General features: G+C 29.6%; 52 protein-coding genes, 3 pseudogenes and 1 other annotated feature (2 of these 56 cut by a window edge). Of the genes and pseudogenes, 44 read left to right on the top strand and 11 right to left on the bottom strand.

Annotated elements, in window-relative coordinates:
* From purH to DY249_RS04255, 24 genes and pseudogenes are all read left to right on the top strand, one after another.
* Nucleotides 1-1,309 (top strand): annotated as a pseudogene (gene purH, locus DY249_RS04370) (bifunctional phosphoribosylaminoimidazolecarboxamide formyltransferase/IMP cyclohydrolase); it begins 196 nt to the left of the window's first position.
* Nucleotides 1,310-1,320: 11 nt separating this feature from the next.
* The gene (locus DY249_RS04365; protein ID WP_115595306.1) at nt 1,321-6,216 is read left to right on the top strand and encodes a phosphoribosylformylglycinamidine synthase; all 4,896 of its coding nucleotides are present in this window, start codon (nt 1,321-1,323) and stop codon (nt 6,214-6,216) included.
* The gene (gene guaB, locus DY249_RS04360; RefSeq protein ID WP_101540431.1) at nt 6,213-7,664 is read left to right on the top strand and encodes an IMP dehydrogenase; all 1,452 of its coding nucleotides are present in this window, start codon (nt 6,213-6,215) and stop codon (nt 7,662-7,664) included. The genes DY249_RS04365 and guaB overlap by 4 nt, the downstream gene beginning before the upstream one ends.
* An 11-nt stretch (nt 7,665-7,675) precedes the next feature.
* A complete protein-coding gene (gene purE / locus DY249_RS04355) occupies nt 7,676-8,152 on the top strand; it encodes a 5-(carboxyamino)imidazole ribonucleotide mutase (protein WP_115595305.1) in 477 nt (158 codons plus the stop codon).
* Nucleotides 8,152-9,171, top strand: coding sequence for a phosphoribosylformylglycinamidine cyclo-ligase (gene purM / locus DY249_RS04350; protein WP_115595304.1), 1,020 nt, complete (start codon nt 8,152-8,154; stop codon nt 9,169-9,171). Before purE ends, purM begins: the two co-directional genes overlap by 1 nt.
* A gap of 10 nt (nt 9,172-9,181) precedes the next feature.
* A complete protein-coding gene (locus DY249_RS04345) occupies nt 9,182-9,862 on the top strand; it encodes a phosphoribosylaminoimidazolesuccinocarboxamide synthase (RefSeq protein ID WP_101540434.1) in 681 nt (226 codons plus the stop codon).
* 507 nt (nt 9,863-10,369) lie between these two features.
* Entirely contained in the window at nt 10,370-11,521 is a 1,152-nt protein-coding gene (locus tag DY249_RS04340) for a cation diffusion facilitator family transporter (RefSeq protein ID WP_115595303.1), read from the top strand.
* A gap of 151 nt (nt 11,522-11,672) precedes the next feature.
* Nucleotides 11,673-12,089, top strand: coding sequence for a 2-thiouracil desulfurase family protein (locus DY249_RS04335; protein WP_115595302.1), 417 nt, complete (start codon nt 11,673-11,675; stop codon nt 12,087-12,089).
* 233 nt (nt 12,090-12,322) lie between these two features.
* On the top strand, nt 12,323-12,634 hold the full coding sequence (locus DY249_RS04330; protein ID WP_115595301.1) for a hypothetical protein: 312 nt from the start codon (nt 12,323-12,325) through the stop codon (nt 12,632-12,634).
* Between the two features lie 132 nt (nt 12,635-12,766).
* Nucleotides 12,767-13,177 carry a flavodoxin family protein gene (locus tag DY249_RS04325; protein ID WP_115595300.1) on the top strand — a complete coding sequence of 137 codons (411 nt, stop codon included), beginning with the start codon at nt 12,767-12,769 and terminating at the stop codon, nt 13,175-13,177.
* Nucleotides 13,178-13,348: 171 nt separating this feature from the next.
* Complete coding sequence (locus tag DY249_RS04320) at nt 13,349-14,089, top strand: ABC transporter ATP-binding protein (protein WP_115595299.1); 741 nt, start codon at nt 13,349-13,351, stop codon at nt 14,087-14,089.
* Nucleotides 14,082-15,605: an ABC transporter permease/substrate-binding protein gene (locus tag DY249_RS04315; RefSeq protein WP_115595298.1), complete on the top strand. Its 1,524-nt coding sequence runs from the start codon at nt 14,082-14,084 to the stop codon at nt 15,603-15,605. The genes DY249_RS04320 and DY249_RS04315 overlap by 8 nt, the downstream gene beginning before the upstream one ends.
* 109 nt (nt 15,606-15,714) lie before the next feature.
* The gene (locus DY249_RS04310) at nt 15,715-17,082 is read left to right on the top strand and encodes a pyridoxal phosphate-dependent decarboxylase family protein (protein WP_101540441.1); all 1,368 of its coding nucleotides are present in this window, start codon (nt 15,715-15,717) and stop codon (nt 17,080-17,082) included.
* Nucleotides 17,083-17,240: 158 nt separating this feature from the next.
* Entirely contained in the window at nt 17,241-18,302 is a 1,062-nt protein-coding gene (locus DY249_RS04305; protein WP_115595297.1) for an enoyl-CoA hydratase/isomerase family protein, read from the top strand.
* 265 nt (nt 18,303-18,567) lie between these two features.
* On the top strand, nt 18,568-19,044 hold the full coding sequence (locus DY249_RS04300) for a pyridoxamine 5'-phosphate oxidase family protein (RefSeq protein ID WP_115595296.1): 477 nt from the start codon (nt 18,568-18,570) through the stop codon (nt 19,042-19,044).
* A 46-nt stretch (nt 19,045-19,090) separates the two neighbouring features.
* On the top strand, nt 19,091-19,861 hold the full coding sequence (locus DY249_RS04295) for a nucleoside phosphorylase (protein ID WP_115595295.1): 771 nt from the start codon (nt 19,091-19,093) through the stop codon (nt 19,859-19,861).
* Between the two features lie 168 nt (nt 19,862-20,029).
* Complete coding sequence (locus DY249_RS04290; RefSeq protein ID WP_245943512.1) at nt 20,030-20,446, top strand: GNAT family N-acetyltransferase; 417 nt, start codon at nt 20,030-20,032, stop codon at nt 20,444-20,446.
* An 82-nt stretch (nt 20,447-20,528) separates the two neighbouring features.
* Complete coding sequence (locus tag DY249_RS04285) at nt 20,529-21,011, top strand: acyl-CoA thioesterase family protein (protein ID WP_115595294.1); 483 nt, start codon at nt 20,529-20,531, stop codon at nt 21,009-21,011.
* A gap of 66 nt (nt 21,012-21,077) precedes the next feature.
* A complete protein-coding gene (locus DY249_RS04280) occupies nt 21,078-21,968 on the top strand; it encodes an NAD(P)/FAD-dependent oxidoreductase (protein ID WP_115595293.1) in 891 nt (296 codons plus the stop codon).
* Complete coding sequence (locus tag DY249_RS04275) at nt 21,914-22,291, top strand: FAD-dependent oxidoreductase (protein ID WP_115595292.1); 378 nt, start codon at nt 21,914-21,916, stop codon at nt 22,289-22,291. The genes DY249_RS04280 and DY249_RS04275 overlap by 55 nt, the downstream gene beginning before the upstream one ends.
* A gap of 113 nt (nt 22,292-22,404) precedes the next feature.
* A complete protein-coding gene (locus tag DY249_RS09245; protein ID WP_218565044.1) occupies nt 22,405-22,590 on the top strand; it encodes a GNAT family N-acetyltransferase in 186 nt (61 codons plus the stop codon).
* 162 nt (nt 22,591-22,752) lie between these two features.
* The gene (locus tag DY249_RS04265; RefSeq protein WP_218565043.1) at nt 22,753-22,917 is read left to right on the top strand and encodes a glycine zipper domain-containing protein; all 165 of its coding nucleotides are present in this window, start codon (nt 22,753-22,755) and stop codon (nt 22,915-22,917) included.
* Nucleotides 22,918-22,995: 78 nt separating this feature from the next.
* Nucleotides 22,996-23,577, top strand: a complete 582-nt coding sequence (locus DY249_RS04260) for a TetR/AcrR family transcriptional regulator (RefSeq protein WP_101540447.1) — start codon at nt 22,996-22,998, stop codon at nt 23,575-23,577.
* Nucleotides 23,564-24,643: a DUF2871 family protein gene (locus tag DY249_RS04255; RefSeq protein ID WP_115595291.1), complete on the top strand. Its 1,080-nt coding sequence runs from the start codon at nt 23,564-23,566 to the stop codon at nt 24,641-24,643. Before DY249_RS04260 ends, DY249_RS04255 begins: the two co-directional genes overlap by 14 nt.
* A gap of 43 nt (nt 24,644-24,686) precedes the next feature.
* Here DY249_RS04255 and DY249_RS04250 read toward each other — a convergent pair whose 3' ends face one another.
* From DY249_RS04250 to DY249_RS04230, 5 genes are all read right to left on the bottom strand, one after another.
* Nucleotides 24,687-26,228, bottom strand: a complete 1,542-nt coding sequence (locus DY249_RS04250; RefSeq protein WP_101540449.1) for a bifunctional metallophosphatase/5'-nucleotidase — start codon at nt 26,226-26,228, stop codon at nt 24,687-24,689.
* A gap of 9 nt (nt 26,229-26,237) precedes the next feature.
* Entirely contained in the window at nt 26,238-27,050 is an 813-nt protein-coding gene (gene phnE, locus DY249_RS04245) for a phosphonate ABC transporter, permease protein PhnE (protein ID WP_101540450.1), read from the bottom strand.
* Nucleotides 27,051-27,059: 9 nt separating this feature from the next.
* Nucleotides 27,060-27,872, bottom strand: a complete 813-nt coding sequence (gene phnE / locus DY249_RS04240) for a phosphonate ABC transporter, permease protein PhnE (protein ID WP_115595290.1) — start codon at nt 27,870-27,872, stop codon at nt 27,060-27,062.
* Nucleotides 27,873-27,875: 3 nt separating this feature from the next.
* The gene (gene phnC / locus DY249_RS04235; RefSeq protein ID WP_115595289.1) at nt 27,876-28,634 is read right to left on the bottom strand and encodes a phosphonate ABC transporter ATP-binding protein; all 759 of its coding nucleotides are present in this window, start codon (nt 28,632-28,634) and stop codon (nt 27,876-27,878) included.
* An 85-nt stretch (nt 28,635-28,719) separates the two neighbouring features.
* Nucleotides 28,720-29,805 carry a phosphate/phosphite/phosphonate ABC transporter substrate-binding protein gene (locus tag DY249_RS04230; protein ID WP_172540058.1) on the bottom strand — a complete coding sequence of 362 codons (1,086 nt, stop codon included), beginning with the start codon at nt 29,803-29,805 and terminating at the stop codon, nt 28,720-28,722.
* Nucleotides 29,806-29,926: 121 nt separating this feature from the next.
* Here DY249_RS04230 and DY249_RS04225 point away from each other — a divergent pair, with 121 nt between their 5' ends.
* Both DY249_RS04225 and DY249_RS04220 read left to right on the top strand, forming a co-directional pair.
* Nucleotides 29,927-30,316, top strand: coding sequence for a hypothetical protein (locus tag DY249_RS04225; protein WP_101540453.1), 390 nt, complete (start codon nt 29,927-29,929; stop codon nt 30,314-30,316).
* Nucleotides 30,317-30,430: 114 nt separating this feature from the next.
* On the top strand, nt 30,431-31,330 hold the full coding sequence (locus DY249_RS04220) for a DegV family protein (RefSeq protein WP_115595288.1): 900 nt from the start codon (nt 30,431-30,433) through the stop codon (nt 31,328-31,330).
* A gap of 19 nt (nt 31,331-31,349) precedes the next feature.
* Here DY249_RS04220 and DY249_RS04215 read toward each other — a convergent pair whose 3' ends face one another.
* Together DY249_RS04215 and DY249_RS04210 are read right to left on the bottom strand one after the other, a co-directional pair.
* The gene (locus DY249_RS04215) at nt 31,350-32,207 is read right to left on the bottom strand and encodes a DUF6544 family protein (RefSeq protein ID WP_115595287.1); all 858 of its coding nucleotides are present in this window, start codon (nt 32,205-32,207) and stop codon (nt 31,350-31,352) included.
* On the bottom strand, nt 32,194-32,658 hold the full coding sequence (locus DY249_RS04210; protein WP_115595286.1) for a MarR family winged helix-turn-helix transcriptional regulator: 465 nt from the start codon (nt 32,656-32,658) through the stop codon (nt 32,194-32,196). Before DY249_RS04210 ends, DY249_RS04215 begins: the two co-directional genes overlap by 14 nt.
* A gap of 122 nt (nt 32,659-32,780) precedes the next feature.
* Here DY249_RS04210 and DY249_RS04205 point away from each other — a divergent pair, with 122 nt between their 5' ends.
* From DY249_RS04205 to DY249_RS09460, 4 genes and pseudogenes are all read left to right on the top strand, one after another.
* Nucleotides 32,781-33,305 carry a pyridoxamine 5'-phosphate oxidase family protein gene (locus DY249_RS04205; RefSeq protein WP_115595285.1) on the top strand — a complete coding sequence of 175 codons (525 nt, stop codon included), beginning with the start codon at nt 32,781-32,783 and terminating at the stop codon, nt 33,303-33,305.
* 4 nt (nt 33,306-33,309) lie between these two features.
* A complete protein-coding gene (locus tag DY249_RS04200) occupies nt 33,310-34,554 on the top strand; it encodes a DUF1576 domain-containing protein (RefSeq protein WP_147291901.1) in 1,245 nt (414 codons plus the stop codon).
* Nucleotides 34,547-34,885, top strand: a complete 339-nt coding sequence (locus DY249_RS04195) for a hypothetical protein (RefSeq protein WP_115595283.1) — start codon at nt 34,547-34,549, stop codon at nt 34,883-34,885. The genes DY249_RS04200 and DY249_RS04195 overlap by 8 nt, the downstream gene beginning before the upstream one ends.
* Nucleotides 34,886-35,105: 220 nt before the next feature.
* A pseudogene (locus tag DY249_RS09460) lies at nt 35,106-36,858 on the top strand (oleate hydratase).
* Nucleotides 36,859-36,912: 54 nt separating this feature from the next.
* On the opposite strand, the gene ppdK reads toward DY249_RS09460, so the two are convergent.
* The gene (ppdK, locus tag DY249_RS04185; protein WP_115595282.1) at nt 36,913-39,540 is read right to left on the bottom strand and encodes a pyruvate, phosphate dikinase; all 2,628 of its coding nucleotides are present in this window, start codon (nt 39,538-39,540) and stop codon (nt 36,913-36,915) included.
* Between the two features lie 12 nt (nt 39,541-39,552).
* Nucleotides 39,553-40,359 carry a pyruvate, water dikinase regulatory protein gene (locus DY249_RS04180; protein ID WP_115595281.1) on the bottom strand — a complete coding sequence of 269 codons (807 nt, stop codon included), beginning with the start codon at nt 40,357-40,359 and terminating at the stop codon, nt 39,553-39,555.
* A 240-nt stretch (nt 40,360-40,599) separates the two neighbouring features.
* Nucleotides 40,600-40,781, top strand: a binding site (T-box leader).
* 40 nt (nt 40,782-40,821) lie between these two features.
* On the opposite strand from DY249_RS04180, the pseudogene DY249_RS04175 reads away from it, so the two are divergent.
* The 8 genes and pseudogenes from DY249_RS04175 to DY249_RS04140 all read left to right on the top strand — a co-directional run bounded on the left by DY249_RS04175 (nt 40,822) and on the right by DY249_RS04140 (nt 48,544).
* Nucleotides 40,822-43,460: pseudogene (locus tag DY249_RS04175) on the top strand (valine--tRNA ligase).
* Entirely contained in the window at nt 43,460-44,191 is a 732-nt protein-coding gene (locus DY249_RS04170) for a class I SAM-dependent DNA methyltransferase (protein ID WP_101540463.1), read from the top strand. Before DY249_RS04175 ends, DY249_RS04170 begins: the two are co-directional and overlap by 1 nt.
* Nucleotides 44,191-44,400, top strand: coding sequence for a cold-shock protein (locus DY249_RS04165; protein ID WP_101540464.1), 210 nt, complete (start codon nt 44,191-44,193; stop codon nt 44,398-44,400). The genes DY249_RS04170 and DY249_RS04165 overlap by 1 nt, the downstream gene beginning before the upstream one ends.
* 2 nt (nt 44,401-44,402) lie before the next feature.
* Nucleotides 44,403-45,410: an alpha/beta hydrolase gene (locus DY249_RS04160; protein ID WP_115595280.1), complete on the top strand. Its 1,008-nt coding sequence runs from the start codon at nt 44,403-44,405 to the stop codon at nt 45,408-45,410.
* A 540-nt stretch (nt 45,411-45,950) separates the two neighbouring features.
* Complete coding sequence (locus DY249_RS04155) at nt 45,951-46,616, top strand: DUF969 domain-containing protein (protein WP_101540466.1); 666 nt, start codon at nt 45,951-45,953, stop codon at nt 46,614-46,616.
* Complete coding sequence (locus DY249_RS04150; protein ID WP_172540057.1) at nt 46,616-47,563, top strand: 5-oxoproline transporter, DUF979 family subunit; 948 nt, start codon at nt 46,616-46,618, stop codon at nt 47,561-47,563. The genes DY249_RS04155 and DY249_RS04150 overlap by 1 nt, the downstream gene beginning before the upstream one ends.
* A 9-nt stretch (nt 47,564-47,572) precedes the next feature.
* The gene (gene pcp / locus DY249_RS04145) at nt 47,573-48,217 is read left to right on the top strand and encodes a pyroglutamyl-peptidase I (RefSeq protein ID WP_101540467.1); all 645 of its coding nucleotides are present in this window, start codon (nt 47,573-47,575) and stop codon (nt 48,215-48,217) included.
* A 78-nt stretch (nt 48,218-48,295) separates the two neighbouring features.
* Nucleotides 48,296-48,544 (top strand): hypothetical protein, encoded by a 249-nt coding sequence (locus DY249_RS04140; protein ID WP_101540468.1) that lies wholly within the window; start codon nt 48,296-48,298, stop codon nt 48,542-48,544.
* An 84-nt stretch (nt 48,545-48,628) separates the two neighbouring features.
* On the opposite strand, the gene DY249_RS04135 is transcribed toward DY249_RS04140, so the two are convergent.
* Nucleotides 48,629-48,925: a hypothetical protein gene (locus DY249_RS04135; protein WP_101540469.1), complete on the bottom strand. Its 297-nt coding sequence runs from the start codon at nt 48,923-48,925 to the stop codon at nt 48,629-48,631.
* Nucleotides 48,926-49,080: 155 nt separating this feature from the next.
* The gene (locus tag DY249_RS04130; RefSeq protein ID WP_115595279.1) at nt 49,081-51,042 is read right to left on the bottom strand and encodes a bifunctional metallophosphatase/5'-nucleotidase; all 1,962 of its coding nucleotides are present in this window, start codon (nt 51,040-51,042) and stop codon (nt 49,081-49,083) included.
* 137 nt (nt 51,043-51,179) lie between these two features.
* Between DY249_RS04130 and DY249_RS04125 the strand changes: the two genes are divergently transcribed.
* From DY249_RS04125 to DY249_RS04100, 6 genes are all read left to right on the top strand, one after another.
* Entirely contained in the window at nt 51,180-52,034 is an 855-nt protein-coding gene (locus DY249_RS04125; protein ID WP_115595278.1) for a fructosamine kinase family protein, read from the top strand.
* Nucleotides 52,035-52,042: 8 nt separating this feature from the next.
* Nucleotides 52,043-52,276 carry a hypothetical protein gene (locus tag DY249_RS04120; RefSeq protein WP_115595277.1) on the top strand — a complete coding sequence of 78 codons (234 nt, stop codon included), beginning with the start codon at nt 52,043-52,045 and terminating at the stop codon, nt 52,274-52,276.
* 7 nt (nt 52,277-52,283) lie between these two features.
* Nucleotides 52,284-52,478: a hypothetical protein gene (locus tag DY249_RS04115; RefSeq protein WP_115595276.1), complete on the top strand. Its 195-nt coding sequence runs from the start codon at nt 52,284-52,286 to the stop codon at nt 52,476-52,478.
* Nucleotides 52,479-52,597: 119 nt separating this feature from the next.
* The gene (locus DY249_RS04110; RefSeq protein WP_115595275.1) at nt 52,598-54,346 is read left to right on the top strand and encodes a tellurite resistance TerB C-terminal domain-containing protein; all 1,749 of its coding nucleotides are present in this window, start codon (nt 52,598-52,600) and stop codon (nt 54,344-54,346) included.
* A complete protein-coding gene (locus tag DY249_RS04105) occupies nt 54,330-55,655 on the top strand; it encodes an ATP-binding protein (protein WP_115595274.1) in 1,326 nt (441 codons plus the stop codon). The genes DY249_RS04110 and DY249_RS04105 overlap by 17 nt, the downstream gene beginning before the upstream one ends.
* On the top strand, nt 55,652-57,671 hold the 5' portion of the coding sequence (locus DY249_RS04100; protein WP_115595273.1) for a DEAD/DEAH box helicase. 110 nt of this gene lie beyond the right edge of the window; the window shows 2,020 of its 2,130 coding nt (coding positions 1-2,020); the start codon lies at nt 55,652-55,654; the stop codon falls past the right edge of the window. The genes DY249_RS04105 and DY249_RS04100 overlap by 4 nt, the downstream gene beginning before the upstream one ends.

The raw sequence follows: 57,671 nt of genomic DNA, 5'->3' as shown, positions 1-57,671 counted from the left end.
ATATGTTCATGGTGGTATTCTTTATAAAAGAGATGATGAAAATCATGTAAATACAATAAATGAACACGATATAAAGCCAATAGATATAGTTGTGGTAAATCTTTACGAATTCCAAAAAGCCTTAGAAAAAGGAAATCCAGAAGATATTATTGAAAATATTGATATTGGCGGTCCATCAATGGTAAGATCTGCAGCTAAAAATCATAAAGATGTTCTAATAGTAACAGATCCAGGTGATTATGATGAACTTTTACAAAGGCTTAGAAATGATGATATAGACTTAGCTTACAGACAAAAACTAGCAATGAAAGCTTATAGTCTAACTGCATTTTACGATTCAGTAATAGCTAGATACTTTTCTAAGCTAACTGGTGAAGAAAGTAAATATAAGACTTATGGATTTGAAAAAGAAAATGATTTAAGATATGGAGAAAATCCAGGTCAAGAAGCTGCACTTTACAATGACCCATTTGTAAAAGGATTAATGGAAAATATAGAAGTAATCCATGGTAAAGAAATGAGCTACAATAATTACAACGACTTAAATCCAGCTTTGGAATTAGCTCAAGAATTAGGAGAAAATGCAGTTGTCGCTCTAAAACATCAATCACCATGTGGTGTTGCCCAAAAAGATACTATTTATGAATCATATATCAAAGCCTTTGAATGCGATAGTCAATCAATATTTGGAGGAATAGTTGCAGTAAATGGAATTGTTGATGAAAAAACAGCAAGTAAAATGAATGAAATCTTCTTAGAAATAATTGCGGCAAGTGATTTTACAGACGAAGCTTTAGAAATATTAACACAAAAGAAAAATGTCAGACTTGTAAGAGTAAACTTTGATAATGAAACAGTCAAAGAAGAAATTAGATACTTAAACGGAAAAGTACTTATCCAAGGTAAAGATTTTGGAGAAGATGAAATAAAAATTGTAACAGATAAAAAACCAAGCGAAGAAGAAATAAAAGATCTATTATTTGCTCAAAAAGTTGTTAAATATGTAAAATCTAATGCTATAGTTGTAGCAAAAGATATGCAAACTTTAGGTTGTGGTGCTGGTCAACAATCAAGGGTATGGGCGTTAGAATCTATAAGAGATCATTTTAAAAACAGGGATTTTACTGGTGCAGTTTTAGGATCAGATGCCTTTTTCCCATTCCCAGATACAGTAGAACTTGCTCATGAAATGGGAATAATTTCTGTTATACAACCAGGAGGATCAATTAAAGATAAAGATTCCATTGATAAATGTAATGAATATGGCATGAGCATGGTATTTAGTAAGTCACGTCACTTTAAACATTAAGGAGATTATTAGTGAATATATTAATTATTGGTTCTGGAGGTCGTGAACACGCTCTTGGTAAAAAAATTGCAAATAAAGATAGGAAAATATATTTTGCACCAGGTAATGGAGGTACTTCTACTATAGGAGAAAATATTAATATTGGAGTTGACGATATTGAAAAGTTAGTAGATTTTGCAAAAAATAATAGTATCGACTATACAATAGTAGGACCAGAATTACCTTTATGCCAAGGGATAGTAGATGAATTTGAAAAAAATAATCTTAAAATATTCGGTGTAAATAAAAGTGCATCAAAATTTGAATCAAGCAAATCATTTACCAAAGAATTTTTAAATAAATATGATATAAAAACAGCAGATTATCTAAAAACAAATGATAAAGATAAAGCAAGTTCTTATGCTAAAGATCTTCTGGAAAAAAATGGCAAAGTAGTTTTGAAAAGAGACGGTCTTGCCAGTGGAAAAGGTGTATATATAATTGAAGATTTCGATCAATTAAATCAAACAATAGAAGATATTTTTACTAAAGATAATGAAATAATTATAGAAGAATATCTCGATGGTTTTGAAATGAGCTTACTTTGCTTAACAGATTCTGAAACTATAATTCCATTGCCAACTAGTAAAGACCATAAAAGAATTTATGAAAAAGATATGGGTTCAAATACTGGTGGCATGGGAACTTATTCCCCTAATATAGAAGCTACAATATATAAGGATCAAATAAAAGAAGAAATTTTAACAAAAATTCTTCATGGATTAAAAAAGGAGAATATAGATTATAGGGGAGTTCTATTTATAGGATTTATGATAAATGAATCTGGCATTTATGTTTTAGAATTTAATGTTCGATTTGGAGACCCTGAAACACAAGTTGTCTTAGAGCTTATAGATAATGATCTTCTAGATTTATTGAAGGCAACTTCAGAAAAAAAACTTAAAGAAATTGATTTAAAAACTAATAACAAAAAAGCTGTTTGCCTTGTACTGGCCTCTGATGGTTATCCAAAAGACTATGAAGTGGGTAAAGAGATAACATTTGAAGATAAAATTAATTCAACTATCTATCATGCAGGAACAAAAAATGAAAACGGAAAGCTCTTTACTTCTGGAGGTAGAGTTTTAAATATTGTTTGTGCAGAAGATAATTTTGATAAAGCTATAAGTAAAGTTTATGAAGATGCAAAAAAAATAAACTTTGATGGCAAATATTTTAGAAAAGATATTGGACCGTCTGTAAAAAGAGTTTATGTTAGAAGAAAAGATGATTATGACTTTGAATCACATAATCTAAAAACTAAGATAAATAATACTTTAGGTATAGATTTAAAAAAGTTAAAAATATATAAAAGATACGATATAGAAACTAGTAATGAAAATATAGAAAAAATCTTATATCAAGTTTTAGCAGAAGCTCCAGTTGATGAAGTATATGCCTTTGATGATGCTATTGATTTACAATCATCATTAGAAAAAACAGTAGTTAGTCAATTTTTACCAGGTCAATTTAATCAAAGAGAAAAAGGTGTTATAGATACAGCTTCTCTTATAATTAATGATGAAAATTTAGAAGTAAAAGCATCTACTGTTTATGAACTATCCGATGTTAGTGAAGATGAGTTAGTTAAGATTGAAAAATTTTTAATAAATCCTGTCGATTCTCAAAAAGTTAAATTAATAGGTATACCTACAACTTTAAAAGCAGAAAATAAAAAGAATTTAGAGAATATAAGCTATGATACTTTCGTAGATTTTGATGATGAAAAACTAAATCAATTTTTAGAAGATAATGCTTTGGCTATGAGTTTAGATGATCTTAGAATGGTAAGGGATTATTTTAAAAAAGAAAATCGAAATCCAAATGAAACTGAGATAAAAATTTTAGATACTTATTGGTCAGATCACTGCCGACACACAACTTTTAATACATTTTTAGATATAGAATTTGATACAGCAACTTTATTAGATGAAGCAATTAGAGATTCTTTTGAAAAATATTTACAAATGAGAAGAGTTCTAGATATTAAAAAACCAATTAACCTAATGAGTTTTGGAACAATTCTTACTAAATATATGAGAAAAAATGAAAACTTTGAAGATTTAGAAATTTCTAATGAAATTAATGCTTGCTCTATTTACACAAAGGTTAGAGTTTTAAAAGATGGTAAAGAATCTATAGAAGATTATTTATTAATGTTTAAAAATGAAACCCATAATCATCCAACAGAAATAGAACCATTTGGTGGAGCATCAACTTGCTTAGGAGGAGCAATAAGAGATCCTCTTTCTGGAAGAGCTTATGTTTATCAAGCGATGAGACTTTCTGGAGCTGGAAACATAAAAGAAGATTATGAAAAAACTTTAGAAGGAAAACTTCCTCAAGCAAAAATTACTCACGAAGCTGCCCTAGGCTATTCTTCTTATGGCAATCAAATAGGACTTGCAACAGGACTTGTTGATGAATTTTATCATGAAGGTTATAAAGCAAAAAGAATGGAATGTGGAGCAGTTATTGCAGCAGCTCCGGCAGAAAATATAAAAAGACTTGATCCTATAGAAGGTGATATCGTAATACTTCTTGGAGGAAAGACTGGTAGAGATGGTATAGGAGGAGCAACAGGATCATCAAAGTCCCACAAAGTAACTTCTATTGAGACAGAATCAGCTCAAGTTCAAAAAGGTAATGCACCAGAAGAACGTAAGATCCAAAGATTATTTAGAAATCCAGAAGCTGCTAAGCTTATAAAAAAATGTAATGACTTCGGTGCTGGAGGAGTTGCAGTTGCAATAGGAGAGCTTGCTGATGGTATAGATATTTATCTAGATAGAGTTCCTTTGAAATATAAGGGTTTAAAACCTTTTGAAATTGCAATTTCTGAATCACAAGAGAGAATGGCAGTTGTCATTGACAAAAATGATAAAGATAAGTTTGTAAAATATGCTACAGAAGAGAACCTAGAAGTTACTGAAGTGGCAAAAGTAACTGATAATAATACTATGACTATGTATTATGAAGATAAGATTATAGCAAGGCTTTCTTATGATTTTATAAATACTAATGGAGCTGATAGATCTGAAAAAGTTGATGTAGTAAGTGAAGAAGTTCCTTCAATTATTACACAAAAAGATGACGATCCAAATAAGTTTTATGAAAAAGTATCAAGTTTAGATATAGCTTCTAAAAAAAATCTAATTGAAATGTTTGACTCATCTGTGGGGAAAAATACAGTCTTAAATCCATTGGGTGGTCAAAAACTTCTAAACCCATCTCAAGTAATGTCAGCAAGAATACCGGTAGAAGAAGGGGTTTCAAAAACAGCTTCACTAATGAGCTATGGTTTTGATCCAAATTTATCTGAGATGAGCCAATATTTGGGAGGATATTACGCAGTAATAGAATCTATATCTAAATTAGTTGCTATAGGTTCTGATTTAAATCAAATAAGGTTATCATTCCAAGAGTTTTATGAAAAAATGGATAATAGCAAAGCTTGGTCAAAACCATTAAAATCCTTAATAGGTGCCTTTGAAGTAACTAGCTTTTTTGAAATGCCACCAATCGGAGGCAAGGATAGTATGAGTGGGACTTTTGAAAATATAAAAGTACCTCCAACATTAATATCTTTTGCAGTAACTACTGAGGATGTAGAAAATATTATAAGCAATGATCTAAAAGGAGAGGGCAAGCTAGGAATTATAGAAACTCCTTATAGAGAAGATGGAACTTTAGACCTAGAAAAATTGGAAAATAATTATCATGAGCTTATAGAAGATATGAGAAATGGAAATATTATTTCTGCAATAGCTCTAGACAGAAAAGGATTATTAGCAAATATTTATGAACAAGCTATTGGTAATACTGGTTTTACATTAGATTATGATAACTTATATAATCCAATGTATGGATCATTTGTTGTAGAATACAAAGATGACCGAGAATTTATAGAAAATATAGGAAGCTTTTCTGATGATATAGTTGTCAATGGCAAAAAATTAAAAGCTGATAAACTATATGATTCTTATATTCATAGCTTAGATGAAGTTTTCCCAGGCTATGAAGAGGTAAAACATCAAAAACTAGAAACTAAAGAAGTTACTAGAAAATTAAAATCAGACAAATCAGTAGAAAAACCAAGGGCAATAATATTAGCTGCTCCAGGTACTAACTGCGAATGGGATACTCAAAAAGCCTTAGAAGATGCAGGAGCCGAAACTAAGATACTAGTATTTAAAAACCAAAATGAAAGTGATATTAAAAATTCTATAAATCAATTAGAAGAAGAAATAAGAAAATCACAAATTTTCGTTATACCTGGAGGATTCTCCTTAGGAGATGAGCCTGACGGTTCAGCGAAATTTTTAGCAAATATAATACGTAATGAGAAAATATCTAAAGCTATAGATTATCTATTAAATGAAAATGATGGCTTGATTTTAGGAATTTGTAATGGATTCCAAGCATTAGTAAAAACTGGACTTTTGCCATATGGAAAAGTTCTTGTACCTAGAGAGAATGATCCGACACTTACAAATAATACAAGTTCTCGCCATATAGCTACTTTTGTAAATACAAAAACTTTAACAAATAATAGTCCTTGGACTCTTGGAGTTGACTTAGATCAAACTTATAGAATACCTATTTCTCATGGTGAAGGAAGATTTATTGTTAGTGAAGAAAAATTAAAAGAACTTTTAGAAAATGACCAAGTATTTTCAGTATATGAGTCATCACCAAATGGATCAAACTATAATATAGAAGGTATTCTTTCAAAAGATGGCAAAATTTTAGGAAGAATGGGACATGCTGAAAGAATAGATGATGACTTATTTAAAAATGTTTATGATGTAAAAAGAGAAAATATATTTGAAAACGCAGTTAATTATTTTAGAAAGGAAGACATATGAAATTTTTAGGAGATGCATTAACATTTGATGATGTTCTATTAGTACCAGGACCATCAGAAGTATTACCAAATGAAGTTGATACACAAACATATTTAACAAATAAAATAAAATTAAATATACCAATGATGTCAGCAGGTATGGATACAGTTACTGAATCACAAATGGCTATAGCTATGGCTAGGCAAGGTGGCATAGGTATTATACATAAAAATATGTCCATAGAAGAACAAGCTAGGCAAGTCGATGTTGTAAAAAGATCTGAACATGGCGTTATAACAGATCCTTTTTACCTTCATCCAGATAATATCCTACAAGATGCTCTAGATATTATGAATAACTATAGAATATCTGGTGTTCCTATTGTAGATAAAGATATGTATCTTCAAGGGATACTTACAAATAGAGATGTAAGATTCCAAGATGATCCAAATGTACAAATAGATGGCATAATGACAAAAGAAAATCTTGTATTAGGCTATGAAGGTATAAAAATGCAAGAAGCCATAAAATTAATGGAATCTGCAAAAGTAGAAAAATTGCCTATAGTAGATGGGGATAATAAATTAAAGGGTCTTATTACCATAAAAGATATTGAAAAATCAAAACAATATCCAAATTCAGCTAGAGATGAAAACAATAGACTATTAGTAGGGGCTGCAGTAGGTATAACTAATGATATGTTTGAAAGAGTAGAAGCCTTAGTTGATGCAAATGTAGATGTAATTACTGTAGATACTGCTCATGGTCATTCTAAAAATGTATTAAATGCAATTAAAAATTTAAAAGAAAAATATCCTGATTTACAAATAATTGCTGGAAATGTAGCTACTGCTGAAGCAACAAGGGACTTAATAGATGCTGGAGTAGATGCAGTAAAAGTTGGTATAGGACCAGGATCAATATGTACAACTCGTGTTGTAACTGGTATTGGTGTACCACAAATAACTGCAATAATTAATTGCGTTGAAGAGGCTAGAAAACATAATATTCCAGTAATAGCTGATGGGGGTATTAAATACTCAGGGGACATTACAAAAGCATTAGCTTGTGGTGCATCAGTAATAATGGCAGGTTCCTTGTTTGCAGGAACAGAAGAATCTCCTGGAGAAACCATTCTTTTTGAAGGTAGACAATATAAGGAATACCGTGGAATGGGTTCACTAGCTGCTATGAAAGACGGATCTGGAGATAGATATTTCCAAACAAATACTAAAAAATATGTACCAGAAGGTGTTGAAGGTCGAGTAGATTACAAGGGACCAGTTGGAGAAGTAGTTTACCAATTACTAGGTGGTTTAAAATCTGGTATGGGTTATGTAGGAAGCAAAGATTTAAATGAACTTTATGAAAAAGCAAAATTTGTTAAGATTTCACCAGCTTCATTAATAGAAAATCACCCACATGATATAACAATTACTAGAGAATCACCAAACTATACAAAAAGATAGGAGAGGATAAAATGACAGATGTTAGAGTTATAATGGGTTCAGCTTCAGATATTGAAATAGCAAAAAAAGTTACTAAAATATTAAAAAAGTTTGATATTGACTATGAGGTATCAGTAATATCTGCCCACCGTGCTTTAAATGTATTAGAAGATACAATGCAAAAAGATGATGCGAAAGTTTATATAGGAATAGCAGGTATGGCAGCTCATTTGGCTGGAGTTATGGCAGGTATGACTATAAAACCTGTTATAGGACTTCCAGTTGGTGGAAGCAATACAGCAGGTCTAGATGCTTTACTATCTATGGTACAAATGCCAAAGGGAGTACCAGTTGCAACTGTTGCAATAAATGGTGGAGATAATGCAGCCCTTTTAGCAATTCAAATCCTAGCCTTATCAGATGAAAACTTAGCACAAAAACTAAAAGATCATAAAAAAGAAATGCTAGATAAGGTTATCGAAGATGATCAAAATCTTGAGGAAATATAATGGCAAAACTCACATATAAGGATGCTGGCGTAGATAAAGATAAGGGTTACGAAGAAGTAGAGCTTATAAAACAAATTGTAAAAAAAACTCATGGTAAAGAGGTATTAACTGATATAGGTGGTTTTGCAGGAGCCTTTGCACCAGATTTGTCAGAGATTAAAAATCCAGTTTTACTAAGTGGGACAGATGGTGTAGGTACAAAAATAAAGCTTGCTATGCAAATGGATAAACATGATACAGTAGGAATAGATTGTGTAGCCATGTGTGTAAATGATATTATTTGCCAAGGGGCAAAACCATTATTTTTCCTAGACTATATAGCAACAGGTAAACTTAATCCAGAAAAAATGGCAGATTTAGTTAGAGGGGTTTCTGAAGGATGCTTACAAGCAGAAGCTGCCTTAATAGGTGGAGAGACTGCCGAAATGCCTGGTATATATCAAGATGATGATTATGATCTTGCAGGTTTTGCAGTAGGAATTGCAGATAAAGAAAAAATAATTACTGGAGAAAAGTTAAAAGAAGGTGATATAGCCATAGGATTAAAATCATCAGGACTTCATAGCAATGGATTTTCTTTAGTAAGAGCAAGTATGGATCAAGCAAATGTATCCTTAGAAGATAAATTTGATGAAAATCAAAGTATTGGAGAAAAACTTTTAATACCTACAAAAATTTATGTAAAAGATATTAAAAATTTAAATGAAAACATTGATATAAAAGCCATTGCCAACATAACTGGTGGTGGACTTTATGAAAATGTTCCAAGGGTTTTAAAAGATGATTTATCAGTAGAATTTGAATTAAGTGAATTTGAAATAGATCCAATTTTTAAGAAAATTCAGCAATGGGGGGATATAGATATCGAGGAAATGTACCATACTTTCAATATGGGAATAGGAATGGTAGTATTTGTTGATAAATATGATGAGAGAAAAGCCCTAGAATTATTAGGAAATGATGCTGTAAAAGTTGGTCAAGTAGTAAATGGTAATAAAGAAATAAAAATAAACTTATAAGGAGAGAATTATGGAAAAAGTATACACAGGAAAAACAAAAGATGTTTATAAATTAAATGATGAAGAATATTTATTAAAATTTAAAGATGATGTAACTGGAAATGATGGGGTATTTGATCCAGGCGCAAATAGTGTTGGTCTTACTATGGAAGGTGCTGGTCATCAAGCAGTAGCTATGACTAAATTCTTTTATGAAAAGCTAAATGATAAGGGACTTACAACTCACTTTGTATCAGCTGATTTAGATAAAAACGAAGCAGTTGTAAAAAAAGCAGAAGTATTCGGCGAAGGCGTAGAAGTTATAGTTAGATACTATGCGGTAGGTTCTTTTATTAGAAGATATGGAAAGTATATAGAAAACGGTACAAAAATTGATCCATATGTAGAAATTACATTAAAAGATGATGATAGAGAAGATCCACTTATAACTAAAGATGCCCTAGTTCTTCTAAATATTATGACAGAAGAAGAATATGAAGAACTAAAAGATTTAGCATTAAATATTGGAGAAATAGTTAAAGAAGAGTTAGCTAAAAAAGATCTTGACTTATATGATATCAAATTTGAATTTGGTAGATTAGCAGATGGAAAAGTAGCTCTAATAGATGAAATTTCAGGTGGAAATATGAGAGCATACAAAGGTGATCAATATATTGAACCACTTGAACTTGAAAAAATAATGCTTGGATAAGCTTAGGTAAAAAACTTAGTATATATAAATATTATATTTTCGACTTAGCATATATTATTACTGCTAAGTCGAATTTTTTATTTTATCCTAATAAAGTCAATTATAAAAGGAAATCAAATAAAAGAGTAATACTAAATTGAGTTTTTTTATAAAAATTTTCTTTGTACATATAGAATTTATTACGAAAAAGATGCTATCTAATACCATATTTAAAGTTACTTATCAAAAAATAGTTAAATCTAAATTTATTATAAGCAATTATAAAAAAATATTATAGCTTTTTGTTAAAAATAATACTTATTCCATAAAAATTTTTAGAACTTCTATAAGTATGCTAAGAGGTTAAAATACAAATTAGTTACTATTGAACTAAATTTAAAAAGTTATCTTAAAATAAGTAAATAAAGACGTTTTTACTAAATAGGGTATAAGTATATAAGGAAATTAGTATTAAAAATTTATAAGTTGAATTTAAAATAATAAGATTAGCTAGAAAGTGTAGATAAAATGAGAAAATTACAAGATCTAAAAAAACAAGATGAAAATGCTGCTGAGCGTGAAAAACAAATTGTTAAAACCAGTGTAGTTGGGATTATAGCAAATGTAGTGCTTGCAGCTATAAAAGCAATAGTAGGATTAGCATCAAATTCCATTGCAATTATTCTAGATGCTGTAAATAATATATCTGATGCAGGATCTTCCTTAATTACTATAGTAGGAACAAAGCTTGCGGCAAAAGATCCTGATAAGGAACATCCCTTTGGTTATGGAAGAGTAGAATACCTTAGTGCTATGATTATTTCAGTTATAGTTTTGTATGCAGGTATTACATCTTTAGTAGAGGCAATAAAAAAGATTATGAATCCAGTTATACCTACATACACTACACCATCTTTAATTATAGTAGCAGTAGCAGTTGTGGTTAAGGTAGTCCTTGGACGCTATGTAAAAAATGTAGGATTAAAAGTAAATTCTGATTCTCTAGTAAATTCTGGACAAGAAGCTAAGTTAGACTCAATAGTTTCAGCTTCTACTCTAGTAGCTGCAGCTATATTTATATCATTTGGTTTGTCTTTAGAAGCTTATTTAGGTGCTATAATATCAATCATAATTATAAAATCAGGAATTGATATGATAAGAAACACTATATCACAACTTTTAGGGGAAAGGAATGACCCTGAGTTAGCAAGGGAAGTTAGAAAGACCGTAGAAGATTTTCCTGGAGTAGAGGGAGCCTATGACCTAGTTTTAAATAACTATGGACCAGATACATGGAATGGTTCAATACATATTGAAGTTCCAGATACATATACTTCCGATAAACTTGATCAGATGATAAGAGATATCCAGTTAGAAGTTTATTTTAAACATCAGATTATTTTGACAGCTATAGGAGTTTATTCTATTAATACACAAGATCCATATGTTATAGCTATGCATAAGAAACTAAAAGAAATAGTTTTTTCTCACAAATATGTTACGCAACTGCATGGATTTTATGTAGATAAGAGTGAAAAGACAATCAGATTTGATGTTGTTATAAGTCTTGATGCTGATGATAGGCTAAAGATATTTGAAGGAGTAGTAAAAGATGTAGAAAGTAAATTCCCAGAATATGAAATTGAAGCTTTCCCAGATGTGGACTTTACTGGTGTATAAAGTAATTATTCGTAAATAAATAATATTTTTAAAATTACCCTAGGTTATTTAAACAAAGCTACCTAGGGTTTTTAGATTAGTAGTATTTATATTTAATAAATAAAAATTATTATATAGTTTTAAATAATATAGGAATGAGGTTTGTTTAAAAATTAAAGTTGCAGTTAGTGCGTGTTTATTAGGTGAAAATTGTAAGTACAATGGTAGCAATAATTATAATAAAAAATTAGTTAATTTTGTAGAAAGTTATGAAGTTATAGCCATGTGTCCAGAAGTCCTAGGAGGTCTAGCTATACCAAGACCGCCAGCTGAGATTGTAAATGGTCTTGTTAGACAAAAGAATGGAATATCTGTAGATAATGAATTTAAAAAAGGAGCTCAAAAAGCTTTAAATATAATAAAGAAAAATAAAATTGGTTTAGTAATCTTACAATCAAGAAGTCCATCTTGTGGGGTAAACAACGTATATGATGGCTCATTTACTGGAAAACTTATAGAAGGTAAAGGAGCTTTTGCAAGAATTTTAGAGGAAAATAATATTGAAGTTATAGATGTAGAAGATTTATAACTATATATTTTACTTTTAACTATAATACTTATTTTATAAATCTTCTAGGAATTTATAATACTCACGAGTATTTGAATTCTAAGAGTTTTTTAAAAAAGTTAAATGGCTTATTTATTAAATGTAATTTATTTTGATGTGTTTTTAGTTAAATTTTCTATAACTAGGGTATCTAAAATATAGCTGGAATTATTTATAATAAAGATAAATAAATTTATATACTATTAGGAGGAGATATGAAATTAATTGAATTCTCAGAAAATGACCAAGAGCAGCTCAATAAGGGATTATCTACAGCAGTAGTAAGCAATAAGCAAGCAGCAGATAAGATTTTAGCACTTGTTCCAGAAGGTTGGATAGAAAAAATACCCTTTTTTGTAAGAAAACATTCCACAACTAAGACTATAGAAAGAATTGCAGAACAGTATCCTGAACTTTATGCTGTTGCTAAAAAAGAAGGGGAATTGCCAGAAAAAGAGCGCGAAGAACTTAGAAAAATTATTACTGATATTTTCAGTGAAAAGATGGAAAAGCACAACATCAAGTAAATAAAGGAAAGCAATATTATGTTTCTCTTAAATAACTTAGTATTTGATTTTTTATTATTAAATTTAAATTCCTAATATACTTATATTAAGAAAAAATAACTTTAGAATAAAAATATATATTGGAGGAATATTATGAAAATTGCAGTACGCTATTATACAAAAACAGGCAATACTAAAAAGCTTGCAGAAGCTGTTGCAAAAGCCGTTGGAGTTAAGGCTTTACCGATTACTAGCCCTATAAATGAGAAAGTAGATATACTCTTTTTAGGAAATTCTTATTATGCATTTAGCATTGATCCTGAGGTGGTAAAGTTTATCGCTTCCTTAGATAAGGAAAAAGTAGGAAAAATTGTTAACTTTGGCTCTGCGGCTATGCTAAACTCAACACTTAAGAAAGTTAAAAATGAAGCTGATAAGCGTGGGATTCCAGTCGATAAAAGAGAATTTCATTGTAAGGGAGAGTTTAAGGGATTACATAAGGGTAGACCTAATGAAGAAGATTTAAAAGCTGCAAGTGAATTTGCAAAAGAATTTCTTGCCTAGATTCTAAATTATTATGTCAAACTAAAAAAAGTTATTATCTTTTGCTGATAATAACTTTTTTTAATTAAACAAGGATAGACATTTAGGGTATGAATTTAAAAGTCTTTTTATTATAGAAATATGAACTTTATAATTTATTACAAATCATTTGTGAATAAGAAAGGAATTATAATGATTAAATATCAAAATGTATCTATGTCCTATCCGGATAATGGAAAAGTTTTAGATAATTTAAACTTTAATATAGATAAAGGAGAGTTTTTTGTAATAGTCGGTCCTAGTGGTAGCGGAAAAACTACTACACTAAAGCTTATAAATAGATTAAATGAACAAAATGAAGGAGATATTTATTTAAATGATAAAAATATTAAAGAATATACTCTAAGAGAATTAAGGTTAAAAATGGGTTATGTTTTACAAGAAATTGCCCTTTTTCCTAATATGACAGTAGCTGAAAATATAGGTCTTATCCCCGAAATGAAAAAAATGGATAAAAAAAACATTTCTAAAATTACTGATAAACTTTTGCTTGAAGTAGGGTTGGACCCAAAAGAATATAAAAATAGACTTCCTAAGGAATTATCAGGTGGAGAAAAACAAAGAATTGGAATTTTAAGAGCCATAGCTGCAAATCCAGAAGTTCTTTTAATGGATGAACCATTTTCGGCTCTAGATCCTATAAGTAGGACTCAATTACAAGATTTAGTTACTAAAATACATAATGACTATAAGATAACAACTGTATTTGTAACTCACGATATGAATGAGGCAGTAAAATTAGCTGATAGAATATGTATTATGAAAGATGGTAAGATTATTCAGATTGGTACACCAACTGAAATAATAAATAATCCTAAAAATAAATTTGTCAGCCAGTTTTTTGAAAACGAAAGTGAGCTTATAGATGAATAGTTTAATAACAACATTTAATGAAAGAAAAGCAGACTGGCTAATAGCCTTATATGAACACTTAGAAATATCTTTGATTTCTCTAATAATTGCAATTTTGATAGCTATTCCACTTGCAATTATATTATCAAATAAAAAAAGAGCTAATGAAACAATTTTGCAAATAACTGGTATTTTTCAAACTATTCCTTCACTTGCATTATTAGGTTTGTTTATTCCATTGATGGGAATAGGTAAAATCCCAGCTATAACTGCATTAGTTATATATGCATTATTTCCTATTTATCAAGCAACAGTTACTGGATTATCAGAGATTGATCCATCTTTAGAAGAGGCTGCAACAGCTTTTGGTATGACAAAATGGGAGAAATTAAAGAAATTTAAGCTAAGTTTAGCTATGCCTATTATAATGTCTGGGGTAAGAACATCTGCGATTATGATTATAGGAACTGCAACTTTAGCAGCACTGGTCGGTGCAGGTGGTTTGGGATCTTTTATACTATTAGGAATAGATAGAAATAATTACTCATTAATATTAATTGGCGCTATTTCTTCGGCATTATTGGCTGTATTATTTAGTGGATTAATAAAATTATTACAAAATAAAAAGCCTAAAACTATACTTATTACTTTAATAACAGTAACTTTGCTAACACTTTTAAGCCTAACTCCTTTTGGAGCAAAGAGCCCTAAAAAACTAGTAGCTGCAGGTAAGCTTGGAGCAGAACCTGAAATTCTTATTAACATGTATAAGGAATTAATCGAAGATAACTCAGATATAGAAGTGGAACTAAAACCAAATTTTGGGAAAACAAGTTTTTTATATGAGGCTTTAAAATCTGGCAGTGTTGATATTTATCCAGAATTTACAGGTACAATTACTAGCTCACTATTAAAAGAAGATGTTGGAGAAATTTCCAATGATCCCAATGAAGTATATGATCTAGCAAAGAGGAAAATATATGAACAAGATAAATTAGTTCTTTTACCAGCAAGTAAATTCCAAGATACTTATGCAGTGGCTGTAAGAGAAGAATTTGCAAAAGATAATAATATAGAAAAAGTTTCTGATCTAAAAAATGTAGAAGATAATGCACTTGCAGGCTTTACCTTAGAATTTAATGATAGAGATGATGGAAATAGAGGTTTAAAATCAATATATAATTTAGATTTACGAGTAAAAACCATGGAACCAGCTTTAAGATATACTGCAATATCAAATGGATCAATCGATATAACAGATGTATATTCTACAGATAGTCAAATCATTACAAATAAATTAAAAGTTCTAGAAGATGATAAAAAATTATTTCCTCCTTATCAAGCAGCACCCCTTATAAGAGAAGATACTTTAGAAAAATATCCAGAGCTTGAAGAGATATTAGGTAAATTAAAGGGAAAGATTACATCTAAAGAGATGACAGAAATGAATTATAAAGTAGATGTAGAAGGGAAATCTGCTAATGAAGTTGCTAGAGAATATTTAATAAAGGAAAAACTTATAGAAGATAAGGATTAATAGAAAAGTTTATATCAACTTTAGCATTGCAAAGTGTGTGCTTGCGATGATTTTAAATATCCTGTATCTTTATTATATAATATATTTTAAAATTTTGTTGAGGTGAACTATGGAAAACAAATTTTGGTCTCATGATGATCAAGCAGTAGAAGTTACACTAGAATGGGCAAAAAAAAGAACGGTTTCAGGTTCTGACCCAAAAACGACAGCTCATACTGCACAAGAATTAAGAGAAAAAGTAGGACAAACAATCACTGAGAATGGTATAGGTCCTAAAAAAGCCTTAGATATTTTTGAAACTCTAAATAGAGCAACAAGATCTGCAGATGATCCTATGAATTTCGCATATATACCTTGTGCTCCAACAAGAGCTGCAGTTGCATTTGATGAAGTAGTATCAGCAGCAAATGTATTTGGAGGTATTTGGGAATGTGGCGCTGGATCTATATTTGCTGAAAATCAAGTTATAGATTGGATTAAAGAGAATTTAGGCTGGCCAGAAGAAGCGATTGGGACATTTGTTTCTGGTGGTACACATGGTAATCTTTCAGCTCTTGCTTGTGCTAGAGATAATGCAAAAAATAAATGGAAAGATGAAGGTAAATATCCTAATGGAAGACCTAGTGACGGTTATAAATTAATTATTTCAAAAGATACGCATTCATCAGTAAAAACTATTGCAAAAGTTTTGGACGTTGATGTTTTGACCGCTGATACAGATAAAAATGGAGTAATGAGTGGCAAAACTGTTGAAAAACTTATTAAAGAAAATGAAGGGGTATTTGCTGTTGTGGCTACGACTGGTACAACAAATACAGGTTCTATTGACCATATAGAATCTATTTCTAAAGTTTGTCAAAAATATGATATATGGTTACATATAGATGGAGCTTATGGTGGAGCTGGCATTTTAGCACCAAGTGTTAGAGATTTATATAAAGGAATTGAAAATGCGGATTCATTTATAGTAGATCCTCACAAATGGCTATTTGCTCCATATGATTGCTGTTGCTTAGTTTATAGAAGTCCAAAAAATGTCTATAACACTTTTTCTCAACATGCAGAATATCTAGAAGGTGTAGACCATAGTCAATCAAATCCATCAGATATGGCCATTCACTTATCAAGAAGAACGAGAGGGCTTCCTTTATGGTATTCACTTGTTACATATGGTAGCAAAAAATATACAGAAGCCGTTGAACTTTGTATAGAAAATGCTAAAAAATGTGCTCAAGCTATAAAAAATACAGAACACTTAGAATTAGTAATGGAACCTACTTTATCAATAGTAGTATTCAAAAGAAAAGATTGGGAGATTGAAGACTATGCAAGTTGGTCAAATGATTTAGCACTAGATGGAAAGTTATTATGTATACCATCCAGTATTGACGGAGAGGTAATTTTAAGGCTAGCTTTCTTAAATCCAAGTACTGATATTGATAAGGTAATAAAAATTATAATTGAAACAACAAAATAAACATTATTAAAACTTCACTTTAACTAAAGGTGAAGTTTTTTATATAAACTTTTTAACATTTATTTAATAATCAACTGAAAGGGTAAAAATTAAGTAAATGAAAAAGTAAAGAATATTAGTAATTAATGTAAAGTAATAATTTTAATAGGAGTTTTAAAATGATTGAAGAAAAAGTAATTAATAAAGTAGGTGTAATCTATCTAGATAGACCTAAGCTAATAAATGCATTAAATTATGAAACTATAAAAGAGATACATGAAACTTTAGAAAAATGGGAAGACGATGATGGTATAAGAGCTGTTTTATTTGATAGCCAATCAGAAAAAGGATTTTGTGCTGGTGGAGATCTTAAAGAAATTTATAATGAATTTTTAATAAATGACGATTGTGCAGATAAGGATGGATTTTTCAAAATAGAATTTGATTTAGATAAATATGTTAACAATTATAAAAAACCTATAATAAGTCATTGGTATGGTGTAACTATGGGTGGAGGAATAGGATTAACTATAAATTCTGATTTTATAATAGTAGATGAAACAGTGAATTGGGCCATGCCTGAAACTAGTCTTGGCTTTACCCCAGATGTTGGGGTAGGATTTTATATATCTAAATTACCACAAGCTATCGGTCAATATGTAGGACTTTGTGGAGCAAGCTTAGTAGCTTCTGATTTGATAAGTTATAATTTGGCTGATGTATATATAAACTCTAATGATTATGAAAATCTAATATCAAAACTTTGTGACCTATCTAAAAACTATGAATCCAATCAACTAATAGAGCAGTTTAGCAAAGAGTCTAAAAAATTTGAAGTACAGGCTAGTAAGTCGAACATTGATAAAAATATAGAAAAAATTAACAAATATTTTTCTCATTCTAGCATTCAGAAGATATATAGTGACTTAGAAAAACATCTAAACGATTATTTTGCAAAAGAATGCTATAATACACTTAAAGAACATGATCCCTTTATGCTAACTATCCAATTCGAAAAATACTTTGTGTGTAAAGAATTAAGCTATAAAGAAACAATAGATTTAGATCTTAGGGTTATTCAATACGCGATTAATAAAAATTCTATAAAAGAGGGTATCAGAGCTAAGATAATAGATAAGGATAAAAATCCTAATTGGACATGTAGATCCATGGATGATATTTCTATTGAGGAAGTTAAAGATTTATTATCTATTGATAAAACTTATGAAGAAAGAAAATGATAAGAATACTTTATTATTAATTGTATAAGGAATGTAAGGGAGTTATTAGCATTTGTTGCTGTATCTTCCTTATTATATAATGTTAAAATTGATTATTAGCTAAGTAACTACTAATACACTAATTATTTATATTTACTAGCATATATCATTAGGAATATTTATAATTATTGGCTTAATATTATGGATTTTAATCTATACTTAGAAAGTTAATAGTTAAATAAACATTGATTGAGATAATATTTATTTTATATATTGAGGAGATGCTATGTTTAGAGAAATTAGAAGAAGTAAAAATAAAATTACTGATGAAAATATAAAAAATTTGCTTAAAAATGCAAGAATTGGAATCTTTGCTGTAAATGGAGATTGCGGATATCCTTATGCTATTCCCATGAACTTTTTATACGATGAAGGAAATAATAGTATATATATGCACAGTGCAAAAGTAGGTCATAAGGTAGATAGTTTAAGAAACTCGGATAAAGTTTGTTTTACTGTTATTGGAGAGGAGAAAATAAAAGAAGAAGATTGGGCGCCCTTTGTAGAAAGTGTTGTAACTTTTGGTAAATGTAAAAAAGTGGACGATGAAAAACGAGCTTTAGAAATTCTAAAAGAATTTGCAATGAAATATTATCCAAGTGAACACTTGGTTGATGAGCAAATATCAAAAAGTGGGAAAGCTTGTAATATATATGTGATAGATATAGAAGATATAAAGGGAAAGGAAGTAAAGGAAAAATAGTAATATAAAGGCTTGTTTGCTATATAAATTTTAGGGTGAAAATGTAATGACAATATTTAAAAACCAATATCCAATACTAGAATATGATGATAGTGAAAAATCAATAATATTGCCTAATCATGAAAATCTTGAACTTGATCTTCCTAAGAAATGCTTATTCACATTTTTAGCAGATGCTTTAGATAAGTTGGCAAATGATTGTAATGCTCATATAATAGGAACTTTTAATTCTATAAGTAAAATCTATCCTATTTATATAATAAATTATAAAGGAGAAGAAATATGCTTAGTTCAAGCTCCTGTAGGTGCCGCAGCCTCTGCACAAATCTTAGATTGGCTGATCTCCTACGGGTGTGAGCAAATAATAAGCACAGGTTCTTGTGGGGTCCTGGTTGATATTGACGAAAATACATTTTTAGTGCCAACTAAAGCCTTAAGAGATGAAGGGACAAGCTACCATTATCTTCCTCCGTCACGTTTTGTAAATATAAATAAAAAAGCTTTAAAAGTCATAGAAAAAACCTTGATGAGTCACAACTTAAAGTATGAGGAAGTAATAACTTGGTCAACAGATGGATTTTATAGAGAAACTAAGGATATGGTAGAATATCGCATAAATGAAGGTTGCAAAGTAGTAGAAATGGAGTGCTCAGCCCTTGCAGCAGTAGCAGAGTTTAGAGGAGCAGCTTGGGGAGAAATACTATTTACTGCAGATTCTTTGGCCAATGTAGAAAAATATGATCCTAGAGGATTTGGTGGAGATTCCATTGAATACGCTCTAAAACTTAGTTTAGATACTTTGTTAAACTTTGACTGAGTGTAAAATATTATGAATTAAAAAAATAAAATAATCAGATCGAGACGATTCAGAAATTACTGTAAGCTTATGGACAATTAGAGCTGATAGATGTTGGATGGATCTCATTTCTAATAAAAAAGCAATAAGTGTATATACACTAAATATGTTAGATAAAAGGAATTTAAAATGGAAAACATTATATATAAAGAATTTGGTAAAGAATATATAGACCAAATTATAGAAATTTATAAAGAGAATTCTTGGTATGCATATCTTGATGACTTAACAATATTAGAAAAATCAATTGATAATTCTCTCTATATATTGGGAGCATTTGAAAATGATAAACTTATAGGATTTATTAGATGTGTTGGTGATGGATACCATGTTGTGTATATTCAAGATCTTATAATAAGACCTGGTTATTATAGAAGATCTATAGGTAAAAATCTCTATCAAAAAACAAGTTGTAAATTTAAGTATGTCAGGCAATTTTTACTAATTACTGATGCGAATGATAAAGTATCTAATAATTTTTATAGAAAAATGGAAATGATAGAAGGTAATACTGAATATCCAGTACGCACATATATTAGGCAATAAAAGTTTTATTTTGTTGTAGTTTAATTAATAGGGTATTAAAAGAAGAGTGGAATAGAATTAATTAAGAAAGGAGATAACAGTTATGGAAAATCAAAAAAGAATAGCGATTCAAGATACATATGGAGAACGCTTCCAACATTGTTGGGGCTGTGGTTCTAAAAATGATCAGGGTTTGCATTTAAAGTCTTATCCTAGTGAAGATGGTAAAACTTGTATTTGTAAAATAGTACCGGAAGGAAAATATACTGGTGGAGTACCTCAAAATTTATTTGGTGGCATGATTGCTATGATATTTGACTGTCATGGAACAGCTTCTGCAGCTTACTTTAATCACAAAGATAAGGGACTAGAACTTACAGAGAATACAGTTATTAAAAGATATATAACAGCAAGAATAGAAGTGGATTTTAAAAAGCCAGTTCCAATGAATGAAGAAATTATAGTCATAAGCACTTTAGAAGAGCTTACAGAAAGAAAAGCAATTATTAATATGACTATGGAAGTAGCTGGAGAAGTCAAAGCAAAGGCAAGAATGGTTGCAGTAGGCGTTAAAGATAATATGTAAGAAGTATTTATATTTTTTCTTATTGACATTATAATAAAAGAGAAATTTAAGATTAATGAGGATTTTATGAAATTGCATACTGGAAATTTATATTGGCCAGCTAATACTGAGCCTATTTCGTTAAAAATTGACAATAATATTAGAGAAAAATCCGATATTTTAGTTGTTGGTTCTGGAATGTCTGGAGCTTTAGCTTCCTATGAACTTTCTAAAAATGGATACAAAGTAACTTTAATTGAACAAAATAGGATTGCTTCTGGCTCAACTTCTGCTAATACTGGTCTTATTCAGTATATGTCTGACCAAGGAGTTAAAAAATTTAGTGAACAAATAGGTATAGAAAACGCTGTGAAATTTTATAATCAATCTAAAGAAGCTGTCAGTGATTTAAGTGCAATTGAAAACGACTTATTTGTTATAAATCAAAAAAACTTTAAAAAAAGTGATAGTTTAATACTTGCTACAGATAAGAAAAAAATTGACGATGTAAAAGATGAAACAAAGCTGCAAAAAGAAATTGGCTATGACGTTAATTATGTAGATAGGCAAGAATTAGAATCTTATAATATAAGTGCTTATGGTGGTTTAAAATGTGGACCAGATATAAACTTAAATCCATATGACTTTGTACTTAGACTTTTAAAAACTTTTTGTGAAAATTATGATTTACAAATAGTTGAAGGTGTTAGATTTATAGAAGCTATAAATAAAAATGGTGAAAATATAGTAAGTCTAGAAATAGCAGGTGAAATAATTAAAAAATCCTACAAAAAAATCATCATTGCATGTGGTTATAATCCACCACATCAATTTCAAAAAAACTTACAAAAGGTAGAAATGTATAAAACCTACGTTGCAGTAAGTCAGTCTATAAAAATAAAAGATGAAGAAGATTTATTAATATGGGAAGTCAAAGATGCTTATACTTATTTAAAAAAACATTTGATAGTAGACTAATGATAGGTGGATTTGATGAAAAATCAAATAAATTAAAAGAAAAAGATGCTACAAAGTATAAAAATGACTTGATAAAAGGTGCAAACTCTATGTTTGTAGATAAAAAAGACTTAAAAGCTGATTACTCTTATGCAGCATTATTTGGTATTAGTAAAGATGAACTCCCATATATGGGAGTAGATCCCGAAAATAAGGACATATTTGTAGTCTGTGGAGTAGGCGGGAATGGAACTGTTTATTCAAAAATAGCTTCCACTATGATTATAAAGTGGATAAATAATGAAAATTTAGAAGATTATGAAAGTTATAAATTAGGAAGATAAGATAAATATGATTAGAGAAGAAAGCAAAAAAAATGCTCTAGTTTTAGCTCGTATGGCTGTTAAAGTTTGTATAGTGAGATTCGGTAAATGAACTTTAAAAGGAATTTGAAGAAATGACTGATGATCCAAACAGTGTATGTTACATAAAATGTGTGGATAATATAGTCATTGGATTTGCTAATACTGCTTTAAGATTTGACTATGTAGAAGGTTGCCAATTATCACCTGTTACTTATCTTCAAGGAATCTTTGTAGAAAAATCTTATCGTAAAAATCATTATGGAAAAGAATTGGTATAAGCTTGAGAAAAGTGGGTAAAAAATGAAAAATAAATGAGTTTGCAAGTGACTGTATGCTAGATAATAAGGATAGCCTTGCATTTCATTTATCAATAGGATTTTTAGAAATCAGTAGAATAATATGCTTTAAAAAAGATATATAATAAAAATCAGGGGGATATTATGGATAACAAAATGGGAACATGGATATCTGTAGGAATAGTACTTGGAGCAGGGGTTGGTTCAGCTAGAGGAAATATACCAGTAGGTATTGGAGTAGGACTTATCTTAGGAGTGGTTGGAGGTCTAGTGAGTTCCAAACAAGAAGATAAAAATAAAAAGGCATAGGCCTTTTTTTATTTGACAAATGACACAGTGTCATCTATAATCGTTTTATGACACAGAGTCATTAGAAAGGAAATAGATTTGCCTAAAGCTACTTTTTATAATTTAGATGAAGAAAAAAAGCAAAATATTACAAATGTTTTAATTTCAGAATTTTCTCAGAAGCCTTATTCAGAAGTAAATGTTAAAACTATTGTAGAAAGGCTGGGGATCGCTCGTGGAAGTTTTTACCAATATTTTAATAATTTAGAAGATAGCTATTTTTATATATTAGATAATAAAACTTATGATATACATATACTTTTTATGACTACTTTAAAAAATAATAAAGGTGATGTAAGTAAATCTTTGGAAGAATTTGGAAATGATATTGCAGAAATTATTTTTCGAAAAGAAGTTTATAAATTATATAAAAATAGATATTTGTATTGGGATGAAAGTTTAAATGCTAATTGGGAACACACTCATAAAGATTTTAAAAATGCTTTTAATGAGGCTTTAAATATGGGAGTGGATGAAGAAAAAATATTTTTCTTTAGAGCTGTGGTACATAGTCTTATTGAAAGAAATTATAGAGAAGAATGGGATAGAGAAACTTTTTTAGAAAAATATAGAATCCATATTGAATGGATTAAAGGAGGTATTTTTAATGAAATTAGGTGAAAGTATATTTGATATTAGTTATTTAGTTTTAGTTATAAGTTTGGGATTGAGATTGATTTTTGAAGACAACAGACAAGCAAAGTTATTTGCAATTATGGCAATGATTTTAGGAATAGGTGATAGTTTTCACTTGATTCCACGTGTGATTTCACATTTGAGTCCTGGTGGATTAGAAGCAAATGTTAGTGCTCTTTCCTGGGGGAAATTCGTAACGAGCATTACTATGACCATTTTTTATATTTTGTATTATTATTTTTATAGAAATCAAAGTAAAGACTATGATAATAAAAAGAAATTTTTGGTTTATATTCTAGCAACAATTAGAATATTATTTACACTTATGCCGCAAAATAACTGGGGAAGTGCAAATGAGCCATATGCATGGGGCATATACAGAAACATACCATTTTTAATTTTAGGAATATTTTTGATAATTTGGTCATACAGAGAAAAAGAAAAACCTGGCTTAAAAAATATGTGGTGGCTAATATTACTAAGTTTTGCTTTTTATATACCTGTAGTATTATTTGCAGACAAGTATCCAGCGATTGGTGCTTTGATGATGCCAAAAACTATTGCTTACTTATTTATTGTTATATTAGGATATAAATATTTTACAAAAGAATTTAATAAAAGCTCAATTTTAGCATTATCTATAACTTTAGCAATTTTAGGAATATTTTCTGGTGCATTTTCTAGAAAATTTACTAAATATTATGGATTTTTTGATCCGACTTATTTAAAATTAGTTCATACTCACATTCTAACTCTTGGTTTTTTAACTTTACTTGGTATATATTTGATAGTTAGAAATTATGATGATGAAAAAATTATTGAGATTAGCAAAGCATACTATACATATATAATAGGTTTTACCATTTTTATTGTAACCATGATTTTAAAAGGCATTTATACTATCGTATCTGACGGCAAAGAAACTATTAGTTTAAGTGCAATTTCAGGTATTTCAGGTCTTGGTCATACAATATTAACTATTGGAATAATATGGCTTATGTATAAGATTTTTAAGCTTGAAAAAGAAAATTTACTTTTAAGAAGAAAATAAAAATTAAAAAAGGATTAGCTATCAATTGATAACTAATCTATTTTTAGTCTACACATTTAAAACCTATTGTATTTATACTAGGATAGTTATTTATAATTACATTTTTTTCTTTACTTATATAATCAAAAATTAGTTGAGGAATTTCTTGAGATGATTCCCATATAACTTGTGAACCATCTAAGACTGGAAAGTCACCTCCACCTATGGCTCTGTAGTTATTTGTAGCAAATATAATTATTTCATCATCAGTTATTTGATGACCCTTATAGATCGCACTTATCAATCTATTTCCTTTTTCTTTTGAATAATCGTAAGTATAGTTAACTCCAGAATAAATATCATAATTATAAATAAAATATTCTGGATTATGAACAAGTTTTCCTTCTTCATCTATCATAAAATAATTTGAGTTATACTCAAGTATTTGCTTAAATTCTTTGCCTCTAACTTTTATCTTCATTAAAGTATTATTAAATCTATAGTTTGTAATTATATCTCTCATAGTTACATTATAAGGTATACCTTTGGCTTCTTTAGAATAAATAGCTACACTTGCTATATCGGTATTTGTATATGACATTTGAATTTGATTTATTAAATCAATATAGGGGTGTCCAGAAATTTGTGCTATATTTACAGTATCTATAAGAGCAGATGGTGATATTTGCCCGCATTTTTGACTCAAATATTTGTTAACTTTATACATATCGTCTTGAATAAAATTTTCTATTTTTTCGCTTGCGGAAACTTCTTTTAGATCTTTTAGCTCTACTTCTTTTTTTATTATATTTTTATTTTCATCAATATATAGGGTTATCTCAGATACTTTGCTAGCTGCAAATCCAGGCTGAGCAACAGCTATATTGTTATAAATACCCGATATTTCTTTATGAGCATGACCAGTTAGAAACACATCAAAGTCTAGATTAGAATATAGCAATTCATAACCTTCATTTTCACCAGTTTGAGCTGTAAGTTCTAGTCCTGTTTCTATATCTTTAGCAAATCCTCCATGATATGAAACTATAACAATATCACACTTTTCTTCATTTTTTAGAATAGGAAGATAATACTTTGCAGTTTCTAGAGCTGATTTAAATGACAAACCCTTTATATTTTCTGGGCGTTCCCAGTGAGGAATATATTGAGTAGTAAGTCCTAATATTCCAATTTTAATATTTTCAATATTTTTTATAATATACGGTCTAATATCTAAAAAGCTATTTTTATCGATTGTATTTGCTGATAAAACTGGGGCGTATAGGTAGTTTATATATGATTTTAAATAATCTTGCCCATAATTAAAATCATGATTTCCTAAAATAACTGCATCTGGATTTAACAGGTTATATACATATGCTAGATTTTTAAGATCATTATTATTTTTATAAAATGTACCTAGAGGTGATCCTTGTATACTATCTCCATTATCAATATAGATAACATTTTCATTTTCTCTTTTAATTTCATCTATATACGTTTTTACTTTTGAAAGAGAATGATTTTCGTATTTGTTAGGATTAGTAAATGATTTTGTTGATACATAAGCGTGTATATCACTTGTTTCTAATATAGTTATTTTCATAAAAATCTCCTATATGCCATAGGCAAGTTTTTTTCTGATTCTTGTTGATAGTAGTTCTACAACTAAGACTAATAACATTAGTGAAAGCAGTATTACTCCAACTTCATTCCACCTATAAGCATTTATAGCAAATATAAGTGGGGCGCCTATACCGCCAGCTCCAACTAAACCAAGAGTCGTAGCGTCACGTATATTCATATCAAATCTATAGATGATAGTAGATAAGAAACTTGCAAAAAGTTGTGGTAGGATTCCAAATCTTATTTTTCCCCAAGTATTTATTCCGAGTGATTCAAATGCTTCAAGAATATCTGTATCGATATCAGCGATTGTTTCTTGGAATAATTTTGTAAGCATACCTATAGATGTAAAAGTCATAGTCATAACACCGGCAAAAGGCCCAGGACCTGTAACTCTTATAAACATCAAACCATATACAATTGCAGGTATTGTTCTTATTAGTAAAATAAGCAGTTTGAATATTTCTGCAATAATTCTTGGAACAATATTTGCAGAAGATAAAAATGCCAGAGGCAAGGAAATCAAAGCTCCAATTAATGTTCCTACAAAGGCTATGCAGATTGTTTCAAAAATCAAATACCATAAACTTCCTGAAGAAAAATCACTTAGTAATGTCATATCTGGATGTATAATTCCACCTAATATAGATTTTACAACATCTGAACCTTGGTTGCTAACTTTTGAAAAATCCATAACTCCTGATGACCAAAATAGGAGGGTAATGCTTATTATTGTAAGAATTGTACGAATAATTTTATAGTTAGGTTCTTCATTTAAAACTTTTTCTATTTTTTTATCCATTATTTCCTCCTAAGATAATTTCTTTCTAATTGTTCTAGAAATTAATTCTATGATAAAAACTGTAATAACTAGGGCAAATAGTATGGTTCCAACTCTGTTATAATCACGCCAACCTATATTTTCATTTATTAATAATCCTAAGCCACCAGCACCTACATAACCCAAAATTGATGCATAACGTACATTGCCTTCAAAGTTAAATAAAGCAGTAGATAGGTAAGTTGGCATTATTGATGGAATAATACCTTTAAAAAATGCCATAGCTTTTGTATAACCTAAAGAAATCATAGCTTCATATGCACCTAGATCTTGAGTTTCTATTTCTTCATACATTAATTTACCAACATAGGCAAAGGAAAAAATAAAAATTGCAAATGTACCTGCTAGAGTTCCTAAGCCAAAAACGTAAGTTGCGATTAAGGCAATAACTAGTGTAGGTAAAGTTCTTAAAATTGTAAACATTAATTTAAATAACCAATTAATAAATCTATTATTTACCATATTTGATGCTGCTAAAAAAGCTGCTGGTAAGGCTAATAAAGCTCCTAAAAAAGAACCAAAAAGTGACATTTTTATAGTATCTATAGTAGGTCCTATAACTTTTGGCAGATAATCCCAATCTGGATTAAATATATCTTTTAAAATAACTGTTAAATTGCGACTATTTTTTGCAAGTAAGGATGAATCATAACCTGTAACCCTTAAAGCTATAATAAGAAAAACAAGGAGTAGGAGAGAAATCAAAAGGGCATCTGATTTTTTTTCTTCAACTACTTTTCCATTTGATAAGGTAATAGACTTTGCTCTAAAAAACTTATTCATGGCTTACTCCACAACTATATCTTTTGGATCTTGACAATAAATATTTCTAATAACATTGTCATTTACCTCTGATGGGTTACCATCAAATGTTAGTTTACCTTTTTTTATACCAAGTATCCTATCAGAATATTCAAGAGCAGTTTCTACATCGTGTATATTTATTATTACTGTTATCTCATATTCTTTATTTAACATTCTAAAATAATTCATAACCTGGCGGCTAGAAACTGGATCAAGACTTGCAATTGGTTCATCAGCCAAAATTATTTTTGGATTTTGAACGATAGTACGTGCAAGTGCTACTCTTTGTTTTTGCCCACCTGAAAGAGCATCTGTACGTGAATAAGCTTTATCAAGTATATCTACACTGTCTAAAGCTTCTAAGGATTTTCTTTTCATATCTTTGGTATATATACCAAATAGTTTTTGAAAAAAATTTAGATCTGGTACAAAAGTAGAAAGCACATTTTTTTGAGCAGTAGTTCTCTCTACTAAATTGAATCCTTGAAAAACCATGCCTATAGTACGACGGTAATTACGTAAGTCTTGACCTTTAAGTTTTGATACATCCTTACCATCTACTATCAACTCTCCACTAGAAATATCATGCATTTTATTTATAGTACGAATTAGAGTTGATTTGCCTGCACCTGAAGATCCGATTATTGAAACAAATTGACCATCGGGAATAGTTAGATTTATATCTTTAAGAGCTAAAAAACCACCATCATAAATTTTTGAAACATTTTTAAATTCTATCATTAATATATTCCTTTTATTATTAAAAAATAAGACCTAAAGCCTTATATGGCATAGGTCTTTATTTTCTTTTATTTTTTATAAATAATTAATTAGCATCTCTTGCCATTTTTTGGGCTTCACGCTCAGCTTCATAGTCATCTGGATTTGCTTTTTCATAACCTTTGTGAGTATAAATAGCAATTACTTCTTTACCTTCATTTGTTTTACCGATGTTGATAAATGCATTTTGTAAAGCTTCTATTAGCTCTGGTGTCATTTTTTTACTAGTTTTTGATACTGAAATTGTATCATTCATTATCTTGTCAGTTACACCAATTACTTGTACATCATCAAAAATATCATTTTTACCGCCAAATTCACTTTGCCATTGGTCGGCATAGTCCATTCTAGCATCTGCATATGTCACAAGTGCATCAACTTGACCTGTTGCTAGTCTTGAGAATGATGATGCATAAGAGTCAGCTTGTACAGCATTTGATAAATCTGAGATGCTGTGGTCAAACTTATCTTTCATCCAAAGTGATGGATAAAGGTATCCTGCTGATGAAGTAGGTCCCATAACTGCCCAGTTTAAATCATCTAATTCTTCCCAAGTTAATTCTTCTGCATTGTTTACTTTTTTAGCTAGAGCTTTTCCTTTTTCAGAAGGACCTGCTAATACTAATGCTCTATAAAAAGTCACTTGATCATCAATATTTTTTATAGGGGCATTGTCATTCCATTCTTTAGGATCATCTGATTCTACAGATAGTCCATCACGTGTAGCGGTAAGTATTACGTCTACACCATCATCATAAGTTACATATGTGCCGCCAGGTATAAATCCGACATCGACAGTCCCAGCACTCATAGCTTCTCCTGTTGCTTCATAAGAAGTACCTACTGATATATCAACATTTTCAACATTGTAACCTTCTTTAGCTAATTCGTCTTTTAGCATATCCTTTAAAGGTTCTGTAACGGTAATTATTTCATCTGGCTCACGAGATGGGACAAATTGAACAGTTAGCTTATCAATATTTTTACTAGTTTCTGTTGTCTCGGCTGTTTGTGTACTTTCAGTTTCATTTGTAGAATCTTTAGTATCTTTAGCTTCGTTGTTTCCACATGCAGTAAATGCTAAAGCAGCCACTAGAGACATACCTAAAGAAAAAACTTTATTTAATTTCATAATTCCTCCTAAAAAAGTTTCTTTCAAATTTATTATACATTAATTACTTTTAAAATTGAATAGAACGTTATATAGTGATACCATAAAAAGTAGTACTAATAAGGCACTTAGGGGATATATTATGAAAGTAAATAATGAAAAAACTAAATTTTTTTATAAAAATTATAATGAAATATGTGATTGTATTATGTGTAAATTTTATATTGAAAAAATAAGTGATATTTATCCACAATTAAATGAATTTTTAGATAAGATTAATGTGGATATAAAAAAACCCTTAGAAGTGGGTTATCCATACTTGGATTCAATGGAAAATTTAATTTATCCTTTTTCACAGTACATTGTAATTGGGCAATGTGATGACTTTTCTTTAGATATAAGTGATTTATGTATAAGAAAAGCAGATGCTTATCCAGATTTAAAAATAGATGATGATTATTTTGTATTAGATGTATTTGATTTAGTAATTGATAGAAAATTTTTAACTAAGCAAATACTTACAAGTATTTAATGATTTTTAAAATTGGGGTATAAGCTTTTAGAGATGAAGAGAGTTATAAAGACAGCTAACTTGTAGACTTATCTATAACTTATGATAAAATATAAAATAATTAGAGGAGGATATATGTCAGATTATATATTAAGCTGTGAATCTACTATAGATTTATCAGTAGACTATGTAGAAAAGCTTGATGTGAGTGTTATAAATGCAAATTATGAATTAAATGGAGAAGATTACTTAGATGATTTTGGTCAATCTTTGGATATGAAAACTTTCTATGACAATATGAGGAAAGGAGCAACTCCATCAACATCAAGAATAAATACAGGAGAATATTTAGAATATTTAAAACCGTTATTAGAATCTGGTAAGGATGTAGTACATATTTGCTTATCAACAGGAATGTCTAGTCAATATGAATCATTACTTGAAGCAATAAATATACTAAAAGAAGATTTTCCGGAAAGAGAAGTTTACCCAATAGATTCAAAAATGGCTTCAGCAGGAGTGGGTTTATTGGTTTCTAAATTGTCAAAGCTAAAAAAAGACGGGATGAATGCTGAAAAACTTTACAATTGGGCACAAGAAAATAAGCTTCATGTTATAAACTATACAAGTAATGAGAATTTAGAGTATGTAGCACGTGGAGGTAGAATTTCAAAAACAGCGGCAAGTATAGGTGGAGTTTTACATATTTGTCCATTGATAGAAGTGGATGATGATGGACATATGATAGTAACAGCAAAAATAAGAACTAAAAAAAAGTTACTAAAAAATTTACTTGAAAGAATAAAAGAAAATGCAATTGATGGTGATGATTACAATGATCAATTCTTTATCTCAACTGCAGATAATATGGAACTAGCTAATGAAGCTAAAGAAATGATTGAAGAAGCTTTACCAAATATAGATGGTGGAGTAAAAATATTTAATATCGGACCAACAATTGGAAGTCATATAGGTCCAGGGACTCTTGCTATTTTTTACTGGGGCAAGGAAAGAATGGCTGGCAATAAAAAATAAGTCTTTAAAGACTTATTTTTTATTTAAAAGAAAAATATTTTACACTACCATCGAAGTAAATTAAATCTTTATCTGGATAATTCCAAATAGCTTTAAGCTTATTAGGGAAATTAATACCATCTTTATCTTTTTTATAATTATCACACTTTGCTGTCCAAGGAATATAATCAACAGATCCGTCATCTTTTACTGCAGCACGATCTTCTGTATAAAATTTTATCATTTCATATTCTTCATTAAAGGTAAATACTCCGCTTACACTTATTCCTTTTAAATTTATAGTAGCCTTTACATTAAATGGATCAATTTCTCCAAAAATTATATCATTTTCTAATAATGAGGTTGGAATAAATAATGATTCGGCAAGATATGTGCATAAAGCCCCTTTATCTATATCGGATCCTTTTTGATTAAAAATTTGTATTTTCTTTCCGATCACACCTTTCATTCCGCCAATTTCATTAAAAAAATAATCATAGCCTTCAAAAGGGATACCATAAATGGAACTATTTATGTATGCGAGTCTGGCTGGCCTTTTTGCAAAATTATATTGATTATAATCTATTTTTAATTTTATTTTTTTGGGATCTTGTATAAAATCAGTATTTTCAAAAAAAATATTTAAATAGGACATTTTTTGATTACCGATAAATCCATTATTTGTTATATACTTTTGAATAGCAAGTGGATATGACCTAAAATCATCTTCTGTAAAAACATCTTTTTCTATTTTTGTATTTTGAATTGTTTGTTCCAAATCATTATTAAATTCATTTTTTAAAGATGAATAGGGGATATTAAAAAATATAATTAAAAGTCCAATAATAATAAATAAACAACCGATTATAAGCATGAGTTTGTTTTTAATTCCTTTCATTGATTGTTTCTCCGTAAGTTTCTACATTAATTAAACCATCTTCCAATTTTTTTAAATATCTCATAAATTCCTTTATTTCTTCATCATTAAATTTTTCAAATAAAAGATTTAAAGTTCTTAAATGACTAGAACTCATATTTTTTGAGTAATCATAATATTTTTTTGTAATTATTATATTTAATGAATTATTTTCTCCCTTTTCAAATACAATAAAGCCCTTGTTTTCTAAAGGATTTGCTAATTTTTTAATATTTTGCCTTGAACATCCCATGAGATTCCCTATTTTAGTTAGATTTTTATTCCCATCTATGCTTGAGGCTATAGCTAACATTAACCATTGTTTCATCGTTATTTCTCTTTGTATTTTTTCGCATGCTGTTTGTAAGCGATTGGAGAATATAAATATATTTGCAAATATAATTTGCTTATCTTCTAGTGGATTATTTGACATTTTAACCTCCGTAGTAACTAGTTACTTAAATAATAAATGAATACGCTTTCATTGTCAACAATTTATTTATAGTTTATAATTAGATGAACAAATATGGTATATAATAGTTATTAGGAGTTTATATGTCAAATAAAAAAAATAATGATTTAATAAAAGCTTATAAAATAATAGATAATGCTCAGTATGGAGTACTTTGCCTAGCAAAAGATAATGAGGCTTACGGGGTTCCTTTATCTATTGTGAGAGTTGAGGACACTTTATATTTTCACACTGGACAAAAGGGACAAAAAATTGAATTTATAAATTCTAATCATCATATAAGTATTACTTTTGTAGGTGAAGTGGAAGTACCACACTTATATGATAAAAATGAAATTGAAGAAATAATTAATGATCCTTCTAATCATGGTAAATTTGTTAATTCAGTTTTTACTACTAGTTTTGAATCGGTTATTATAATTGGTGAAGCTATTGAAGTAATTGATGAAAACAAAAAAATTGAAATCATGCGCGCAATATGTCAAAAATATACACCAGATATGATGGATTACTTTGATATCCCTATAAATAGAAGTTTATCAATAACTAAGACTTTTAAAGTTGATATTAGAAATTTAGAGCTAAGAAGTAAAAAAGTTGAAATATAGAGTTATGAAAAAATTAAGTAAAATTAGATACAAGGATTTATATATTTTTAGCTTCTTGATGATGGTATATGGACTATCTTTAGATTCTCCGACAAATATTTATCAGGGACTTTTAAAAATTGTCAGTTCTCCAAGCATTTTAGTTTCAGATTATATGCAGATAGGAGGTATAGGGGCAAGTTTTATAAATGCTGGTTTTATGCTTTTTATTTCGTTAGTATTTGCTGAAAAAAGTGGAGCTGCTCTTACAGGGGCGTTGATAGCTGGTATGTTTGCTCTAACAGGATTTAGCTTTTTTGGAAAAAATCTTATTAACTCTTTGCCTCTTATGATTGGTGTTTACTTATATACAAAATTAAAAAAATTATCTATATCAAACTTTATGCATGTTATGTGCTTTGTCACTGGAATAAGTCCTTTGGTTAGTCTTTTGATTTTTGGTTTAGGCTTTTCTATTATCAAAGGCTTATTATTAGGTTTTTTAGCAGGCATTATAATTGGTTTTATAATTATTCCTGTTTCAACTTCCTTTGTAAAATTTCATGATGGGTATTCTCTATATAATATTGGCTTTACTTTAGGAATTATTGGTATTATTTTTGCTGGTATTTTAAGGATGTTTGACATAGAAATGCCTGTAATAAATATAGTTTATGACGGAAACGATAAATTTGCCTTTGCATTTATTCTTATTTTTTGTGCTAGTTTTATTATTTACGGACTTATTAAAAATCAAGGATTTAACGGTTACAAGCAATTAATGTCTCATAGTGGTAAATTAATTACAGACTATACTATAGAAGCTAACAAATATTTAGTAATGGTAAATATGGGGATTAATGGTCTGCTAGCAATTTTGTTTGTAAAAATGAGTAACGGTGTTATAAATGGACCAATTATGGGTGGCATTTTTAACGTTATGGGATTTTCTGCTTTTGGAAAACATCCTAGAAATATATTACCAATTATGATAGGAGTTTATTTAACAAGTCTTATAAATAAATATGAACCATCAAGTACCACTGCAATTTTAACTGCTTTATTTTCTACAACACTTGCTCCTATAGCAGGAGAATTTGGATTTATTCCAGGTATTTTTGCAGGATTTGTTCACAAGGCAGTTGCAACAAATACTTCTTTTATCCACGGTGGCATAAACTTATATAATAATGGACTTGCTGGTGGAATTGTAGCTGCAGTTTTACTACCACTATATAAAAATTTTATGGAAAGGCGAGAGCGTGATTAAAGAAAGAGATAAGGCAAGAAAAATTTTAAATGTTATTGTAGAATATTTTGTACTCCATGAATTTCAAAATATAAGTGCTAATATAAATATAAACGAGCAAGCTACAAGTATAATCATAAAAGGTAAAGTTAATGCTGAAAATATAGATATTACTGGCTTAAGACAGTATTTTACTCACCCTAGGTTAAGTGCATATGAAGATTATTACGATGGTCTTTTGGATTCTGATGGTCAAGGAGAATTGAACACTATAGGGTATTTGATAGACGAAGCTGAAGTAAATTTAGACGGTGATACATTAACTATAAATTTAATAAGAAAACATATATAAATAACCAGTTTCTACGACTGGTTATTTTTATAATATGAGATAGATATCATAAATATATGTTTTATTATTAAACAATCAATATAAAAAATATTTAATAAGAATGTTTCAATTTGGTAAAGTTATGAAATATGTATATTATTTTTAAGTGAGGATTATAGATTTATAAGAGATTTTAACTTAATATAAGTTAAAAAAATGTATTATCATAAAGGGGATAATTATGAATAAAAAAAGTTATGATGATAGAGTTTATTTTATAAATGGTAACGACCGTTGTCTTGTCAAAGCTAGAAAACATAAGGATATAGACGATAAAAAGTATATATAATAGGAAGAACATTATCTGCTGGTGGTTTTCTAGTAAAAGATGCACATATGAAAGCAGAAAATATAACAATTAGAAATGCCGGTTGGTAGTTTAGATGGAGATTATAAAGATGAATACCACGGTTATGTAGCTCGTGGTGGTAGAAAAATGGGACATCACTTTGAAATTTTATAGTGCAGTTCCATCAGCTGAAGATCCTGAGCAATCAATCTTAGGCCATTTCTTTTACACAAATTTATATGATCCTAACTACAGTAAATGTCGTATTATCCATAAAAATGGACAAAGATACAATAATGATAAATTCAATCTAAGTGATAAAGTTTTAAAAAAATAATGGATTTAACAATAACTGTAGATGATTAATTGGAAAATAAGCAAATTGATGAGGTATTTAGTAAAGAAACATTAAATAGCGACTTCTGGATTTTATGGAGATCATTGTTTGTTTTCTAAAACTGGAACTCTACTTTAGAAATGAAATCATATTTAAACAGATTTATTTACCATGTTGGAGGATTGCCAGATTTATCAGCTCTACAATTTACAGAATATGACCAATGCGAATCAATAGTGTAAAATGGTTAAAAGACCAAGATGCAAAATTTTAATATGGAGTAACTATAACAGATGTTGATTTTGATATCTCAGATGAGAAAAAGTAGCTACAAAATTAGTTATAGAAAATAGTAAGTGAGAAGATAAACCAATAGATTTAACAGAAAATGATTTAGTCTTAATTACCAATGAATCTATGACATAATCTACAAGCTATGGTGATGATAATACTCCAGCTACTTTAACTGCAGATCTTGGTGGTAGTTGGGAACTATGGAGAAACATAGCATTAAAATCTGACGAATTTGGTCATCCAGATAAATTCTGCTCAGATGTAGAAAGAACAAATTGGGAATCATGTACAGTCACAGTTCATGGTGGAGAAGTAATTGACTATATCGAAAAAATCACTCAAAGAAGCCCATATACAGGAAAAACTGTAACAGGCGGTATAGTAACAGTTCATGACTCAAACTGGCTAATGAGTTGGACAATAAATAGACAACCTCAATACGTAGGTCAGCCAAAAGATGATGTATGCGTTTGGGTATATGGACTATTCTCAGATAAAAAAGGTAACTATATAGATAAACCAATGAGAGACTGTACTGGTAAAGAAATTACCAAAGAATGGCTATATCATATAGGAGTTCCTACATCAGAAATTGACAGACTAGCTAAAGACTGCTCTGCAATTCCAGTAATGATGCCATATATCACAAGCCACTTTGAACCACGTGAGTTTGGAGATAGACCATATGTAGTTCCAAAAGGAGCAGTTAACTTTGCTTTCTTGGGACAATTTGCAGAAACACTAGATAAACCAGGCAGAGATACAGTATTTACAACAGAATACTCAGGTAGAACTGCTATGGAAGCTGTCTATGCATTATGTGGAGTTGAAAAAGGAATTCCAGAAGTTTATGCATCAAGATATGATATAAGATATCTCATGAATGCAGTAAGTGCACTAAATGATTACGAAAAACCAAACCTTCCAATTCCAAAATTGGCAGCTAAAGGTTTAAAAGATAAATTAAAAGGTACAGATATAGAAGTCTGGTTAGAAGAAAATAACTTGATTTAATTTGTAATCAAAATAATAAGTAAAAGACCTGGAATAATCCAGGTCTTTTACTTATTATTTATTTTCTTTTTCGATAGCAGCTTGGGCAGCAGCTAGTTTTGCTATTGGAACTCTAAATGGTGAGCATGAAGCATAATCTAAACCAACGTTGTATAAGTATTTTACAGTAGATGGTTCACCGCCGTGTTCTCCACAAATTCCTAAGTGTAGATCTTTATTTGCTGATCTACCTTTTTCTACAGCTGTTTCAACTAAGAAACCTACACCTTTCTGATCTAATACTTGGAATGGATCTTTGGCAAATAAATCTTTTTCTAGGTATAAAGGTAAGAATTTGCCAGCATCATCTCTTGATAGACCAAATGTCATTTGTGTAAGGTCATTTGTACCAAAGCTAAAGAAATCTGTGATTTCTGCTATTTCATCAGCTGTTATAGCTGCTCTAGGGATTTCTATCATTGTACCTACAAGGTATTTGATTTCTTTTCCTTTTTCTTCGAATACTTTTTGGATTTCATCATTTACTTCATCAATTACATATTTTAATTCTTTTACATCACTTGATAAAGGAATCATGATTTCTGGTACAACTTCTATACCATCTTCATGGCAATGGATAGCAGCTTGCATGATTGCTCTTGCTTGCATTCTAGAAATTTCTGGATATCTTACGCCAAGTCTTAATCCTCTAAAGCCTAGCATAGGGTTTACTTCTTCCAGTTCTGCAATTCTTTCTCTAACTCTTGCTGGTTCTATATTAAGATCTAATGCCAAGTCTTTAATTTCAGCTTCACCTCTTGGTAAGAATTCATGAAGTGGTGGATCTAGAAGTCTTACTGTAACTGGTTTATCACCCATAAGTGTATAGATTTGATAGAAATCGTCTTCTTGCATTGGCAATATTTTATCTAATGCAGATTTTCTTGTTTCAAGATCATTTGCTAAAATCATTTTACGAACTTGGAAAATCCTATCTTCTTTAAAGAACATATGCTCTGTACGGCAAAGACCAATACCTTCAGCACCAAAGTCTAAAGCTTGTTCTACATCTCTAGGTGTATCAGCGTTTGTCCTTATTTTCATATCTCTAAATTCATCAACCCAACCCATAAATGTTCCAAAGTTTCCTTCTAGTTGTGGAGATTGAGTTTCAAGAGATCCTATATAAACGTCTCCTGTTGAACCATCAAGAGAAATTGTATCATCTTTTGTATAAACTTGATCGCCAATTCTCATTGTTCCTTCATCTTCATCTACGTGTACTTCACTAGCACCAGATACACAGCATTTGCCCATACCACGAGCAACTACAGCAGCATGGCTTGTCATTCCACCACGAGCAGTTAATATACCATTAGCTTTTACCATTCCTTCTAAATCTTCAGGAGATGTTTCTTCACGAACTAATATTACTTGTTCACCATCTGATGCTCTTTTTGCTGCATCTTTTGCAGTAAAAGCAATTTTTCCTACAGCTGCTCCTGGAGATGCTGCAAGACCTTGTGCGACAGCTTGATTTTCTTTCATAGCTTCATTAGTAAAAGTAGGGTGGAGTAAACCATCTAAATCTTTTGGATTAACTCTTAAGACAGCTTCTTTTTTATCAATTAAACCTTCTTCCACCATATCCACAGCAGCTTTTACAGCTGCGTGAGCAGTTCTTTTACCATTTCTAGTTTGAAGTAAGAATAGCTTTCCTTCTTGGATAGTAAATTCCATATCTTGCATATCATGATAGTGCTCCTCTAGCTTTTTAGCAGTTGTTGCAAACTCTTCGTAAACTTCTGGCATAGCTTCATTTAGAGTGTGTATTTCTTGAGGAGTCCTAACACCAGCTACAACATCTTCACCTTGAGCGTTGATTAAATATTCTCCAAATAATTTATTTTCTCCAGTTGCTGGGTTTCTTGAAAATGCTACACCTGTTCCAGATGTATCTCCCATATTACCAAATACCATAGATTGAATGTTTACTGCTGTTCCCATAGCATCATCTATATCATTTAGTTTTCTATAAAGTATAGCACGATCATTTCCCCAAGATTTAAATACTGCAGAAATTGCAAGATCTAATTGTTCACGAGGTTCTTGTGGAAAATCTTCACCTTTTAGTTCTTTATATTTTTCTTTATATTCTTCTACTAATTCTTTTAAATCATCAGCGTTTAATTCTGTATCTTGCTCAACGCCTCTATCATTTTTCTTAGCAGTTAATAATTTTTCAAAATTATTTTTATCAAGTCCCATTGCAACATCTGAGAACATTTGAATAAACCTTCTATAAGAATCGTAGGCAAATCTTTCATTTTCTGTTTTTTTAGCTAAACCCAAAACAGCATCATCATTTAAACCTAAATTTAAAATAGTATCCATCATACCAGGCATTGATATAGGCGCACCAGATCTAACAGAAACTAAAAGTGGATCTTCTGTAGAACCAAATGTTTTTCCATTTTCTTTTTCAAGATCTTTGATGTGTTCAGATACTTCGTTATTTAAATCTTCCCATAATTTTTCATCTTCTTTATAAAATCTTGTACATGCATCAGTAGTAACTGTAAAACCATAAGGAACAGAAATACCCATAGTAGTCATTTCTGCAAGGTTTGCACCCTTACCACCTAAAAGAGACCTCATATCTTTGTTGCCTTCATTAAAACTGTAAACATATTTTTCAGTCATGTTTTTTCCTTCCTAATTAATATTTTCAATGCTGCTAATAATGTATTCAGAAATTTCCTCTATAGATTTGTATGTGACATCAATAATTTGACAATCCAAATCTTCCATCAATTCATTTGCAAAATCAAGCTCTTTTTCAATATGACCTATATCCGAGTAATTTGAATTTGAAGATAGGTTAATCGATTTGAGTCTTTCTTTTCTTATTTTTTGTAGCCTATTTTTATCTAAAGTAAGCCCGAATATTTTTTTAGAATCAATTTCAAAAAGCTCCCTTGGCACCCTAGATTCTAACAAAATAGGTACATTAATAACCTTGTAGCCAATACTAGCAAGATATACTGATAGTGGGGTTTTAGATGATCTAGAAACTCCTATAATACATATATCACAATATTTTAATCCCTTAAAATCTCGACCGTCGTCATATTTAATAGCAAAATCCAAAGCATCTAATCTTTTATAATGGTGAACAATTCTATAATCATCTTCAGCCAAACCTTCTACTGGTTCTACTCCTAAAAAATCACTGATTTTATTTAATGAGTAGCTTGTGTAATCAATAGATAAGATGTCTGTTTTATTGCTAAAATCATTAAGAAACTTATTGTGATCTGGGTCATTTAAAGAGTTGAAAATTATTTTTTGAGAATTATTAGTATTTATTTGATATAGTATTGTAGATAGATCATCATTAGTTCTAATGTTAGTGAAAGTTTTCTCCTTGTAATCTATATCAAACTTTTGCATAGTATTTGAAGCTAATCTAGATATACCTACTCCATCTGCATCTGAAATAATATAAACTAAAATTTCCATATAATTCTCCTCCTCTAACCCTAGTGCTATTATAACACTTAATTTATAATATGAAAATATTTTCATATAGAATTTATTGCTGATAATTGTTTAATTTTATCTAATTTTACAGAAATATACAAAAAATAATTTTGTGTTAACTTTTGTTCTTTTAGATTATTGTAAAATGTTTTCATATGAATAAGTTCTTTTTTGACAAATTAATTTATGATAATATAATAATTAAAGAAATTTAATATGAAATATTAAAAGAGGAGTAGATTGTAAGTGCTTTTAGAGAGAAGATGGTTGGTGCAAATCTTTAGCTACAAGCTTTCGAAGGTTGCTTTTATTTATATTTCAATGTGATACGCATAAGTATGATAAGAGTCTTTTTAATTTAAAAAGGAATTTAGGTGGTAACGCGATAACTCGTCCTAGAGCTATAGTGTTAACCACTTTTTTTATGAAAAGGAGTAATAGATGGATACAAAATATAATCCTAATGGTTTTGAAAAAGAAATCTATAAAAAATGGGAAGATGGTGGATATTTTAAAGCTGATGTCAATAAAGATAAAAAACCATTTACAATAGTTATGCCACCACCAAATGTCACAGGTCAACTACACTTAGGTCATGCATTAAATAATACTATTCAAGATATTATCATTCGTTATAAGAGAATGGCAGGCTTTGAAGCTTTATGGATACCAGGGACTGATCATGCATCTATATCAACAGAAGCAAAAGTAGTAGGTAAAATCAGAAGTGAAGGTCATACAAAAAAAGAATTAGGACGTGATAAGTTCCTAGAAGAAGCTTGGGCATGGACTGCACAATACGGTGGTAGAATTAAAAAACAATTAAGAACTATCGGTGTTTCTTGTGATTGGGATTATGATTCTTTCACTATGGATGAAAATCTAACTCGTGCTGTAAAACGTGTTTTCAAAAAAATGTATGATGATGGTTTAATTTACCAAGGTAATAGGATTGTAAATTGGGATGTAGAAGCAGAAACAGCTATTTCTGATGCCGAAGTTTATCATGTAGAAAAAGAGGGCAATCTTTGGTATATCAAATATTTCTTTGAAAATAGTGATGAATATCTAACAATAGCAACAACTCGCCCAGAAACTATGTTTGGTGACCTTGCCGTTGCAGTAAATCCAGAAGATACTAGATTTAAAGATAAGATAGGTAAAAATGTAATATTGCCAATAGTTGGAAGAAAAATCCCTATAATAGAAGATAGCTATGTAGACATGGAATACGGTACTGGATGTGTAAAAATTACTCCAAGCCATGATCCTAACGATTTTGAAGTTGGAGCTCGCCATAAACTAGGTCAATGTGTAGTAATAGATACAAAGGGACATATTACAGATGAATATGGAAAATATTCTGGGCTTGATAGATATGAAGCTAGAAAACAAATAATTGAACAATTAGAAGATGAAGGTTATCTAGAAAAAATAGAAACTTTAACCCATGCAGTAGGTTATAGTGAAAGAACAAATGTTGTTATAGAACCACTTATTTCTAAGCAATGGTTTGTTAAAATGGATGAACTTGCTAAAATGGCAGCTGATGTTTACCAAGATGGAGAGCTACAATTAATCCCAGATTCACTTGGAAAAACTTATATGAACTGGCTAAATAATATCAGAGACTGGACTATATCTCGTCAACTTTGGTGGGGTCACAGACTCCCAGTATTCTACACTGATGATGGTGAAATAATAGTTTCAGAGGATGATCCAGATGAAGAAGGCAAGCTAAATGGTGTTCATGTAACCCAAGAAGAAGATACCCTTGATACTTGGTTTTCATCAGCACTTTGGCCATTTGCTACCCTAGGTTGGCCAAACGAAAATAAAAAATTAGATTATTTCTTCCCAACAGATATTTTAGTTACAGGATATGACATAATATTCTTCTGGGTAATTAGAATGGTATTTTCATCTCTTTATACAACAGGAAAAGTTCCATTTGATCACGTTTTATTTACAGGACTTATCCGTGATCCACAAGGTAGAAAGATGAGTAAATCATTAGGAAATGGTGTAGATCCAATTGATGTTGTAAACGAATATGGGGCAGATGCCTTAAGATTTACCCTTATTACTGGAAATAGTCCTGGAAATGATATGCGTTATGATGAAAAAAGAATTATTGCAAGCCGTAACTTTGCCAATAAACTATGGAATGCAACTCGTTTTGTTTTAATGAATATAGACGAGGGAGATGACCTAGACTTCTCTAAAGTAGAAAATCTTGCCTTAGAAGATAAGTGGATTTTAAAACGTTTAAATAATGTTATAGAAGAAGTTACAAAAAATCTTGAAAAATATGAGATTGGTCTTGCAGCAAGTAGAATAGAAAACTTTATTTGGGAAGAATATTGCGACTGGTATATAGAATTTGCAAAATTAAGATTATATGGTGAAGATGAAAAAGCAAAAGCTGATGTTAAAAAAGTTTTATTATATGTATTAAATAAAATGATAGCTCTTTTACATCCATTTATGCCATTTATAACAGAAGAAATTTATTCGGCATTACCAGATAAAAAAGATATGCTTATTGTAGAAGATTGGCCAATATTTAACGAAGAATTTGAGTTTATTAGCGAAGAAGCAACTGTAAATTCTGCTATTGAAGCTATCACTGCAATTAGAAATCAAAGAGCAACACTAAATGTAGGTGCAAAAACTAAGCAAGATTTAATAATCCTAGCAGAAAATGAAGAATACAAAGACTTACTAGAAAATCTAAAAGGACAGTTTAAAAATCTAGCAAATTCAAATGAAGTAGATATATACTTAAAAGATGAATTTGATAAAGATAAAGAAAATCTTGTAAATCTAGTATTTAATGAATTTTCAGTATTAATGAGCTTAGATGATCTAATGGATTATAAACAAGAACGTAAACGTCTAAATGAAGAAATAAAAGGCTAGAATGCGAAATAAAAAGAGCAAGTGGTAAATTAAATAACGAAAACTTCGTAAACAAAGCTCCTGAAGCTGTAGTAAATGAAGAAAGAGAAAAACTCGCTAACTATGAAGATTTATTAGAAAAAACAAAACTATCTTTAGAAGAAATTAAGGATAAATAATGTACGAAGATTTTTCTTATATATATGACAAATTAAGCTTTGATATAGATTATGAAGGATATGCAAAAAATATTTTGTCTTTAGTTGATAAATATAACATTAAAAAAGAAAATATGCTAGAGCTTGCTGCAGGCTCTGGCATGCTTACTCAATATTTTTTTGATGAATTTAAAAATATTGATGCTCTAGATATTTCAACAGATATGCTAAATGTTTTTGCTAGTAAATATGATAATAACAATGTCAATCTTATTTACTATGATATGTTAGAGTTTGAAAACCCTAATAAATATGATTTGATCGTAATATTACTAGATTCTATAAATTATGTGACAGATCAAAAAGAGCTAAAGAAACTTTTTAACAACTGCTATAAGAATTTAAAAGACAATGGACTATTGGTTTTTGATATAAACTCAGAATATAAAATGACAGAAATTTTTGGATCTAATTGTTATGTATATGAGTACGAAGATATTTTTTATACTTGGGATAATTTTTATGAAGATGACTTGGTAGATATGCATCTTAATTTCTTTGTTGAAAATGAAAATGGTTCTTATGACAGGATTTACGAATATCAACAAGAACGAGTTTATTCTATAGAAGAAATAAAAAATATGGTCAGTAAAAGTGGTTTTGAAGAAATAAAGATTTATGATGAAGATGATTTTTCAAGTATAAAAGAGGACAGTCAAAGAATATTAATTAGTGCAGTAAAGGGTAAGTGATGGCAGAAGGTATAGTAAAATTTTTTGATAATAAAAAAGGCTATGGTTTTATAAGTACAGATGATGATATAGATTATTTTGTACATTTTTCTAGCATAATTTCAGATGAAAAATATAAAAAATTGTATCAAGGTGATAAAGTTTCATTTGACAAAATAGACCAGCCACGTGGTCCGTCTGCTATAAATGTACAAAAATTGGAGGATTAGTTATGGACTCTTGGTTGCTTCCTATTATTATTTTAGTTTTGATACTACCACAAATTCATTATTTAAAGAAAACTAGTGACTACAAAAAAATGAATAATGGCAGTAAATGGTTCGCAAAACAAAAGCAAAGTTTTGAGGATCATACAGAAATGTATATTACAAATACTGATGGTCATGATATTTTTGTAAGGCTTTATGAAGCTGAAAATTCCAAAGGAATTGTTCAAATAGTCCATGGTATGGCTGAACATTCTTATAATTATTTAGATTTTATACAATTTTTGGTAGAAAATGATTATACAGTTATTGCTCACGATCATAGAGGCCATGGTAAGAGTATTTCAGAAAAATATCCAAATGGTTTTATGAGATTATCCGAGGAATTAATAGATGATACTTATGTTATAAACTCATTTATTAATAGCGAATATCCAGACTTACCAATTTATATGATAGGTCATTCTATGGGCTCAATGATTGCTCGTATGTACTTACAAAATCATGATGATACTATAGAAAAACTTGTTTTAATAGGAACTGTTGAACATAGTAATATAGCTTCATTTGGTAAGTTTCTAGGAAATATTATTAGCTTTTATTTTGGTGAATATCAACCAGCAGTCCTAACTCCGCTATTACCAGGTGGAGAAGATGATGATACTTGGATATCTTATAATATGGACAATGTTATAGAAAAAAGAAATGATAGTTTTAGAGTGTTCCAATTCTTAGAAAGAGCTGTTGTTGTTATTATTGACTTAAATAACAAAATGCACAAAGTTGGTGAATATGAATTTAAAAACCCAAAATTAAAAATTCACTCTGCAACAGGTAAGGATGATATTGTTACAGGATCAAAAAAAGGTTTGGAAAATTCTTTAGATACCCTTAAAAAAGTTGGCTATAAAAGTATAACTTATAAAGAATACGACGATATGGAGCATGAAATATTAAATGAAAAAGATAAGGCAAAAGTTTATTTAGATATATTAGAATTTCTAGATAAATAAAAAAACTCCTAGTTTGAACTGACCCCTTAAAGTTGGATTTAACATCAGGCATAATTTGTATTTATGTCTGATGTTTTTTGTTTGTACTTATATAAATTTACTCTAGGTCTTATGTTTATATTCTGTTTAAGATAAAATATTTGATACAAATTCACTTCGGGCAGTAGTTTTGTAATAAAGTGCAAGCTTTTATCTTTTATACCATTTGCTATTTGTTTCTTATTATATTCTTTATTAGTTCTGACATCGATAATAAAATAATAATCAGCATTATTTTCTGGTTTTCTATCACTAATAAAATTATTATTTATATTCTATCATCATCTAAGATGATATCCATCATTAATAATTTTTAAAATATTTCATAAATAATTTCTGGTAATTGATAAATTACTTAGTCAGTAGAACTTAAAATAGAATTAATGGTGTATTAATAAAAAAATATATATTTATTGTGAAAGAAAGATGATAAAATTATTTCCATTGACTTTTTATTAAAAATATCCTATTATTATACAAATATTCAAAAAGGAGGAAATAATGGAATATTTAAAACTTATAGGTATTCTGATAATTGTTTTAGGATTTATTTTTAAATTAAATATTGTATTTACAGTTATATTATCAGGATTCGTAACAGCTATGGTAGCTGGTATCTCAATACCAAAATTTTTAGCAATACTTGGCGAAAATTTTGTAAGTCAAAGAATAGTAACTTTGTTTATCATAACTTTGCCAGTTATTGGATTATCTGAGCAACATGGATTAAAGCAATCAGCAGAAAAACTTGTTAAAAAACGTGAAAACTTATCACCAGGTGCTTTATTAAATGTTTATTTATTATTTAGGGAACTTGCAGGATTTTTATCAATGAGAATCTATGGTCTAGTACAATTTGTAAGGCCAATTATTTTCCCAATGGCAGAAGCTGCAGTTGAAAAGCAAAATGGTCAAATTACACCAGAACAAAGTGAAAAATTAAAAGCTCGTGCTACAGCTATGGAAAATTTTGGTAATTTCTTTGCTCAAAACACTTTTATAGGAGCAGGTGGTGTACTATTAATTACCGGTCAAATGGAATCCCTTGGATACCCTGTAACAAATGCAGATATAGCTTCAAAATCAATGCCAATTGCATTAATTTGCTTTGGGCTAGGAGTTGTTAAAAATATCCTTGATGATAGAAAAATTAAGGAGGATAAATAATGCAAACAATATTTGGTATATCAACATCAGACTTTTTTCCGAAATTTTTGGAGATTATCTATGTATTAATTGGTCTACAATTTTTCTATACAGCATATAGGGTGGCAAGATCAGAAGATAATGAGAAAAAGATTACTACAGTTATATTTTGGATTATTCTTGGTGTATTATTTGCTTTTGGTAAATTAATCCCATCAATAATTTCAGGGATATTAGTAGTTATAATTGGTATTATTTCTCTAATGAATGGAATTATGGTAAAAGGTGCCGTAATTAATGATCAGAGGGTAGAAGTCGAAGGATCAGATAAACTTGGTAATAAAATATTTATACCAGTTATAGTTATGGCTATACTCGCAATTATCTTAGCAAAACTAATTCCTGATTCATCTTCATCAGTGCTAGGATTTACAGCTATAGTGGCAATTATCATTGTAATGATTATGACCAAATCAAGCGTTAAAGATATGATGAAACAATCCGATAGGATGGTCCAACAAGTTGGTGCAGTGGCAATTTTGCCACAACTTTTAGCAGCTTTAGGTGCAATCTTTGCAGCTGCAGGAGTAGGTGATGTAATAGCATCAATTATTGGTGGTATGATACCAATAGTAAATCCATGGACAGGTTCTATTGCTTATGTACTTGGTATGGTGATTTTTACTGCGATTATGGGAAATGCATTTGCAGCTTTTACAGTAATCACCGCGGGCATAGGTGTTCCATTTGTAATTGCCCAAGGAGCAGATCCAGCAATAGCTGCAGCAATAGCAATGACAGCAGGATATTGTGGTACTCTTTTAACACCAATGGCTGGTAACTTTAACGTGCTGCCAGTAGGACTACTTGAAATGAAAGATAGAAATGGGGTAATAAAGGAGCAAACCTTATTTTCAATAATAATGATAATTGCCCACATACTTTTAATGAGATTTTGGGCATTTTAGGAGGAATAAATGAAGATATTAGTAACGGGATTTGATCCTTTTGAAGGAGAAGCAACCAATCCAGCAATAGAATCAGTAAAAAGAATAGATGATACAATAGAAGGTGCAGAAATAATAAAATTAGAAATTCCAACAGTTTTTCATAAATCAGCTGAAGTAGTTGAAGCAAAAATCAAAGAAGTAAATCCAGATGTAGTTTTATCAATTGGTCAAGCAGGTGGTAGATATGGAATTACAGTAGAAAGAGTTGCAATCAACGAAGATGATGCTCGTATAGAAGATAACGAGGGTAACCAACCAATAGATGTAGTTATCAGAGAAGACGGGGCACCAGCTTATTTTTCAACTTTACCAATCAAAGCAATGGTAGAAGAAATAAAAAAAGAAAAACTGCCAGCAAGCGTATCAAACACAGCAGGTACATTTGTATGTAACCACATTATGTACCAAGATTTATACTTAGCTGAAAAATATGGAAACATCAAAGCGGGATTTATCCACGTTCCATATTTAACAGAACAAGTATTAGATAAAAAAGATACAGCTTCAATGAGCCTTGAAGATATCGTAGTAGGACTAAATGCAGCGATTAGAGCTATAGTAAAATATGATAACAAAGATGATTTGAACCTAACAGGTGGAGCTACTCACTAAAACTAAATTAGATCCTTCGGGATCTTTTAAAATAGTCAAAATGGGTATATAGTTATAAAGATTAAAAGGAGAATTAAAATGAAAAATAAAGGTAAAGATAATTTAGCGAATGTAACTGACGATTTAGAAAAAGAAGACATGATAAATTACAAAAAAACAAGTGAAGAGATAGAAAAAGTTAAAGAATATCAAGAATCGCTAGTAGAAGATGTTCCAATGAGCAATGGTGAACATTGTGGTATCGTAGAATTTGAAGGACAAAGAATAAACACATGTAAGGGTGAAAAAATTGTTAAAAATGGATACGAGAACCCTGATATAAAATAAAAATATTATTATAAAAATAAATAATTAAATAAATTTCAATTAAAAAAGGCGGGATAAGCTATCCCGTCTTTTTTATTAACTTTATTAGTTGCCTGCGTTATCAGTAGTATCTTCTTCTACTTCTGTAGCTGCATCGTCAGCTTCTTGTTCAGCATCGTCTGCTTTTTCTTCAGCGTCATCAGCTTTTTCTTCTGCTTTGTCTGCAGCATCATCTGCTTTGTCTGCAGCGTCATCAGCTTCTGTTTTTGTTTCGTCTTCTACAGCTGGTTCTTCAACTTTTGTATCGTTTGTATCAGTGTCGTCTTTGTTTTCTGCATTGTTTCCACATCCTGCAAATGCGAATGTTCCTGCTAATGCTAATGCTAATAATTTTTTGTTCATAATACTCTCCTTTATGTTAATTTCCTTAACACCGGTTATTATAGTCTCTTATAGCTATATTGTCAACTTTAGTTATAGTTTATATATAATTAAAAATCACAAAACGTCTATATTTCAATAAAAACTCCTATTATATAATAGGAGTTTTTATTATTTTATGCAGCTTTGTTTATTTCATTTATTTGGCTAATATCTTGCATTCTTCCGTCAGCTTCTGGAGTTATTGTACTAGATTTTTTAATTGCATTTTCAAATATTTCTGATATTAGTTCATATTCTGCTAATTTTTTTTGACCTTTAAACATTTCATATCCATCTCCACCGATTGCCATAAAGTCATTTGTAACTACTGTATAGTTTTTATTCATATCTAAATTTTGACCATTTATTGTTATCTCAGTTACTCTTTGACCAGCTTCTTTAGTAGAATCATATTTTACATTCATTCCACCAATTTGAGGGAATTTACCTGCTGAGTTTGGTGCTTCTGATAAACCATGTTCTAAAGCTTCTTTAATAACTGATCCTGGAACTTCTAGTGTTACTGCAAAGTTTGTGAATGGGAATACTGTTAATACATCACCCTTTGTAATAGTACCTTTTTCAATTGACTCTCTAATACCACCACCGTTTGTGATTGCAATATCTGCTCCAGTTGCTTTAATCATAGCATCTGTTATAAAGTCACCAAGATTTGTTTCTCTTGTTCTTACCATGTCACGTGTACCAACTAATTCTACACTTGTTTGACCAACATTTTGATCTAAAACTTTTTTATTTTCATTTGCTACTTTTTCTATTTGACCTGCAGTATCTTTATTTGCATATAAGTATTTCATTCTATTGTATGGCTTTAGGCTAGCGTTTTTAGATACTATTTTATTGTTCTTATCTAATAGTAGTGTTACATCACCAATAAAGTTACCATGAGCTTTTGCTTGGGCAATCAATGTATTGCCAACATATCTACCATTTTGTAATTCTGTATGGGAATGACCATCAACTATAAGGTCAATACCTTCTACGTTTTCTGCGATCAAAGTGGATGTTTCTGTGCTTTCTTTATCTTCACCTAAGTGTGAGAGGCAAATTATTACTTGAGCACCTTGTTCTTTAAGATTTGCTACTTCATTTCTAGCAGTTTCTATTGAGTTTACAAATGTAAGTCCTTCTGTATTTACTGGGGAAGATTTTGTTTTTGTTTCTTCTGTAGTAAGTCCAAAAATACCAACTTTTGTTCCATCAACATCAACTATACTATCTGAGTCTAGAATATTTTTACCGTTTTCATTTATTACATTTGCTGCAAATATTGGGAAGTTGGCTTTATTATTTAGTTCTACCAATCTTTCATATCCGTAGTTAAAATCGTGGTTACCGGCAGTCATAGCAGTAAAGCCCATTTGATTCATAACATTAACTACACTTTCACCTTTAGAAATTGTTGCAAAAGTTGTACCGTGAACTACATCTCCAGCATTTAAAAGTATTGCATTATTTTCTACATTTTTGTCATCGTAGTAAGTTTTTAGCTTAGCAAAACCAAGCTCTTCATTTTTTTCGTTTTCTTCTACTCTGCCGTGAGTATCATTTACATGAACTACTGAGATAGTTTTATATCCTCTAAGTTTATTTAGAGTATATTCAGATTTTGATTGGACTTTAATAGAATCATTTACGGTTTTAATAAACTTATCTTTGCTTTTTTCAATCTTGTTTGGTGTTAGTTCAAATAATAGAAAAACAGACTCTTGTTTAACTTTATTATTAAAAATTGAATCATTTAGATTTTTGATTTTTTCGCTTTCATTGGCTCTTTCTGGATGAAGTTTTTCTACAACTGGTTTTGTTTTTTTAATAACATCATCAGACTTATTTACTAAATCTTTTAATTGAGATTCTGATCCGCTAGCTAAATTTGGATATTCTTCCAAAAGCATTCTGCTAGCTTTATTAGAAACATTATTAGAAAAATAAGAAGTTTCTAATTGGGATTTTTGACTCTCATTTAGATCAGCAGCGTAAGCTTCATTACCTAAAGAATGTGTCCCTGAGGCAAGTAATGCTAAACTTAGTGCGGCAGAAAAAATAGGTGTTACTTTTTTGTTGGTAAACATAATTCCCCCTTAATATGATTTTCTTTTATTATATCATATAACAATTTTAAAAAATGGTTTGTAAAAATTATTTTATACCTTTATAAGTTTGTAAAATATAAGTAAGGGTAAAAGTAGCTTATAAGAAGGTGTTATATATGGAAAAATTTATTGAACAATTACCAGTAGAAGTAACTGATATTAGAGCAGCTTCTGGTGGTGATGATGTAAATGATGCTTATAAAATATACTCAAATGATAATTTATACTATATGCTAGTTCAAAGAAATTGTGATGGAAGCTTTTATGATGGTGAAATAGCAGGATTAAAACTTTTTGATAAGATTGGTATAAAAGCTCCTAAAGTAATTGATCATGGCTTCTGTGATGGTGATGCCTATTTGCTTTTATCTTTTTTAGACGAAGGAAGTATAGGATCACAAAGCGAACTTGCAGAAACAGTAGCAAATATGCACAAATATAAAAGTCCCAATGATAAGTTTGGTTTTGACTACGAATATAGAGGATCAAGTACATCTTTTACTAATGAATGGGTTGAGACATGGTCTGAACTTTTCTTAGATCAAAGAATGGATGTATTAGCTAAGCAATTAATAGAATTGGATTTATGGACTTCATATGATTTTGAAAAATATAAAAAAGTCTACGAAATAATGAAAGAAGAACTTTTAAATCATAAATCTGAGCCATCCTTACTTCATGGAGATTTATGGGCAGGTAATTATATGTTTTTAAAAGATGGATCACCAGCTTTGTTTGATCCAAGTCCATTTTATGGTGATAGAGAATTTGATATAGGAATTACAACGGTATTTGGTGGTTTTAATGATGAATTTTATAGTAGATATAATGAATTATATCCTCTAGAAGAAGGCTGTAAGTTAAGACTTGAATTTTATAGACTATATCTTTATATGGTTCATTTAATTAAATTTGGTGAGTTATATGAGTCATCTGTAAATATGACTATGGAAAATATACTTAATTATTGAGGCGAAATATGACTTTAATAGAAAGAAGCAAAGATCAAGTTTTAGAATTTGTACAAAATGAATATGATGGTTATACAGACATAAATTATTTAGGAGAATGGGAAAGCTATGATTGCTATGAGATAAATACGGATGAAGAGACTGATGGTGTTGGAGCTTTTGCATTAGTAAATGAAAATGGTGTAAGGATTTCTGATAGTGATGAAGATTATGAAATAGTGCATTTTTTTGACATAGGTTAGGCAAAGTATGGAAAACAAATATTATGATGAAGCTTTAGAATTTGTTATAAAAGAATTTGAAGAAGATAGTGGAATTTCCTACCTGGGAGATTATGAGGGCTATGAAGTATACAGAATAAAAGATAGTGATGAGAACAATTTTTTGGTAGATGAGTATATTTTAGCAAATGAAGATGGGCTAGCAAAATCTTACTACCACTAATCGGTTGCTATTTCTAGAAAATTTGGGTTATAGATAAACGCTAGAAAACTAGCGTTTTTTTGAGCGCAAAAATACTTAAAAGGTATAATGTAAGGAAGGTTATTCTAAAGGGGGCTTAAATGAAATATGATGATTTCAAAAAAATGATAGATAACATAGCTAGTGATATCTCTAAGCTTCAATTAGGTGAAAAACAAACTTTTAAAAGAAAAATAGAAGCAAATGAAATATCAGGAATAATTGACGTCAGCCTAGATCTTCCAGAAAAAATCCCACCTAGAATAAAAAATAACCATCCAATGATAAAAGATTATAGGTATTGGATACTTAAACTAGATCGTCATTACAAATCAAAAGCAATGAGAATCAATCAATTAAATGTAGCTGCCCTTAAAATATACGCAAAACTTTGTGATTGCTTGGAAATTTATCTAAATGACGATGGTACAACAGTTGCAAGGTTGGTTTCAAAGCTTAGAAGAGAGACAGTAAATTTTGACTTATATTATACTATATATTTAATTGCCGAAACACAAGTGTTAAATTTTTATAATCCCTTATCAAAAAAATCAGCTGAAAAATCATACAAAATTATTGAGCATTATATAGATCACAAAGCAAGAGTTTTATTAGAAAATAAAGCAAATGAACTACAAAAACATTTAAAGCCTGCAGATAAACAAACAAGAGAATACTTCAATTTAACAAATAACAATCAAGTTTCTTTATGGTGGGACCCTAAAGGCAATTTAAGAAGAAAGTATAAATTTAGTAAAGATGAACAAATAGCAATAGATCAAATATCTAAAAGGTCAAATGTATTGTGGAATAATAAAAAAGTATTTAACTTGCTTATGGATTTGTACTTATCTACATTAAAAGAGCTTTTTGATTGTAAGCAAATTGATACAAAAAAATTAATCAAAATCATAAAACCTTATAAGCAATCTAAGGACATATTAGATGCTATTTTGATTATAAGTGAAAATAATCTTAGGAAAAAATTTTCCTTTTATGGAAAAATTTCTATACAAAAATCCTTATCTTTGCTAGAGGAAAAAGAAAATAGAGAAATATTATCTTTTATAGAGAATTATCAATATGATTATTTAAAAAATATGGATTCAAAGATGGTTGATGATATATACCGAGATTATTTTAAGAATAATCCTAATAAATTAAAAGATTTTCTAAAATATTTTCTAGATTTAAGTATAGACTCTAAAATCGATATCATAAAAGAATATGAAAGATATGATAATTTTGAAAAAATATTAAATGAATTAGAAAGAAAAGGTCAAAAGGAAGATAAAATAATAGGATTATATTATATTTATAAAAATAATGTAAACAAAAATAATCATGACAAATACTTACTTGAGATTATAGATAAATCAAATTATGATCAATTTTTAAAAATAGTTAAAGAAAAAGAACTTACAAGAGATGTTATTAATCAAATAATTAGTTTGCAAAAAAAGGCCCCTAAAAAAATAAAAATAGATAATAAGAAAATTGATATTTCAAGAAAGAATTTAAATAAAACTGTAAGCTTAGTAAATGATTTTTTTGATCAAGAAGATACAATTGATATCGAAGATAATAACGAAGATATAGTACAAGTAAATGATGAGTCCTATAATAATATTTTAAAAAAAATATTATGTAATGATTATATGAGTACAGATGAGATGGAGAAATTGGCAAAAAATAAAGGTCTTACTTTAAATACCTTTATAGGAAATATCAATGAATCCTTATATGATTATATAGGTGATCAGACTCTAGTTATTGAGGATGATAAAATAATAATAGATGAATTTTATATAGACATGATAAAGGAGTATGTAAATGGCAGCAAGAATTAATCCGAAAGAAGCATCAGTTATTATAAAATCACTAGAAGCTGGAGTAGTACCCAATATGGGTGTCCAACATCTTTTAGTTGGTAGAAACAAAGAAGTTGAAGAAGTAATAAAAATTTTAGATAAAGTGGCTGACGGAGAAAGTGATATTCGTTTTTGGGTTGGTGACTTTGGATCTGGTAAAAGTTTTATGCTTGCTACTATAGAACAACTTGCTCTACAAAAAAACTTTGTTGTTTCTAGCTTAGATTTGAATCCATCCAGAAGATTTTATGCTACAGATAGAAAGGCAGTTGCTTTATATACAGAAATCATTGATAATATAAAAACAAAAACAATAAAAAATGGCAATGTACTAAGTTCCATAATAGAAGAATGGCTAAATCAAATATTCCAAAGTGTCGCAAAAAATTTAGGTGTAGAAATATCGGAAATAATTGAAGGAAGCTATCAAAAAGAAGTTACAAATGAAATATTAAACGTATTAGCCAATTTTAGTGCTGTAGGACTATCATTTGAATTTGGACAAGCATTAGTTAAATTTTATGAAGGCTTTATAAACGATAATAGAATTTTAAAAACCAATTCTATTAGATGGCTAAGGGGAGATATCACTACAAAGACTGAAGCAAAAAAAATCCTTGGAATAAATCAAATAATTAATGACGATAATTGGTTTGATGCATTAAAAAATATGAGCGAGTTATTTTTGGGCATTGGGTATAGTGGTTTTGTTGTAAATTTTGATGAAGCAGTAAACCTATATAAAATTCCACAGTCAGTTATTCGCGAAAGAAATTATGAACGTATTTTAAACATTTACAATGAGGCAAAATCAAATATTGCTAAGGGCTTATTTATAAACTTTGGTGCAACTCGTAAAACAGTTTTTGATGAAAATAGAGGACTAGCATCCTATGGGGCTTTAAAAAGTAGACTTGGTAGCGAAGAAAGTATGGATAATAAATTAGTAAATACAAATCGTACAGTTTTAGCCTTAAAACCACTTACTAACGAAGAGATATATACGCTTTTAGAAAATTTAGTTAATGTTTATAATGCTTACTACAAAGAATCTATAGAAATTTCTGAAGATGAAATAATTACCTATATGGAAGGTCAATTAAATAGACCTGGAGCTGATGAATTTTTAACACCTCGAGCTGTAATTAAAGACTTTATAGAAATACTTGATTTAAAAAGGCAAAATCCAGCTGTTGAAATAATTGACATTATAAGAGATCGATTTAAAGATATCCTTGGTATAACAAAAGATCCTGACAATATGGACGATGAGATAGAAATAATATGACTGATTCATTTAAATTATTAAATAGAGAGCTTAGATTTTATATTCATGAAAAAGGATGGCCAGCTTTAACTAAGATTCAAAATGCATCTATAAAAGCATTTTTTAATACGGAAAATAATTTGATTTTATCAGCAGCTACAGCTTCTGGCAAAACTGAAGCTGCTTTTTTGCCTGCAATAAGTAAGATTGATAATTGGGATAAGGGAGTAAAGATTTTATATATTTCTCCACTAATTGCCCTTATAAATGACCAATTTAAACGTATAAATGACATGTGTTTAGATATGAATATACCTATTACATCTTGGCATGGAGAAGCTAGCAAGGCAAAAAAAGATAATTTAATTGAATCTCCTAGAGGAATTTTATTAATAACACCAGAGTCTATTGAAGCTTTGCTATCTGGAAAATCTGAAGTAGCAAAAATTTTATTTGCTGATCTTGATTATATAATTGTAGATGAAATACATTCTTTCTTATCAGGCAATCGCGGACTACAATTAAAATCACTCTTAGACCGTATATTAAGATTTACATACGAAGCTCCTCGTATGATTGGACTTTCTGCCACAATTGGAGATTTAAATTATAATTTGGCAAAATCTTTTTTTAATAATGGTAAAAATACAAATATTTTAGTAGATAAAACTCAAAATGATTTTGAATATACTTTTAATCTGACAGAAGCAATAGAAGTTTCAAATGAGTACATAAATTTAATGCACGATTATTCATTAGAAGGTCCTATGCTAATTTTTCCTAACTCTAGAGAAAAGGTAGAACTTATTTCAGTTCAGTTGGCAAATTTATATAAACATAATGGTGATGATATAAAAATTTTTGCACATCATTCATCAGTTAGCAAAAGTCGTAGGCAGGAAATAGAAGAATTTGCAAAAGAATCTAAAAATGAAAATTATGTTATAGTTGCCACTTCTACTCTGGAACTTGGGATAGATATAGGTTCAGTTCATTCTGTTGTCCAATATGGTGCACCTTACACAGTTTTATCCTTAGCTCAAAGATTAGGCAGAAGTGGAAGGAAAACTCATAAATCAATCCTACATCAAATAAATACTGATGTGTATGATGCTTTGCAAGCAATGGCAGCAATCAGCCTTTTTGAAGATGGTGTTTTAGACAAGATTGAAGCAACTACAAAGGCCTATGATGTATTTGCCCACCAAGTTTTGTCTAGCTTATTAGAAAATTATGGATTGTCTATTGAAGAGTATAAATATTTAAACAAAACACTAGCCACTTTTTCTGATATTACAGATAAAGAATTTGAAAAAATTACTGACTTTATGCAAGAAGAAGGATATATAGAAATATTAGAAAATGAAGTTATAACAGGTATAAATCTTGATAAACTAATGTACATGGGCAGTTTTTATAATCAGTTTATAACTGCAAAGGCATTTACTGTCTATAACGAAAGTGGAAAAATTGGGGAAATAGAAATACGTCCAGAAGTTCAAGAAGAGGCAAATATATTCTTAGCTGGTCAAGTTTGGAAAATAGATAAAATATATAGAGACAGCAAAAAAATTCGTGTTTCAGCTGCAAGTGAAGGAGCACCACCAAAATTCTTATCAGCAGGGAATGTAGATATCAGTCCTATTATTAGAGAAAGAATGAGATTTATAATTGATAACCCAAACGAGTTTGAATTTGATGACGATTCTAAAAAATATATCTATGAGTTGCATGATGCCTTAAAACCTTACCACTATCCATTTTCTGTAGAAGATGATTATATAGGTCTTATGACATTTCAGTCTACAAAGATAAATAGAACGCTTGCTATTATGTTTAATATAATCAGCAAATCTACTTCATATTTTATTTCAGAAGCTGATAGTATGGTTTGTGGTCCCAATACACCAGAAATTTTTGATGAGAGCAGAATAAATCCGGTAAGCAAAGATCAAATATTTAAATTTTTGCTTAAAGAAAAAACTTTGTTAGATGCATATCTTATTGCAAATAAGTACATGGTTTTAGTTCCTGAGA

The sequence above is a fragment of the Anaerococcus octavius genome, assembly GCF_900445265.1.
GTDB lineage: Bacteria > Bacillota > Clostridia > Tissierellales > Peptoniphilaceae > Anaerococcus > Anaerococcus octavius.
This window is presented reverse-complemented; position numbering and strand designations above follow the sequence as displayed.

Bases quoted from the DNA above. Each gene is read 5' to 3' on its own strand.
- guaB (WP_101540431.1), top strand. From the start codon at position 6,213: ATGAAATTTTTAGGAGATGCATTAACATTTGATGATGTTCTATTAGTA.
- purE (WP_115595305.1), top strand. From the start codon at position 7,676: ATGACAGATGTTAGAGTTATAATGGGTTCAGCTTCAGATATTGAAATA.
- purM (WP_115595304.1), top strand. From the start codon at position 8,152: ATGGCAAAACTCACATATAAGGATGCTGGCGTAGATAAAGATAAGGGT.
- DY249_RS04345 (WP_101540434.1), top strand. From the start codon at position 9,182: ATGGAAAAAGTATACACAGGAAAAACAAAAGATGTTTATAAATTAAAT.
- DY249_RS04340 (WP_115595303.1), top strand. From the start codon at position 10,370: ATGAGAAAATTACAAGATCTAAAAAAACAAGATGAAAATGCTGCTGAG.
- DY249_RS04330 (WP_115595301.1), top strand. From the start codon at position 12,323: ATGAAATTAATTGAATTCTCAGAAAATGACCAAGAGCAGCTCAATAAG.
- DY249_RS04325 (WP_115595300.1), top strand. From the start codon at position 12,767: ATGAAAATTGCAGTACGCTATTATACAAAAACAGGCAATACTAAAAAG.
- DY249_RS04320 (WP_115595299.1), top strand. From the start codon at position 13,349: ATGATTAAATATCAAAATGTATCTATGTCCTATCCGGATAATGGAAAA.
- DY249_RS04315 (WP_115595298.1), top strand. From the start codon at position 14,082: ATGAATAGTTTAATAACAACATTTAATGAAAGAAAAGCAGACTGGCTA.
- DY249_RS04310 (WP_101540441.1), top strand. From the start codon at position 15,715: ATGGAAAACAAATTTTGGTCTCATGATGATCAAGCAGTAGAAGTTACA.
- DY249_RS04305 (WP_115595297.1), top strand. From the start codon at position 17,241: ATGATTGAAGAAAAAGTAATTAATAAAGTAGGTGTAATCTATCTAGAT.
- DY249_RS04300 (WP_115595296.1), top strand. From the start codon at position 18,568: ATGTTTAGAGAAATTAGAAGAAGTAAAAATAAAATTACTGATGAAAAT.
- DY249_RS04295 (WP_115595295.1), top strand. From the start codon at position 19,091: ATGACAATATTTAAAAACCAATATCCAATACTAGAATATGATGATAGT.
- DY249_RS04290 (WP_245943512.1), top strand. From the start codon at position 20,030: ATGGAAAACATTATATATAAAGAATTTGGTAAAGAATATATAGACCAA.
- DY249_RS04285 (WP_115595294.1), top strand. From the start codon at position 20,529: ATGGAAAATCAAAAAAGAATAGCGATTCAAGATACATATGGAGAACGC.
- DY249_RS04280 (WP_115595293.1), top strand. From the start codon at position 21,078: ATGAAATTGCATACTGGAAATTTATATTGGCCAGCTAATACTGAGCCT.
- DY249_RS04275 (WP_115595292.1), top strand. From the start codon at position 21,914: ATGGGAAGTCAAAGATGCTTATACTTATTTAAAAAAACATTTGATAGT.
- DY249_RS09245 (WP_218565044.1), top strand. From the start codon at position 22,405: ATGACTGATGATCCAAACAGTGTATGTTACATAAAATGTGTGGATAAT.
- DY249_RS04265 (WP_218565043.1), top strand. From the start codon at position 22,753: ATGGATAACAAAATGGGAACATGGATATCTGTAGGAATAGTACTTGGA.
- DY249_RS04255 (WP_115595291.1), top strand. From the start codon at position 23,564: ATGAAATTAGGTGAAAGTATATTTGATATTAGTTATTTAGTTTTAGTT.
- DY249_RS04250 (WP_101540449.1), bottom strand. From the start codon at position 26,228: ATGAAAATAACTATATTAGAAACAAGTGATATACACGCTTATGTATCA.
- phnE (WP_101540450.1), bottom strand. From the start codon at position 27,050: ATGGATAAAAAAATAGAAAAAGTTTTAAATGAAGAACCTAACTATAAA.
- phnE (WP_115595290.1), bottom strand. From the start codon at position 27,872: ATGAATAAGTTTTTTAGAGCAAAGTCTATTACCTTATCAAATGGAAAA.
- phnC (WP_115595289.1), bottom strand. From the start codon at position 28,634: ATGATAGAATTTAAAAATGTTTCAAAAATTTATGATGGTGGTTTTTTA.
- DY249_RS04230 (WP_172540058.1), bottom strand. From the start codon at position 29,805: ATGAAATTAAATAAAGTTTTTTCTTTAGGTATGTCTCTAGTGGCTGCT.
- DY249_RS04225 (WP_101540453.1), top strand. From the start codon at position 29,927: ATGAAAGTAAATAATGAAAAAACTAAATTTTTTTATAAAAATTATAAT.
- DY249_RS04220 (WP_115595288.1), top strand. From the start codon at position 30,431: ATGTCAGATTATATATTAAGCTGTGAATCTACTATAGATTTATCAGTA.
- DY249_RS04215 (WP_115595287.1), bottom strand. From the start codon at position 32,207: ATGAAAGGAATTAAAAACAAACTCATGCTTATAATCGGTTGTTTATTT.
- DY249_RS04210 (WP_115595286.1), bottom strand. From the start codon at position 32,658: ATGTCAAATAATCCACTAGAAGATAAGCAAATTATATTTGCAAATATA.
- DY249_RS04205 (WP_115595285.1), top strand. From the start codon at position 32,781: ATGTCAAATAAAAAAAATAATGATTTAATAAAAGCTTATAAAATAATA.
- DY249_RS04200 (WP_147291901.1), top strand. From the start codon at position 33,310: ATGAAAAAATTAAGTAAAATTAGATACAAGGATTTATATATTTTTAGC.
- ppdK (WP_115595282.1), bottom strand. From the start codon at position 39,540: ATGACTGAAAAATATGTTTACAGTTTTAATGAAGGCAACAAAGATATG.
- DY249_RS04180 (WP_115595281.1), bottom strand. From the start codon at position 40,359: ATGGAAATTTTAGTTTATATTATTTCAGATGCAGATGGAGTAGGTATA.
- DY249_RS04170 (WP_101540463.1), top strand. From the start codon at position 43,460: ATGTACGAAGATTTTTCTTATATATATGACAAATTAAGCTTTGATATA.
- DY249_RS04165 (WP_101540464.1), top strand. From the start codon at position 44,191: ATGGCAGAAGGTATAGTAAAATTTTTTGATAATAAAAAAGGCTATGGT.
- DY249_RS04160 (WP_115595280.1), top strand. From the start codon at position 44,403: ATGGACTCTTGGTTGCTTCCTATTATTATTTTAGTTTTGATACTACCA.
- DY249_RS04155 (WP_101540466.1), top strand. From the start codon at position 45,951: ATGGAATATTTAAAACTTATAGGTATTCTGATAATTGTTTTAGGATTT.
- DY249_RS04150 (WP_172540057.1), top strand. From the start codon at position 46,616: ATGCAAACAATATTTGGTATATCAACATCAGACTTTTTTCCGAAATTT.
- pcp (WP_101540467.1), top strand. From the start codon at position 47,573: ATGAAGATATTAGTAACGGGATTTGATCCTTTTGAAGGAGAAGCAACC.
- DY249_RS04140 (WP_101540468.1), top strand. From the start codon at position 48,296: ATGAAAAATAAAGGTAAAGATAATTTAGCGAATGTAACTGACGATTTA.
- DY249_RS04135 (WP_101540469.1), bottom strand. From the start codon at position 48,925: ATGAACAAAAAATTATTAGCATTAGCATTAGCAGGAACATTCGCATTT.
- DY249_RS04130 (WP_115595279.1), bottom strand. From the start codon at position 51,042: ATGTTTACCAACAAAAAAGTAACACCTATTTTTTCTGCCGCACTAAGT.
- DY249_RS04125 (WP_115595278.1), top strand. From the start codon at position 51,180: ATGGAAAAATTTATTGAACAATTACCAGTAGAAGTAACTGATATTAGA.
- DY249_RS04120 (WP_115595277.1), top strand. From the start codon at position 52,043: ATGACTTTAATAGAAAGAAGCAAAGATCAAGTTTTAGAATTTGTACAA.
- DY249_RS04115 (WP_115595276.1), top strand. From the start codon at position 52,284: ATGGAAAACAAATATTATGATGAAGCTTTAGAATTTGTTATAAAAGAA.
- DY249_RS04110 (WP_115595275.1), top strand. From the start codon at position 52,598: ATGAAATATGATGATTTCAAAAAAATGATAGATAACATAGCTAGTGAT.
- DY249_RS04105 (WP_115595274.1), top strand. From the start codon at position 54,330: ATGGCAGCAAGAATTAATCCGAAAGAAGCATCAGTTATTATAAAATCA.